Source organism: Streptomyces sp. NPDC005281 (assembly GCF_040607495.1).
Classification (GTDB): Bacteria; Actinomycetota; Actinomycetes; order Streptomycetales; family Streptomycetaceae; genus Streptomyces.
On record NZ_JBEXGX010000002.1, the window covers coordinates 1 to 57,523 of the forward strand.

The following is a 57,523-nucleotide window of genomic DNA, read 5'->3' on the forward strand; positions in this document are numbered from 1 at the left end:
GTAGCAGGTGGCGCAGATCGGCTGGCCCTGCTGATCGCGGCTGGTGCAGGGGCGGACCCGGCTACAGACCGAGCAGGTCGCCTCGGGGCCCTGGTGGCAGCCGTCGCAGAGGTCCGGGCTTCAGTCCGATCCGGGCCACCGACCCCGGCAGGTCCCGTACCCCCAGGACACCCGCGGTCGGCAACGGTCCCCACCGCTCCGGATCCGGTACCCATTCCACATGCCACTCGCTCAACTTGAGCCCCTCCAGATGCGCTTGAATACATCAGATCATCAGGGAAGTGGTCGAACTCGCGCTGTGGTGGCCGGCGGCGGTCGCGCAGATGTGTAAGCGCCTGGAGGAGGACTTCGAGGCCGAGTCGGCCGACGCCACGGCACGCCTGCTCCTGGTGCGGGACTGGCCGCTGACCGGCACCCGGGATGCACCGGTCGCCTACCTGCGGCGTCCCCCGTCCTGGGCCCGGTGGTCCCCCACGGGTACCGCGAAGTCGGCGACTATGTGTCCTGGAGCGGCGGCGATACTCCCGGGCCCTCCTTCAGCGCGGTAGTCGCCGCTCCGGCCCACCTGGTCGCCAAGCTGGAGAAGGAGCAGGCCGCTCAGCCCTCGCACCACCCGCCGCGGTTCACCGCCGGCGGGCCGGTCACCGGCGGCGCGGGGGACCTTGAGGCCGCCGGGGAACTGCTGCGCAGGGCCTTCCCGCTGCTGCCCGGCGACGGCGACGATGAGATGCCTGTCCCGGCTGCGGCCGTGGCCGAGCAGCGCCGCGCCCGCCATGGCGCGAGGGGCCTGCGCCTGGTCGGCGAGGAGGAGCGGCTCTACCGGGTCGCAGACTCGTTGAGCAGCGGGCACGGCTGCTGGGTGCCTGACGAGCCCGGCGAACTGAAGCTGCTGGAGAAGCTCGTGTCCTGGCTGAGCTGGAGCACACTGCGTATCGACGTGCTGTGCGGCCCGACCGGCCGAGCCGGACAGTGGGCCAGCGTGTTCGGCACGCTCGACTCGGTCACTGAGCCGGGCATCGGCTTCAGCCCGGGCGGGCGCCACCGCGCCCTACACATCCCCTGGCACCGGATCGTCGCCCTGAGCGGTGCCCCGAACTGGGACCGCGGCCACGGCACTCCAGCGTTCTGGCAGCCCTACGAGCCCATCACCGTCCCAAGTCCGCCCCCAGCCGGTACGGCCAAGGCAAGAATCGTGAGTCTGAGCACCGTGCCGGAACCGAAGGATGCCGGATGACGGCACGAGCCCAGCGCGCCGCAGGGTCGGTCCCCGCGGTGGAGACGAGACGGCCGAACAGATCTAGCCCGGCCTGATCACCCCCACCGGAAGGCGCAACGGGCAGGCCCCGAATCTGTCCAGCGTCTCTCCCACTGTGCTGCGGGAACTGGTGCAGCAGGTGGAACTGCTGCTCGTGCGGACCCGTCGGCTACCGCAGAGCGACAACTCGCAGTGAACCGCCGCCGTCGTCGAGGCGGAACCCGGCGGGTCCCGCCTCGACGACGGCTGGTCGCGTCCAGCACCCGCACCGAGTACTGACGGCCTCATCGCCAAGACGGCCCCGACTTCCAGCCGCCGTAACATCAGCCATGGAAGATCTCTAGCTCGCCGGTCCCAGCGACAGGCTTACGGCACGGCCGCGTACGGGTGGTAGACAACCTGCGCGCTCGCTGCACGCGCCGTACGTGAGGAACACCCGCGCGCGGTCTGCTCCTTCGACGCGGCGCACGGGTAGTTCGAGGACGACCCGGCCGTCCTCGTACACCGGCAGCCGGACGTCGAGGCCCGCAGGGCGTAGCATCCGTCGCTTGGCGTCGGTGGTCGCCAGGCTCGCGGGCCGCAGCGCACCCTCGACACGGATACGGGTCGGGATGCCGATCCCGTCGACGCCGCCGTCGGGAAGGTCGAGGCTGTACAGGTGAAAGCCCGCCTGCTGAGGCCGCAGTTCCGCGAGGACCCGCAAGCCGTCGTCCCGGGACTCGATCCGCACCGACACCGCCACGCCGCCGGCCGAGAACGGAGCGGCGTCCACCGTGGCGTCGCTCGTCCCCGTTCCGGCGCAGCCCGCGAGCGTGACGGCGGCCGCCAGCGTCAGGGCCGCGCCGCGGTGCGCGTGACGGGCGCGGAGCCTGACGGCATGGATTCGGACGGCTATTTCCATCGCTTCAGGAACTCCTGGACCTGGTCCGCCGACATGGTGCGCGCGTTGGAGAACTCGCCTTTGTTCGTGGCCACCTTGGCCCGGCCGGAAGCGGGGTCGAGGACAGTCAGGGCCGGTATGCCGCTCGTGCGCAGGTCGACATAGCGCGTGGCGACGTCCAGGTTGTGGTCGAAGTCGCCGACGTCCACCCTCACTACGTGGTACTTCGCCAGCAGTAAGGAAGGGCCGGACTCCTTGAAACGGGCGCCCAGGACGCGGCAGTCCATGCACCAGTCGGCGCCGAAGTCGACGAGTACCGGGTGGCCGTCCTTCTTCGCCGACTTCAGGGCGGCCGCGATGTCGGCAGCGGCGTCCGCCTTCGGGTCGTATTCGGGCTCGGCCTTCGCGGAGGAGGCGGTTGCCGAGGACGTGTCCGGTTCTGCCGACTTCTTGGCGGGCGTGGCAGCGACGGAGGCGGGGACCGTGTGGGACGCGGTGGCCGTGCCGCCGCAACTGGTGAGTGCAAGCAGGGCTATTGCGGCCAGTGGCAGCGTCGCGGGGAACAGGGGACGTCTCACGTGACTCCTCGTCGTCTCTTTCATCCGAGCCCACGGCACACGCGGGCGGCCGCGATGCGCACGCGGCCGCCTTCGATGCTTCGGGTGTTCCGCCGGACAACGGCAGATGTGCCCGCAGTTTTTCATACGGGCAGGTCTGTTCGGCAGGCACCGGGGATGATCTCCGGCCGGGCCGGCATTCAACACTGCTTTTAGTGCACGCAGTTGGGCACCATCGAGCTTGCAGCGGGCGCCGTCGGGGCTCTTGCGGACCAGTGCCTGTCGGCCACCTGAAGCCACGGCCCGGCGCCAGCGGTTCACCGACATCCGGGTCACCCTGAACCGCCGGGCACGCTGGAACGGCTCGCGTCTACGTCGTCACCCACGCGGAACGCCACGCGACGAAGATCGGTGTTGCAGCCGCGGTTCAGCGCAGCAGCCGCATCGCCCAGCACGCCCGCTACGGTTGGACCGCGTTCTACGAACACCATGTCCCCACCGGCGACGCCGCCCTGACCATCGAGCAGACCATTCTTCGACGTCTGCGAACTGCCCGACATCGCGTCCATCAGACTGCAGTACAGCTGCCGAATGGATGGAGCGAGACCTTCGACGCACGCCACGTGGCACCCACAAGTCTCCAAGAAGCAATCCGCAGGGAAGCGGCCGTGCTCGACATGGGCCGTAGCGAACCCCTCACCCTGTTCTGAGCCCCATCCGGCTGGGAAGCCCCGACTCCGGCCGGCTTCGACGCTCGCCGCACTGAGACCGTCACACTCCGCCATCTGATAGTGACGATGCCTGCCGTCGATTGACCGCGGATGCTGGCCGGTGTTGCCAGCAAGCGCCAGCGGCCCAGATCTCGTACCGTCGCCCGTGGCTGGCCGCGACAGGACGGCGGGCCTGGTGGTCCCGCGCCGTTCGCACGCCGCGCGGGACCACTCTTAGGCCACGGCCGCTGTCGCCGTCCCGTGGTCCCGGCACGTAATCCGGCCCCCTCGACACTGGTGTCGAGGGGGCCGGATTCTGGTAGCGGGGACAGGATTTGAACCTGCGACCTCTGGGTTATGAGCCCAGCGAGCTACCGAGCTGCTCCACCCCGCGTCGGTACACCTAGCCTACGGCATAGCGCAGACCGTCGCGGCCAGGTCTCCGAGGAAGGCGGCGCCCACCGCGGATCGTGAGCGGCGAATCTTCACCCGGCCCGCTGTCGTCGACTGCGGGCAGGCGTGGCCCGCCGCTCGGGGGATGTCGACGGGCCGCGCCTATGTCTACGGTCCCACGGGTGAGGTCGGGACGCCTGTATTCCGGGCACAAGGGCTGGTGGGCTGACAGCAGGCAGTGTCACCCGACGGGTGCGCTGCGCAGTCGGCTCGGTTGTGATCGGCGTTGTCAGTGGCTGCGTCTATCCTCGACCGCATGACCGACGCCCCCGCCTCCGAATGCGACTTTCCCGCAGATTTGATCATCGCGCAGCAAGAGGCAGGCGATGCCAAGGCGAAGCTGCTTCGGTTGCAGGGAGAGCTGCCCTGGTCGCGCGAGCCGCACGAGGGCTGGGAGGCGGAGGTTCCTGCCCACGGCGGTGCTCTGCAGGGGTTCAAGTCATCCAGGCCGGCTACCGGTGGGTGGTCTCAGGAGCAGAAGGTCGAGTACGACGCGTTCTGGGAGGGATGGCGCGAGGAGGCTGCCAAGGTGTATGCACACAGCTACTGGGGCGGTCTGAGTGGTGAGAGGGCCATCAACGGTCGCCAAGCTCTCAAGGTAGAGGCCGAGGCGGCGCGCGTTCCCGAGGCCGACTCCGTCGCGTCGAGACAAGACGCGTTCGTCACGACAGGCTGAACCAGCTTCGTGGCCCCTCGATGGTGTGCCAAGTGGCCCATGGCAGGCGGCAGCCGTAGTGCCGCCGTCGGACCGCGCGCTTCGTTGCAAAGATCGGCTTGTGCTGCTTGAACGCAGTTGCCGTCGGGTGCATGAGAAGCGGATGAGGTCGTAGATCGGTTGTGTCTACCGCCCAGCGATGCTGCGGTGCGCTGATCGGCCACGGCTAGCGGCCGCCCGGTCTGGCGCCGGGTGGTTCCGGCCCGGGGCGGAACGCGGCATGGACATCCCTGCGGATCCGATGACAGCCGTAAGGGTGACATCCCCGGCAGCACCCCCCTGCGGCCGCGCCGGTTCTTCGAACCGCGGGGGCGGCCACACTTCGGCCTGGGTGTGGGCGACCAGGACCTGCCGCGCTGTCTCCAGGTCCTGGGCGAGGACCTCGATGACCGCACGCCGTACCGACGCCCATCCGGGCGCGGTCCCCGTCACGAGCAACAGCAAGCGCACGTCGGACACGCTCAGCAGTCCGGCCTGGCAGCGGCGAACGGCGTCACGGGCCAGCGCGGCGTCGTACGACGCCGATCCGGCGAGATCCCTCAACGCCTGGTGCCACTCCTCGCCATCCAGTGCCACCACGTCCTGGCCACTCGGCGGCGCCTGCGTGGTCATGCCGGCTGCATCCGTAGAACCCACTCACACTCCCTGTGCCACCGGGCTGTTCGCATCAGCACCAGGTGACCATCACTAACGGCAAAGACTCCGCCAGATTAGGGGAGCTCTCTGACATCGGGCGGCTCCTCCACGGCCGAGTCATCAACCGACTGCCCGGCAGGTCACCGGTGTTGGTCTGGATCAGAGCGTTGCCTCGGCCTCGATCTCATCGCGGGCCTGGCACACCAGATCCCACAGGGCCAGAGCAGAGATCTGGTCGGCGTCCGCGGTCTCGGTCGCTCCGCCACGGCGCATCTGGTCGGCGGACAGGTACGGAGGGATGCCGAGTTCGTTGCGCAGCCGGTTCAAGACGGTCTGTTCGACGTCCCAGGCATCGGCGCCGAACGCGAAGTACTGGGTCCTGACGGTCGACCAGCCGTTCCGACGGTGCTCAGCGAGCCGTGTCGTGCCTATGTTGGTGATCCCGATCTTCACGGCGTTCAGGTGCGGTTGGTGCAGGACGTACACCAGGGCCGGGAGTACGTGGTTGGTGCCGAAGGGACGGCACCGACGGCAACCGCCCGCCCCCTGGAGGGCCTTGACCATAACTGTGTCGCAGGTCAGGCACTGCATGCGCCACGGGGTGCCCAGCCGCCCCGGATACGGCTCCAGAGGAGTGAAGCCGAGCGTGCGCAGCCTTGCGGTGGCCTCGTACGGTTCGACCAGTGGGCTCCCCGAGCACTGGCGGCACACCCCCCGCCCGTACTTCGCCAGGTGATGAACGGGAAAGACGACGCGCCCGCACACGTGTCGGCATCGCCAACGGGCCAGCGTCCCCGGGCAAGGCTCCATCGGTTCCAGACCCACGGCACGCATCTCCGCGACGGCCTGTACCGAGAAGTTGGTCCTGCGCGTGGCCGCCCGTCCGAGCACCCCGCACTCCTTGCACCCGGTGCCCCTGCGCGCGGTGGTGTACCGGGGTTTGACGCTCTTGCCGCACTGCAGGCACTGACACAGCCACGGCATCTGGCTGCCCGGATAGGGCTCCAGCGGTCTGAAGCCGACGGACCGCATGAACTCGGCGGCCTCCTCGTCGCTGACCCGCACCGATCCGTTGCAGCCCGAGCAGCACACCTCTCCGGAACGGATCTCGGCGAGTCGTGGATACCGGATTTGTCCACACGCCGCGTGGAGAGCCTTCCAGCCTTTGTGTACTCCCTGGTAGTCGGCGAGCGGCTCCCATCCGGCCGTGACCAGGTCCGCGGTCGCCCGCTCCGCTTCCTGCTCGAGGCAGCGAGCGCTCGCCGCTGCCCTCGCGCAGTTCCCGCAGCGGTCTTGCCCTCGCTCCTGGACCTTCGCGAACGTCGGGCATGCGCGCTGACCGCACGTCCCGCACCGGCACGGCCACGGCTCCAGCGCACCGGGGTAGGGGGCCAGTGGAGTCCAACCGTGGTCCCGCATCAGATTCTCGGCCTTCGCCGCCATGCCGGCCTTCTGGCGCTTCCCGCGTTCGACCGCCACGCAGAACCGGCACCCCAGATACTCCCCGCCCCGGGCTCGCACGCCGGCTCGAACCGTGCCGTAGTGCGGAGCGACGTCCTTTCCGCAGCGCATACACCGGCACGACCACCCCCTCGTGCCTCCCCCTGATGGCCTGAGCTCCAGCGGTTCGAGACCGGCAACGCGCATGACCTCGAGCGCCTCGGCCTCATTGACATGGCGCGGCACCGCCGTCCCCCGTCCATTACAGGATCAGCAACCTGCATATCGTGCCGTCCTGGCGACCATCGGCGGGGAGAAATCCGGATATGAGCGCTACGTCAGACTGCCGATTCGATCCCGAGCGGGAGACTTCTGTCCGCACGACGTCCGACTTTGTGACTCGGAACGCCGACGAGCTCACGCCGGATGGCGACGAGCTGGCGCCCACTCGAGTGAGGGCCCGGTCGGTTCTCGTGTGAGCCGCTGTCCGGTCCCTCTATACCCGAGGGGTGGTCAAGAAACTGCTGCATGCTCTGCTCGCCCTGACCGTTGTCCCGCTGGCTGCTCCTGCGACAGCAGCCTCCGTCGACACGTCTCCAGGTGTCCGCTCCACCGCGGCCTCGAGGGAGGCGGCGGTGGCCGTCGGGACGGGTGCCCCCGCAACGAACTCTTCACGCGCTCAGTCGCAGGAATTCCCGTACCGTCCGGACGTGCCTGTGAGGAATCAACTCGTCTCTAAGGTCATCGAGCGCGTCTGACGGGCGCGAAGAGTTGAGGGTGGCGTTCTGGGTGAAAGCGTCCGTCGCAACGGCGCTGGCAGCATCCAGGTCACCCAGCCGCAGATGCGCGCGGGCGGTACGGGTGAGATAGAGGACGTGGTCGCGTGCGTATCCGTCGGCGGAGTACTGGGCATGGCGCGCCTGTTCGAAGTGGGTCAGGGCGCGGCGAGGGTCTTCGAGGTCGAGTGCGGAGGATCCAGCGAGCATCTCGATCTCGCCCGGCGTGAGCCAGTACGACCACGACGGGTCGTCGTCGTGGGGGCCGCGGGCGTATTCGGTTCGTGCTGCGTCCAGTTCCCGCCAGCAGCCGGTGCGGTCACCGGTCTTGGACAGAGCCCGGGCGGCACGGGCGTGGAGCATCGACCGCACGCGCGGGGTAGAGCGCCGCACGGTGGCGTCCTGGGCGGTGCGGACCAGGGCGACGGCGTCTTGGGGGCTTCCCTCGGAGTAGACCTGGATCGCCATGAAGGCAAGGGTGTTGGCGCCGACCTGAGGGTCGCGGGCACTCGCGGACGCGCGCAGCGAGGTGACGTAGAAGCGCTGGGCGCGGGCGTGGTGTCCGGAGTCGAACTGGAGCCAGCCGCATATGCGGGCGGACTCGGCGAGCAGGGACAGCAGCCGGTGTTCGAGCGGTCCGTGCTGCCCGGTCTGCTTGGCGAGCCCTTCAAGGAGGTCGTACTCGGCAACTGCTGTGTGGCGAAGCCGGGCGCCACCGAGGACGTCGTCGAGGCGGCGCAGGTCGTCCAGACGCTGTTCCAGGGTGTCCAGCAGCCCCCGAGTGAGGCGGGGGTTCGTGGATGCGGCGCTGGCCAGAACATGGGGCACGGCTTCGGCCGGTTCGGTGAGCGCGAAGCTCCAGCTGGCCGCTAGTCCGCTCAGCGTGGCTCCGCTGGCGATGAGAAATCCTCGTCGATCCTGCATGGAGCCTCCCCGCGCGGCAGTGGCTGCTGCTGTCACGGTACCTGCCAGGGTCCAGGGGTTGTCGAGAACGAGACGGTCATCGGGGAACGCCAGCAGCAGAAATTCGGGCCATCCGAGTTCGTCGACGGCCTCGCGGCGGATGCCGTGGAGGCGGGCCATGGCATACCGGGCGGGCAGCTCGGGGGAGTTGACGTCATTCTCCCAGCGGGAGACCTTCTGCCGGCCCTTGGCCATCCGGCCGTAGCCCAGCGCGCAGTGGACGTCGTCGAGATGGTCCAGGTACTGCCCGGCGGTCAGTCCGAGCTCGGCACGCAGCGCGGCCAGCGGGTGCGATAGCAGATGGTCGGGCATCGCGGGTCCCCCTCCTACGCAATCTCCCTGTTGACCAGCAACTTTATCCGGTTCCCGGTGGGCTGTGCAGGGCTTCGGAGCAGGGTCCGCAACACCTCCGCAACATCAAATTCCTTCCCGGGCATGGGGCGTCGGCGGTGACATGAACGGCATCCCGAACCCCCACCCGAGTGTGAAGGGAGCACGATGCCTGAGACCGAGACGCCGCAGGTGTCCGTGGTCGTGAGCGCCTGCGGCAACACCCGCAAGATACGCGGCCTGCTGGACGCGCTGGCGAAGCAGACCTTGCCAGCCGCGAAGTTCGAGGCGGTTGTGGTCGACAACGACCGGCCCGGGCCCGTCCGTCCGATCCGCGACGCAGTCGCTGGCGGTGACTGGCCGTTTGCCGTGCGGGTCCTGTACGAGCCGACGCCGGGCCTGAGCGCGGGCCGCAACCGCGGTATCTGCGCGGCCCGCGGCCAGTACGTCGCGATCACCGACCCCGACATCACCCCCGACCCCGGCTGGCTGCAGACCCTCCTCGGCGCGATCCAGGAGGAGAACGTCTTCGCCGTCGGCGGCCGCACCCGCGTGGACTACCCCGGCGGTCAGGCCGTGGTGCTGACGAAGTCACTGCGCGAGTGTCATGGCGCGGTGGACTGGCCCCAGGGCCGGGAACTGGCGGTGTGGCCGTACTGGGTCACCGGCTGCAACCTGCTCTTCGACCGTCAGACCGCGCTCGACATCGGCCTGTTCCGGACCGATCTGGGCCGCCGGGGCCGGTGGATGGGCGACTGCGAGGACCTCGAATTCATCGACCGGGCCCGCCAGGCCGGACACCACACGCTGATCGAACCCGCCGCTCTCGTCTCGCACCCGGTGTACCGGCCGGAGACCACGCTGGGCTACTTCCTGCGCCAGGGCGCCGGGCACGGCGTGTGCGTGGCCCGGATGCACCTGAGCGTGAGGGTGGAGCCGGCCGCGATCCAGGCCGGCCGTGCCGCTCTGCACGCCGCGTTCATGAATCTCGCCGCCGGGTGGACGTTCCTCGACCGCTCCCGCGCGGTCGAGGGCGCCCGCGACTTTGCCCGGATCGGCGCCTACCACCTGGAGCGGGGCCGCCTGCGGCTGCGTGGCCGCCGTCCCATCGCCCTTGCCCAGGTTCCCGTGAAGAAGGAGACATCGTCATGGATGTGATCACGACCGCCGGACTCGCCGGCTCATCCGCCCTGTTGGGCGTCGAGGTTGTCGAACGCAAGGGAGCCGGCCACCCCGACACCCTCGCTGACGGGGCTGCCGAGGCGATCTCCCGCGCCTACAGTCGATACTGCTTGAAGACGTTCGGGGCGATCCTGCACCACAACACCGACAAGCTGTCCCTGCTGGGCGGCGCAGCCGACGTGAGCTTCGGCCACGGTGAACTCACCGCGCCCGTCCAGGTCCTGGTCAACGGACGCATCACCGGCGCGCTGGGCGACCACACCATCCCGGTCGACGACATCGTCACCACCGCGGCGAAGGACTACCTTGCCCGCGCGCTGCCGCTCCTCGATGTCGAGCGGTGGGTCGACGTCCGCACCCGTCTCACCCAGGCCTCCAGCCCCGGCGCCGTACACGACCCGGGCACCGCTCAGCGCGAGGCCTCCCGTCAGCGCTGGTTCGCGCCGCGCACTCTCGACGATCTCGCCGAACGTCACCGGCTGTTCGCCAACGACAGCAGCGCTGGCGTCGCCTACTGGCCTCTGGGGATCGGGGAGCGGCTCGCCCTCGACATCGAGGGGCACCTGACCAGTGAAGGATTCCGCGCCGAGCACCCCTACTACGGCACGGACATCAAGCTCATGGTCGTCCGGCACAGCGGCAGCGTGCAGGTGACCGCCTGCGTTCCCCAGATCGCCCGCGAAACCCCCGATCTGGACACCTACATCGCCCGGCGGGTGCAGGCACGCGACCTGATCGGTGAACTCGCGGCCCGGATCGCGCCCGGGCACCACGTGGAAGTCGCCGTGAACACCCGCGACGTCGACGAGCGGCCCGAGCTGTACCTGACCGCCACCGGCTCGTCCATCGAGTCCGGTGACGAAGGCGTCGTCGGCCGCGGCAACCGGGCCAACGGCGTGATCAGCATGTTGCGGCCGTGGTCCGCCGAAGGTGTGTCGGGCAAGAACCCCGTCTACCACGTCGGCAAGCTCTACAACCTGGCGGCCGCCGAGGCCGCGCGCCGACTGCACGAGCAGACCGGGCTCACCTGCGCGGTCGCGCTCGTCTCCCAGTCGGGCCGGGACCTGACCGACCCCTGGAAGGTCATCGTGCAATCCTCGGGAGCGGACGCGGTCCCCGCCGCCACCGTCCACCGTGTGATCGCCGACGTCATGGCCGACCTGGGTACGCTGCGCGAGCAGCTCCTGGACGGAAAGCTGGCCACGGCATGAGCATGCACACGTCGGATACTCCGGCCGCCGCCGACCACTTCGTGCCCTGCCTCAACCCGGCCACCCTCTCCGGAATACCGGTGGACCAGTTCCTGGCCCTGGCCGCCGGCGCAGGCTTTCCCACCGTCGAGGTGTCCATCCAACAGGCCCAGGCCTATGGCGCCACTCGCCTGCGTGACCTGCTCCAGGAACTCGGGGTCGCGGTGGCGGCCGCGAGCGGCATCCTGCCTGCCGGTCCCGTCCTGCCCGCTCCGCTGCTCATCGACCCGGACACCTACCGTGCCTGCCTCGCGGGTCTGACCCATCGGCTGAAGGCCATGGCCGATCTCGGCTGCACCGTCGCGACCACTGTCCTCAATCCGTTCTCCCCGCTCAGCACCAGCTCCGCGCGAGTCCTCGCGTGTGAGCGGATCCGTCATCTCGCCGACGCTGCAGCCCCGTACGGGATCAGGCTGGCCGTCGAGGCCGTCAGTGTCCGCCGCGCCCTGCCCGCCGATCTCGACGGCCCTCACGCCGTCGTCGACTGTCTGCCCCAGCTTGCCGAGCTGCTGGACGAGACCGGCGCCGACAACGCGGGCATCCTCGTGGACTCCTTCCACTGGGCGGTCGCCGGCGCCGACCCACGTCACATCACGGACCTTCGGCGAGGCGCCATCAGCCATGTGCAGATCGCCGATGTCCCGACAGGCATCGCCGCTGGCGACCTCATCGACGCCGAGCGGTTGTTCCCCGGCGACGGGGCACTGCCCTGGACCGCATTCGCCGACGCCCTCACCGCGTGCGGCTACACGGGGCCGCTGTCGGTGGAGCTGTTCAACCCGCACCTGCGCGCCTTGCCTGCAGGTGAGATCGCCCGTCTGTCCCACGACTCCGTGACCCGCTGCTCGACCCCCGCGGAGGCAACCCGATGACCCGCACATCCGTCGGCGCGGCTGGACGTCCGTGGCGGCTCGCGGTCGCCGGATGCGGCGCCGCCGCCTTCGGCCTCCACCTGCCCCTCCTTACCGCTTCGGGCGCGTTCGACGTGATCGCCGTCGCCGACCGCGACGGCGAACGGGCCCGCGCCGCACGGTCCCGGTTCGCCGTTCCGCGCACCGCGACCCGGGCCGGTGATCTCCTGCAGGACGTCGACGTCCTGGTGATTCTCACCGGAGTACACGAGGACCTCATCGAGGAGGCCCTGGACGCCGGCGTACACGTTGTCACTGAAAAGCCCGTCTGCCTCGACGTCGGCCGCACCCGCAAGCTCGCCGCCCGGGCCCAGGAAGCGGGGCTGCTGCTGGAGGTCGGAGCGATGCGTGCCCACGACCCGGCTCTGCACGCCGCCCTCGCGCACGTCCCTGAACCCCGGGGCGGCTGGCTGGTGAAAGCCGACGGCGTCGACGAGGCTGCTCGCCGCCGCCTCCTCCCGCCCGGATTCGCCCCCTACACCTTCGGTGACGACCCGCCCCAGCCCATCCCCGATGACCTCGAACCCCATCAGGTGACAGCCCTGCAGATCCTGCTCTGGCAGGGCTACCACCTGCTGACCGCACTCGTCCTGGCCGTGCCCGGGACCATCGCCACCGCCTGCACGCTCGACCCGGCAGGACAGTCCGTCCACGCCCTGCTGCATGGCCCGGCCGGCGAACCGTTCACCCTGGTCATCGCAGCGACCCCGGCAGGGGTCTTCCGCGAGCAGGTCCACCTCGCCGACGCCGTCGCCGCCGCGACCATCGACTTCGCCCGCCCTTATGAGCCGGCCTCCACGACCCGGGTGACCACCGCCGACGGCGCTACCAGCGACTTCGGTGACCCGTTCGCAGCCATGTGGGCAGCCATCGACGCACGGCTGCGCGGCCAGCATCCCACCGACCTGCCCTCCAGCATCGATCTCGCGCTGCGCGTTGAGGCCCTAGCCCTCAAGCTCGCGCACCTCGCACACCCCGCCACCCGCACACGGAAGGACATCTGATCGTGGCCAACGACGCCCCTGTCCTGGTCCTGGACGGCCCGCCCGGAGCGGGCAAGACCTCTCTGCTCGCCCGCATGGTGAGCGCCCTGGGCGACGACACCGTGTGGTTCACCGAACCCAACGCCCGCCTCGCCACCGGCCTGGCCGCGCCCGTGCACCCCAGCCCGGCCGGACACTCCCTGTGGTTCCTGCGACACGAGCTCGCCAAGGCCCGCGCCATGCGATGCCTCGCCGCAGACAAGGACACCCACCTGATCATCTCCGACCGCAATCACCTCGGTGCCCTCGCCTACTGCTACGCCACCCGGGCCGACGACGCCCTGCCCTACCGCACCGCCCGTGACTTCTACGCCCGTCGCATCGCCCCCGAACTCCCCGAGACGGTGCTCACCGCGATCCTCCTGGTCAGCCCCGACCAGAGCCTGACCCGCCGCGGCAACGTCGCCGAACTCCCCCGGTGGAAACAGTGGTTCGACGAAGACCTTCTGGAACGGCTGCACACCTTCTACACCGACATCGCCCCGACGCTGTGCCCGACCCAACCCGTCATCATCGACACCGACGGAGCCACCCGAGAGGCAGTCCTCGCGCAAGTCGCCGGGGTGCTCGCGGACGCGGGTCTCGACCAGACCGCGCGCCGCCTCACCTCAGCACCCGCCCCCACCGCGCAACCGGCACTGGACGAGCAATTCGCCGACGCCTACACCCAGCTCGGCGGGCTCGAGGCGTTCGGCCACCCCTTCACCCACCCGATCACCCACCGCGGAACCACCGTCCAGCTGTGCCAGCTCGGCGCCCTGCGCCACGACACGGCCAGCGGCACCCGACTGTGGAACCCGCTCGCCGACCCATCCGAGAGGGCCGCCTCATGAAGCGCACCCCCTGCGTCGTCGGCATCAACCTGGGCCACGACGGCGGAGCCGCCCTGATCACCGGCACGACGATGGTCGCGATCGGCGAAGAGCGGCTCAACCGCACCCGCTACAGCCCCGGCTGGCAAGCCGCCCTCCTCTACTGCCTGCGCGCAGCAGGCCTGAAGCTCACCGACATCGACCTGATCGCCGTCAGCGGCATCGGCCGCACCCCGCCCGCCCGGGCCGAGACCGGACTGGCCCACCTCGGCATCGACCCCAACCGGATCATCCCGGTCGACCACCACCTCAGCCACGCCTACACCGCCTACTGTCTCAGCCCCTACCAGGACGCGACCGTCCTGGTCGTCGACGGGGGCGGCAACAACAACGACACCGAGACCTACTACCGGGCCACCCCCGGCGGCATCGAGCGCTGCGGCGGCAACCCGCCCACCCGGCCCCGGGCCGGCGGAATCGGCGCGACGTACGAAGCCTTCACCAACTGGCTCGGCTGGCACGAACAGGAGGCCGGAAAGACCATGGCCCTCGCCTCGTACGGCGACGCGGGCCACTACCTCGCCCCCCTCTTCGACGTCGTCGACACCCACGTCCACGGACGCCTCACCCGCACCCACGCAGCCGGGGTCGCCGACCTCGCCGAACGGACAGGCTTCGACTTCGGCCCCCAGGGCAGCCGCGGCCAACACGAGCTCGGCATCAACGCCGCCGCCTACATCCAGGAGCAGATCGAACGCGCCCTGTGCGCCCTCGTCGAACAGACCGTCACCACGACCGGATTCGGCAACCTGTGCCTGGCGGGCGGGGTCGCCCTCAACTGCGTCGCCGCCGACAAGGTCCGCCGCCTGGACAGGGTCACCGGCTACTTCGCCCCACCCGCCGCGTCCGATCGCGGCCAGGCTCTGGGCTGCGCCCTGTACGCCTGGCACCGCCTCACCGGCGACCTGCCCAAACGTCCCCTGACCAATGACTACTTCGGCCGCGAATACACCGACGAGGAGATCCTGCAAGCCCTGAACCGGGACCCCCGCTCCGGCCTCGTCGAACGGCGCCGCACACCCTTCACATGGCGCCGCGAGAGCAACATCGCCCAAACAGCCGCCCAGATGATCGCCGACGGAAAGGTCATCGGATGGTTGCAAGGCGGCAGCGAACTCGGGCCCCGCGCACTGGGGGCCCGCAGCATCCTCGCCGACCCCCGCACCACCGCCGGCGCCGACGCCCTCAACCACAGGATCAAGCACCGCGAGCCGTTCCGGCCATTCGCCCCGGCCGTCCTCGCCGACCACGCCGACACCTGGTTCGACCTCGACGTGCCCAGCCCGTTCATGCTGCTCGCCCCGCCCGTATGCGAGGACCGCGCCGACAAAATCGCCGGGGTGGTGCACGTCGACGGCACCGCCCGCGTCCAGACCGTCGACCCCGAAACCGCGCCCGCCTACGGCGCGCTGATCGAGCACTTCCACCAGTTGACAGGAGTACCCGTCGTCCTGAACACGTCCTTCAACGACCGAGAACCCATCGTCGAGACCCCAGCCCACGCGCTCGCCACACTCCAGGACTGCGACCTGGACGCGGCCTGCATTGGCGCATACCTGGTCGAACGGTCCTGACCCCGCACCGGGGACTGCCACACTGAAGACATGACGACCTCCACTCCACCGCTGAGGGAAGCCGCCCGCGCCATCGTCCTCGACACGGTAGACCGCATCCTGCTGCTCCGCTACGACGAGAACGGCGGCTTCTGGGCGACGCCCGGCGGCTCACTGGAGGACGGAGAGGACCACGCCACGGCGACGCTCCGCGAGCTGCGTGAAGAACTCGGTATCGACGCGAAGGCCGTCGAGCTGGGGGCGCAGCTCGCCGAGCGCACCCAGGATCACCTGGTCGGCGGGCGCGAAGTCAGGCAGGTGGAGAAGTACTTCCTTGCACGCGTCTGCGCAGCCGACGTCAACCCGGCCCACGCCACGCAACCCGACAACATCCGCGAGCACCGCTGGTGGACCATCGCCGAACTGCGCGCCGCCCAGGAGACGGTCTACCCCGTGGGACTCGCCGACCTGGTCACCGCCACACTCGAGCACGGTGCACCCGCGCGCCCCGTCGTCCTGACCGGATGAACCCTCCCGGCACCGTGCTGGGGAGCAGACTGCGGGCGTGACTGAGAACCGCCCGGCGAGTTCCTGCCTGCCCTATGCCGCCGTACTCTGCGACGTCGACGGCGTGCTGCGGCACTGGCCCGCCGACATCGAGATCGAGCACGCCCATGGACTGACCGCCGGCTCCCTCGCGGCCGCAGCCTTCGCACCCGCTCGCATCCATGCCGCCATCACCGGCGAGATCACCGACGAACAGTGGCGGTCTGCGGTGGCGGAAGACCTCGCCGACACCTGCGGCTCCTACAAGCGGGCCCGTGCCGCCGTGACCGCCTGGTCCGACCGCGCCCCGTCCGTGGACCTGGAACTGGTTGCTCTGCTCACCCGGGTCCGCGAGGTCGCCCGCGTCGCCCTGGTCCCCAACGGAACCACACGGCTGGAGCAGGACCTCGCCCGCCAGGGACTGGGCAGCCTTGCCCACACGGTGGTGAACAGCGCCCGGATCGGCATCGCGAAACCCGATCCCAGGGTCTACCGCATCGCCGTCGAACGCGCCGGCACCACCACCGAGCGCTGCCTGTTCGTCGACGACATCGCAGCGAACGTCACGGCGGCCCGCGAGACCGGCATGACCGGTCTCCAGTACCGCCAGATCGACGATCTGCGCACAGCGCTCACGCCCCTGCTTGGACGCTAGCCGCCGATGGCCCCTTGTCCAGAGAAGCCCCTGGGTACCGGGCGACTGTTGATCACGGGCCGCACCAACATCACTCCACCGGCGGGCAGCAGCCGGTCCCCCGGCACATCATCGAACGCCAGCACACCGTCCACCTGCGGCAGACCCGTCATGCGGGGACTGTCACTGCTGCAATCCTGGCGCCGTCGAGTCGCTCGTATGCGGCGGTCAGTCAGCGGTGCGCGTGCACAGGTGACCGGCGGGGCATGCTTCGCATCCCTTCTCGTCGACGTACCCGGACGCCAGCGCGGCGGCGAACAACTCCTTCGCGTGCTCGGTGCCGTTGACGCCCTGGTGCTGCCCGTACGCCTCGGGGTCGGGCTCTTCCATCGGGGACCGGCAGGTGCGCAGAAAAGCCACGGCTGCGGCCACGTCCAGCGGCAGGTCCTCCCAGACGGGGGTCGGGATGCAGGTTGTGGCGACCACCGCGTCGTCATCGCCGATGAACCGCCATGGCTGACCGGGCACCTTGGGACGCCGGGCGACCAGCCGCACCCCGGCCATGCCCTCGTCGGGGCCGGGGTTGACCAGCAGCGCGCCAGCGGCGTGCAGGCTGTGCAGGGACTCACGAACGTCACCCTCGCGTGTGCCGTTCATCATCTCGGCCAGCTCCGCGACAGGAACCAGTGTTCCCTGCTCGCCCCGGACCACCGGCAGGCTGCCGCCGTCGAGCAGCTCGTCCAGGTAGAGGGCGGCCCGGGGCACGTGGCCGCCGTAGAGAGGGCTCAGTACGGCCAGGCGCTGCATGAGCCGCACCGCCTCCGGGCTGAGCCCGACGTCGGCGGCCAGCGGCTGCACCGCGGAGCGGGCACGGATCCACTCGGCATAGCCTTCACCGGGAGGCCGCAGCGGGGGTGAGATCGATGAGTGCGGTGCAGGCAGGTCCCCCGGCCCTCAGGTCGCGCGTCAGGGCCTTCTTCGTGCGGTGGGCGGCGATGAACCGGGCGTGCCGTTCGGTGAAGGCGGCTGTGGTGGCGTCCTTGTCGGCGAGGGCAGCCAGGTCGCCCGGGAGACGGACGACCTCCGAGTAGTGGCGGGTGCCTCGCAGCACATGGAGCCCTCTCACGCATTGCCAGGCGGCCTCGGGATCGCGCTGCAGGCCAGCCTGACGCCGGTTCTGGGCCTCGAGCGCCTCACGCACCGCGCGGTCTCGTTCCTCGGCTTCCCGTTGTTCTTCGCGGGCGGTCCGCACCGTCTTCGCGGACATTCCCAGCGTCCGGGCGGTTCAGCGCACCGTGGCGGCGTCCCGTGGGACGAACCGCATGTAAGGGTAGGCAGGGTCCGGGCTCGGCTCACCCGGCGGCAGTACGGGAGCCAGCACCTCGAACACCCGCTCCATCGCCTGATCCGTGTACCCGGCCATCGTGGACGATGCCTGGAGCAGCACACCTCCCGCCCGCAGCGGCAGCACCCGGTGGAAGGCGCCTGAGTCCTCCAGCACGGCGGCGCCGCCCAACTGTGCCGCAAGTTCGGTCGGACAGATGGTCACCCAGGCATAGCCGCGCAGGAACCGCCGGCCTTCACGCAGCGACGTCCTCCCCTTACGGCGCAGCACGGCATCGAGGTTGGTGATCTCGTTGAAGTTGTGCCACTCGATGCGGCCGAAGACGGGGTTGCTGCCATCCAGTGCGGTGTGCAGGAAGTCCACCAGCGTGGTGCAGGATGCGGCGTCGTCCGGGGAATTGACGCCGGCCTTGGCCGATGCCCGCCAGATGGAACCGTCGCTCAGGACGTGGTAGGAATTCGCCCGTCCCAGGTCGGCCAGTTCTCCGCCATCGGTGAGAAACAGGAGTTGGGCCCCCAGGGGAACGCGGCGAGCCCCTCCTCGAACTGCGGCCACGTCTGCCCGATCCGGGGGAAGCGGGCGTAGCCAGGATAGCCGCGGCCCAGGCCCCGCCCGCTGACGCTGATCGACACCAGGGCGTCCGCAGCCGGGGGATTCGTGACGTCGGTCTCCAGGCAGATCACATAGCTCGCACACGACAGGCCGGGGAACGACAGGGGGACACCGTCACGGCCGTACGTGTCCCGGGACGCCTCGCAGCGGCCGCCGCACTCGACCGTGGCGCGCTGCACCTGGCCGTCGATCGTCACGGCGCCGCCTGCCGGCACGTAGGTGACGTGGAACTCGGCCAGCGGGTTACAGCGCTCCGTGTCCGCGACCCGAGCGGCCGTCATCGCCCCGTGCTGCTCCGACCGTTCGTAGAAGGTAATTCCCAGGTTGCGGATGTCGCCGCTGCCCGCGCGCACGACGATCGTCGGCACGTCGACGGCCCAGCCGGGCGACGACGACAGGTCGATGTCGTAGCAGGCCCGTTCGACGGCGAGCGGCAGACAGAAACACGTCCGCAGGGAGCTCGTCGGCGCGGGCGGGGCCACGCTCCGGCAGTAAGGGTCGGCACAGGCCGCCGTCGGGTCCGGGCAGGCCGCGAGCCTGCACGCGCACAGGTCGGTGGTGTTGCCGACCGGCCAGACCAGGCCGCCGACACACGCCCCGTTCGTCACCGGCATCGACAGGGCGCCCGGCGGGCAGAAGTCCGTGACCTCGATGCACTTGGTCGGCTGGTTGGTCCCGCCGGTGAGGCACCAGGTGATGCACTCGTCGGTGAGGTCGACGGGCGGCGCGGCGTCCGTGATGGGCAGCGGATCACTCCAGAGCCACGGCGTGGCCGCGGTCAGCACGAACTCGACCGTGAGGATGTCCGCGGACCCGTTGCAGCCCCCTGTGCTGCACCCGTCCCCGGCCCGCTCGATCACTGTGGGCCCGCTGGTGAGCGCGACCCGGCGCAGCGTGCGCCGCTCCCGCTCCTCGAACTCCTCGCGTGTCGCCCCCAGGGCCGGGCAGCACGCGAACAGCTCCATGCAGTCACCCTCGCAGCCGGTGCCGGCACACCCCTGCAGAGCCTCGGTCAGCCAGTGCCACCCGTACTCCACTCCACAGCACGTCGAGCCGAGGAGGATGCCGGTCACCGTGAGGCTCCGGGGCAGGACGCGGGCCGGGCCGAGGACGCCGCCGCCAGTGATCGCGGTTGTCACCGACCGGGCGACGGGGTGGTCGTCGAGGCCGTCGATGGACAGGACCATCAGGCCAGCAAACTCCGCACTGGCCGGCACGTCGGGGTCGTACCAGGGAGCTTCGTCGGCGGCCGGGTCTGTGTACTCCTCGTCGCCGAGCATCTCGGCGGTGAGCGAGGGGCAGACGCAGGCCCCGGCGCTGTCGAGAGGCGAGCCGACGGACTCCAGATAGGCGGACAGGCGCACGTGGTTGGCGATCTCCACGCCACCCAGCGTCAGGTAATCGAGCAGCGCCACGACGGACCGCCTCCCGCAGTCGTTGACGGCCCGGCCCACAACCAGCAGCGCGCAGTCAGTCTAGGTCTGCCAACCAGCGACGCGGCCGAGGGCCGTCACGCGCGGGCGCGGTGGACGGCCCTCTACCGGTCAGCTCTGGCCCGGGTCCATTGCCAGCTCACTCAACACCTTGACCAGAACCGCGTTGGCAACCTGCGCCAGTCGGCCGAGCTGCCGCGCCTCGAACTCGAAGTACGGGCTGACCTGGAACAGTCCCCTGATGCCGCCATAGCCGAGAATCTGCTCCGATCCGAACAGCGTCCCTCGATGCCCCGTGTATGAGCGCTTGTCGTACAGCGGGCCCGCGATCTCCTTCACCTGCTTCTGCGTCAGCACAGTCTTGAGCGCCTTCTGGAACCGCTTCTCGGCAACTCCCTTGCGGTGCGTGCACTCGGGATGGCATTCGCACATGGCGTCGGGGACAAGCCGCATACCGACGCCCTCGATCGCGGCAACGAAGGTGAGCAGGGCGAGCGACGGATGGCGTCTCCCCAGGCGTACGGCCTCGTAGTACGCGTTGAGCGCGGTCTCCAGTTCGGGGTCGCTGTCCAGCCTCTCCCATGCCCCCAGCGCCCACGGCGGCAGCCTCCAAGTCCCTGTCTCCGGCGGGACCTCACCGGTCCATTCCTCGCCGTTCGGGCTGGGGAAGTCGGGGCCGACCGAAGTGGGGATCTTCAGATTCGACCCGTCGGGGCCTTGAGGCCAAGGCAGGGTTCGGGGCTCCCACAACTGCTGCCGGTGCAGCGTCAGGAGAGCACAGAGGCGACGCAACTGCATCTGAACCACCGGGACGCAGGGGTCCCAGTCGTAAGCCTCGACCTGGCCGGTGACGACGACCGGGAAGCTGCGGGAGATCGTGATGAACTGCGAGTCAACCCGGTCCTGCCCTCGGAATTCGCGCATGTAGACACCACCAGGGACGAGAGCCACGGGCCCTACGTCGGTCGCCTCGATCTGCCCCAAGGGGTGGAACCCGTTACCAGCCGAAGGGCTGGCCCCAACGAGCGCATTCCACACGTGCATTCGCTGGTGGCGCCCGATCTCGTCCACGGCGTTCCGCGCGCCAATCCGCCAGGGTTCTATCTGGTCCGGTGACGGGGTCCCGGCCTCACCGACAACCGTGCATCTGATGCCGTCGGGGTGCGGGTGAACGCGCAGGACGCTCGTCATGGAGCCGTCGAGAGGCGGCCCCATTTCCACGGGGCCGCCGTCGTAGTCGGGGCCTCTGCCCCTGCTGAACCCGCCACCCATGGCGTTTCCAAGGTGATGAGCCCACTCGTTGCCGTGCTCGGTGAAGTCAACGGGGAAGGTCCCGATGTCCTGTTCCCACACGATGGCCTCCAGCCGCTTCGACGGCGTCGAGGTCTCTGGCCACGTCTGCCAGGACCTCGACGTCCCACGATCTAGGCCATGGTCCCGTTTGTGTCAGGCGGGACGCCACCCAATAGAGCCGTCACAGGCCGCCCCCTGCCAGCGTGAGGCGCGTGACGACCCGATGCGCGGTCGCCCGCCCCCGGCCTCCGTGATGTGGAAGGTGTTGTTGAAGACGGCGCCGCCGCCCGCGTTCCCGCGCGGGCGCCGCCCGGCCGCCGTGCCGGCATCGCGGAGAGCAGGCTCCTGGTCCGCCTGCCGGGAGCGCTGCGCCCTTGCCGGTGTCCTTACCGATCTTCATGAAGACCTTGGACGGCGAGCCGATGTCGAGGACGGACTTGGCTGCGTCGATTGCGCCGCCGACGACGTCCTTGGCCGTCGAATACAGGGCGCGCGCGGCGTCTTTGACGCCGCTCCCGGCCTGCTCGCCGAAGGCCTTGGAGACGGACGCCGCGACGTCGAGGAAGCCCTTGACGACCGGGACGAGGGCCTTCTCCAGACCGGCCGACGCGTTCGCGGTGCCGTCGATGATCGTCTTCAGCGACCCGGCGGCCTTTGGTCGCCGCGAACTTCAGGGCCGCCGATGCGGACTTGCCGAAGTTCGCCGCGACCTGGTCGAGCCCCTTCCCCAGCGGGAGGAGGTTCTTGATCGCGCCGGTGACGTCGCCGGAGAACTGGCGGAAGAAGTTCTGTTGGACGGACTGCTGGACCTTCTTCAGCTCGGGCGACAGCGCCCGGACCGCGGTGACGGCCTTCTGCGCGGCCGGGGCGAGCCCCTTGAGCGACTTCTGGAACTCCGCGGAGCTCCCGGTCAGGGCCGTGGACAGGGCGTCGCTCACGCCGACCAGGGCGAGCTTCAGGGTGTTCGTCGCGACCTGGACGCCGAGGATCACAGCGGGCAGCGCGGCGAGGATCCCCGATGCCGGCGCGATGGCCGCGACGAACGCGCCGATGTTCTGCGCGGCCCCCGCCGCGGCGATCCCGATCGCGCCAAATTTCAGGAAGGTCAGCAGCTTCTTACCGACCCCCGTCGCGATCCCTCCCAGGCGGGACAGGGCGCGCGTGAACCGGTTCGTGTCGGGGTCGACGTCGACCGTGACCCGTGGAGGCCTGTGCGCCCGGATACGGGCGTCGAAGTCCGAGAGGTCGGGGACGACCCGGATGCTGACTTCCTCGCCCGCGAGAAGGGCGCGGATGCGCTCCACGAACCCGGTCAGGTCCGGGACGACGTCGGCCAGGAGCCGGGGCAGCTGGTGCCCGCGTAGCTGCCGGTTCAGGCCGTCGAGGTCCGGGACGATGTCGACGGGCAGGGCCGGGAGCTTGTGGCCGCGCAGCCGCCGGTTGAGAGCGTCGAGGTCCGGGACCAGGTCGACGGACAGCTCGGGCAGCCGGTGCGCGCCCAGCAGGTCATCGAACCGGGACAGGTCCGGGGCGACCGGGACGTCGACCGTCGGGGCGGTCGCGAGCCCGGCACGCAGCGCGGCATCGAACACGGCGAGGTCCGGGACGACCGGGACTTCAACGCTCGCGGTCGTGGCGAGGCCGGCACGGAGCTCCGCCTCGAACCGCGCCATGTCCGGGACGACTGGCACCGCAACGCTGGCCGACGTCGACAGCCTGGCGAGGAGCTCCGCCTCGAACCTGGCCAGGTCCGGGATGACCGGGACCTCGACGCTCCCGGCCGTCGTCAGCTCGGCGAGGAGCTCCGCCTCGAAGCGCGACAGGTCCGCGGTGACGGGGACTTGGACACTCAGAGTCGTCGCGAGGCCCGCGCGGAGCTCCGCCTCGAACCGGTCCAGGTCCGGCACCACGGGGAAGGCGAGAGCCTCCATGGGCCGGATCTGCCGCGCAAGGGTGCTGCGAAAGAGCCTGGTGTCCGGCTTGACCTGGACGCTGACGCCCGCGTCCAGGCCGCGCTGGATGGTCTCCCGGATCTTGCGGCCGACGTCGCGCGTCGCGCGGACCAGGGCGCGCTCGATGCGGTCGCCGAGGGACTGGGCGTCAGCTGTAGCGGCAGCGTCGTCGAGGACGACGGTGACGACGGCACTTCCGAAATCCTCTTCGGCAGCCACCGGGCAACCTCACAGAGTTGTGTGGTTGCCCGGCCCAAAACCAGCGGCATGGCCAGGTTAGCGGCCTGACCTGCGCCCAAGCTGGGCGTCCTGCGCGGCGAGCTGTGCCATCAAGGCCTGCGCCTGTCCGCGGTCCATCGAGGTGCCGACCCGGCTCCGCTCTCCAGGGGCCGCCCTTGCGCGCTTCGGCGGGGCGTACAGCTTCGCCCGGATGCGGGCCCGCTCGCCGTCGTCGGCCGCGGCCTGCTCCATCGCCGCCTCAGCGGCGTTGAGCATCGTCCTCAGGTGCCATCTGCGGGGATCGACGCCTTGGAGCGCGAGGCCGCCCTCCCAGGACTCCCACCCCTCGATAACTGACGCGCAGAGCCGCTCGACGACCCAGTAGGGCGGTTCCCACCGCCCCCGTACAGCTCGATGCACCACTCCATGAGCTCGACCAGCACCCGGTCAGGCAGCCGGAGAGACTTGTCCCGTGTGGTGGCGCCCTCGACCTTCGCAGCGGCCTCGGCTGCGGCCGTACGGTCGATGTAGACCCCGACGACGTCCCCGGCCGCGCGTTGAGCACCTCGTGCCGCGAGAAGTTAGCGGCGGACTCCGGGAGCATCAGGCGGGCGAGGAAGCCCCTCATCTCGCCGTACAGGGTCCGCAGCCGGTCACCGGAGAGCGCAGCCATATCCTCGCCGGACACGGTCTTCTGGACGTCCTGGAGCCGCGCGTAGGCGTCGAGGAACTCGTCGCCGTACACCTCGGGCTGGAAGAGGAGTTTGTGCGGGCCGACCTCGGCGACGTGCGGGTCTTCGTTGAGAGCGATCTTCTTCGTAGCCATGGGATGCGCCTTGTCTCCGCGCCTGCGCCCGGCCCAAAACCAGCGGCGTACGAGCAGAGTAGATGAACAAGCCGCAGAACAGACTTGGACGATGCTCTGCCGGCGACTGCGGGGCCGCCCTACACTCCGGGCATGGGGGGATCCTGGCGGACTTTCGCGCGCGGCGTCGGCGCCGTGTTCGACCTGACGGGAACGGCTGCTCTTGACGGCAAGCGCCGCCGCATTACCGAGGCCGAGCTTCTAGCTGCCGAATTGAGCGAGGGTCGAGAGCGACCGCTTTCCCGTTCTGCGCTGACACTGATCTTCTCCGTTGCGATCCTTGTCTTTACAGTCAGCGTCCACATAATCGCCTACAGCATTATTGTGCAATTCCAGGTAACCCAATTACCTGCCATCTTCATCATGCTGGCAGCATTCATTGCGTCACTTATATATGCCCTACGCCACCTGGCATGGATGAGACGCAGAGCCATCGCCGCCGAAATTAAAATACTCGCACCTACGGGGCGGGACGAAGTCCTCCGACAAGCCGGACTGTTAACTGGCAATGTTCAGGACGCCAGGAAAAGCGCCCTCGGCTCACCGGCAGGCGTGAACGAGTCAGACACCGAATCCGGGGGCGCAGAGAATGCCTGAACCAGATTGGACGACCCTGCCGCCTGCTGCAGAAATCGAGAAGTGGAATTCTCTGCACCCTGGACTCGGAGTCCGGGCATTTTCCATGGTTGAACGACAACAGCGCCACGAGCACCGGGTCCGCTGGGTATCGATCATCAGCTCAACGCTTATGGCTGGCGGCTCCTTAATCGCAGCGGTCTATTTCATGGCCCAGGGAAATACTGCGGGCGGAGCGGCGTTGCCGTTGAGCTCCACGGGCGGAATCGTCACGACTTACCTGACGCGACTCCTCCCGGATCGGTCGGCTTCTAACACCCCCGCGCCAGCGCCAGCGGCATCACCGGCCGCCAGCTCGCCCTGATTGCGGAAACTGCCGGGCCAAAGCCAAGAGCGTCCCCGCGTCGAGCAGACAACTCCTCGTCCTGCGAGAGCAGCAGCTACCAGCCCTGACCTCGCGAGTCGAGAAGGGCAGCCGGCTCGGCCATGTTTCCCAGCCTGCCCCTCTCGTCGCCTAGTCGACACGCGATACGCCCGCTAGGTATGCAACCTCCTCGGGCGTCATGCTCATACCTTCGGCGATCCGTCGCTGTCGGTCGCATTCCGGCACGACCAGCGCTTCATTGCCTCCCCGCTCACGGGTCACGGTTGCCTTGTCGACCCAGAACCAATGACCGGTGAGGTCCACGCGGGTCGTAGCGGCCGACCGATATCCCAAACGAACCAGATACTTGAAATCGTCGGAACGGTCAGGCCTTACCGAGCACGCGACGCTGACTGCTGCCCCTGGATAGGCAGTGAAGTGCCGGGCCCGGTCACGCGCGGAAAAGTAGAAGTGTGGCCCCTGCGGACCGGCCGGATTCCCGAAGACCTCCATGTAGCCAGTTTTTCTCGGCAGACCTTGCGGCCAGGGTCCGGGTGATGGGGCTGGAGTGTGGAGCGGAGGACGGCCGCAGTGCGTTCTGCAATCCTGGCCCGCCTCGGAACCCCCCAGAAGGTGATGGACCCCCCAGAGGGCAGACACCCCTGACACAACGGCGAAAAGCCACACACCAGCCATGACAAAGAGGTGCTTCCAGCGTTCGGTGATGTAGGAGTGCCTCGGGTCCGCTAACCGCTCCTCACGGGCCGTGGTTGCCCGGATGATGCGGTTGAGCGTGTCGCCCCTCGGCTTACGCTTCCCGCTCAGGATGAGCGACAGGGCCGCCGGGGAAATGCCGACTTCCAAGGCCACCTGACGCAGCGTCTTCCCCGAGCCTTCAAGGGCCTTTCGGAGCGCTTCGGCCAACTCCTTCTTACCCTCTGGAAGATCCTCCGACAGGGGCTTCATACTGGTCGTCATTCCCCCTCCCCTTTACTCCCCGCCGGAAGGGTGCGGGCTTGGAGGTCTCTCTTCTCGCTCCCGGCGCGCTCACCCCCCATACCGATCATGTCTTTGACGACGATCGCGACTGCCCCCACCGCGCCCAGGGCAATGGGTACCTGAATATTCGCGCCAAGCACCAGCACCAAGCCAGCAGCCGCCCCGAAGGCGATCAGCATCTGCATGAAGGAACGCCAAGACACAGGGCGCTCAACTCCCCTAACTAGACCCGGATGTCAGTGACCCAGACCCTTGCCGGTCCGACTTCGGCCACGTCCTCATGGTCACCCGACATACGGGGGCCGGGTAGGGGTGACGGGCAGAATTCGGGCGTCTAGTTAACACTTCTTCCAGAGCCTTGCAGAACGCGCCTGTTCAGGGCCCAATAGAAGGGCTGAGCGTCCAGACCCGGATGACCGGCCATGGGCCCCTCGTCTTGCCGCGAGGGGCTTAGCCGTCTGCACTACGCGTCAAGCTCCCGTTGAGTGAGCTTGGTTGGGCGCGGCACCTACCGGCCCAGGCGTAGCGCACGCTGGAGGAACGGGTTCGGCTTCGTGCCTGGGTGGCGCACGAGCTTGCTGAACACCTCGGCCCCCTCGACGTAGAAGTGCAGGGCCTTCGCCCGCCGGGGCCGGATGATGTGCGGCCGGGTCCCTTCAAGGACGTAGAAGACCGCCGGGTGATTGCAGGAGACGACCCCGGTCAGCCCCTTCGGTCCCTCGTCAACCCGCCACGACACGTAGGCGCCCATGCGTCCTGGCGCCTCCGCCTCCGCGAAGGCGGCGACCCGTTCGGTGCGCTCCGCGAGCTTCCGGTACGCCGCCGCGGAGGCGGAGAAGCCGCTGGAGGGCTCCCTGGTTGATCGTCACCTCGACGGGCATCCGGGCCCCCTTTCAGATCGCGGTCAGCGCGCGCCGTTCGGTCGGGCCGTCGGGTAGGTACTCGAGCGGGCGGCCTACCAGCGGACTTTCCGTCAGGGCGTCTCGTCGTCGGGGCACTTGCAGTTCACCAGGCCCACGGTGACACGCTGCTCGGTGCCAGCGCATCCGCCTTCCGGCCCCACCTGCCGCTGTGCGCCGATCACGTAGAGGAGTCCTTGCCGCCGGACGCCGAGGGCGGGGAGGCAGCAGTCGAGGGCGTTGAGGACGGACACGGCGTCGAAGTTGATGACCCGGGCCGCGGCCGCCAGGTCCTCGCAGCTCGGTGGACAGCCCTGGTCGTTGGGGGTCGGGACGCAGCGCAGGACCGTGATGACGAGCTCGACTGCGGTGAGGCCGGGGAGCTTGCATCCGCGCTTCCCGCGCACCGCCTGGTCGCGGGCCTCCGTCGAGGGGAAGGTGTCGAGGCTCGACGCGTACATGCGGGCCACGTTGACCGTGAGCTGTCCGCCGGTCGTCGCGGCCTCGCCGCATGGGTCGTCGCAGGTGTCCCATGCGGGCTGTCCCGGGACGACGCAGGAGCGGCAGGGGCATCCGGGCTGGCCGTCGACCTTGGCGGCCGTGTCGTCGAGGGCCTCGCAGATGCAGCCGAGAACGCCCTCAGCGAGCTCCTGGACGGCGAGGGGGCTCAGGGCCATGTCTGATCTGTCTGCGTTGCTGGCGTGTCAGCCAGGGACCGGCCTCTTCGGCTCCTTCCCGGAGTCGGCCACCAGGCACTGCTGCTCCCGGGGCTGCGTCCGGCCGCAGCGCCGGTGGAGAGGGTTCAGGAGGTCGGTGACCTCCTCGGCGGCTCGTCCTGCGGAGCTTTCCCGGGTGCGCCCGGTCCGGGTGATGTGGGCGCACCGTGGCGTGAATGCGGGCGGGGTGCTGACGCCGACGCCGCGTTCACGGCTCAGTAGTAGGTCGGCTGCACGGCGTAGCAGGTCGTTCTCCGACCTGGGCCGTCCTGAGGCCGCGGAAGCCGAGGGTACCCAGAGACAAACTGCTCGCGAAGCCCGAGTCGGGTAGCCGGCGCAGGATCGCCTGCCACAGCTCCGGCTGCAGGCGGGAGTGAGGTCCCTCTGTTGTTGCCCGGAAATCGAGGATGGCCGTCTTGGCCGCATCAGCCAAAACAAACTGCTGGTCGCCGCCGTAGGTTTCGTCGGTGTCACCGCGGAACCTCGTGAGATGCAGAGGCAGGCCGAACGTCGGGTCCGTGAGGGCTGCCATGACGTTGTGCGGCCCAGGCCCCTGTCCGCGTACGTGGGAGGATCGGAGGACTAGTCGTGCCACGTCGGAAGCGCCGTCGTAGCCGTCAAGGAGGAACGTGTTGGACACGGTGTGCAGAAGGGCGGCTCGTCGCAGCAGTCCGCTGCCGAGCCAGGCACCGCGCTGCAGCACCTGTGTGAATTTGTCGTTGGGCCCCTCCCACCGAGCCTGATGCCCACGCTCGCCATCCGTCCATGCCTTCGGTGAGGACCTCCAGCACAGGAGCTTGGCGTCCGGGTCGATCCACTTGTCGAGCATCCTCTGGATGGCGCTGCGCCAGAGTCTCGCCGGCAGGCCGGTCAGTCGCAGTCGGGTTGGCTCGCCGAGTACGCGCAGTTCAACTGCCGTGCGATCTCGCTGCGTGATGCGAAGCCCCGGCACACCGTGGACCTCGTGGTCCGCTACACACGTGGGGAGGAGGTTGAAGAGGATCTCGACTGCACGCTCCTCACTCTCCACGCGCAAGGCAACGCCATCCGGCTCTGGGTACACCGCGGTAACGCCGAGGGGAAAACGGGTGTAGACGTTCCGGCACTCCAGAAGGCCGCGAAGCACGCGCGCCTCGAAGTGCTGCTGAGCTGGTGGAGCCGCCGAGGGGATCGGGGGCGCATCGGGCTCAAGAGAATCAATCGCCCGGCGGGCCTGTTGGACGCTCTCCCCTGTATAGAGCCGCCGGCGCAGGGCAACGTCTTGGTGCATCGCGGTCATGGGTCTCCTGAACGTCTCGGCCCAGGACGTGTGGAAGTGAGATCCGAAAGGGATGCGTTGGGAACTGCTGTGAACCGGTTCACCCGAGCGTGGAGAGAGGAAGGGCCGATGCATCTCCGGGGAGCGGTGGTCTGCCGCAGTTGAAATGTAGCTGGCCTCGTACTCGACGTGTGCCCATGTGGCGATTCCGGCGACGCCATTCACCCGGACGGGGGAATGCTTGCGTTGTCCGCAGGAACCCCTCGTCGTACGCCTGCCCGGATCTGCGTGGGCGGCCATGGCGAGGGTCATGTGGCGGGTGCCACTGACGGGCCTTCCTTCAGCGGTGGTCGCCGCTCCGGCCCACCTGGTCGCCAAGCTGGAGAAGGAGCAGGCCGCTCAGTCCTCGCGCCACCCGCCGCGGTTCACCTCCGGCGGCCCGGTCACCGGCGGCGCGGCGGACCTTGAGGCGGCCGGGGAACTGCTGCGCGAGGCCTTCCCGCTGCTGCCCGGCGACGGCGACGGCGACGGGGAGATGGATGTCCCGGCTGCGGCCGTGGCCGAGCAGCGACGCGCCGCGCCCGCCATGCCGCGAGGGGCCTGCGCCTGGTCGGCGAGGAGGAGCGATTCTACCGGGTCGCAGACTCGTTGACTTCTACTGGCCAGCGCCGCCGCGATGCCCAGGGCTTCGCCGGGCTCTCGTCGATGTCGAGTACCGTTCTGGCGTGTCCATGCCTCCGGCGTCGCAGTCGCCGCACCAGACGTCCTGCCACCCCTGGGGCATCTCGCCCCCGGCCTCACCGCAGAAAAGATGGCTCGGCCTCAGGGCCCGGATCATCGTTGGTGTCCTTTTCTCGATTGTCACGCTCGTGGCGACGCTGGGCCTGCGTGGAGAGAAGGCCGAGAGCAGTTCTCCGATGGCCGAGCACGTCCTGACCGTGCCCGGGGTACTGGTCAACGGCCGTTACACGCTGACTCGGGACGACTCCGCCACCATGGGACGGACGCTGGCGAGGAGTTGGCGGCACAGCTGGGACGCCAAGGCCGTCCATGGCGTTGCCGCGGTCTACCAAGCCGACAAGGACCGCGGCGACAAGGGACATCTCGACGTGACCGCCATGTACGGCCGGTTCCGGAACACCGCCGAAGTACGCGCTTACGTGCTGGCCAGCAACGGCGGCACCCCCCAAGCGAAGGTGCTCGTGCCACCGAAGGAGGCCACCCCCTCCGGCTCCCGCATCAGGGTCGACTGCGAGGTGGTGAAACGGACCTGGACCAACGGGGCGACGCTTGCCTACCCGGTCTGTGTCTGGGCGGACGGCAACACCTGGGCTCGGGTGGCGGACATGACCTACGGCACCACGATGAATATCGACCTCAAGGCCGCCGCCAAGACCACCCTCCTGATCCGCTCCGAGATGATCGAGCCGATCAAGTAGGCGTTCAGGCCGCCTATGCGGCCCCACCCGGATCGCCAATGACGCTCGGCGCGGCCGCAGGTTCAAATCCTGCCCCTCACACGCCTTCAGCCCGTCGAATGAGTAGTACAGCCACCTGGGCGACCGGGCGACGCTACGCTGGCTGCCGGAGATCTCTTCGGACTCCTTCTCGAGGACCCCGCAGCGCGGGGATGCAGCCCGTTCCGACACAGGCTTGTGTGGCACGGCTGCTCACGGCTGTCGCCTGTCGTATCCCGGGGCCAGGAAGGCCTCCGCTATGTCAATCAACTCCTCCAGCCCTGCCGATGAGACCGCCGCTAAGCTCACCGTCGCGTTCCCCGGGCTGCGCCAGACCTACCCATTCGCCATCGGCCAACCTCTCGCCGACACACAGCTCGACCCGAAGGGCACCGCCCGCTATTCGTGGAAGGGCTACGACGTCCATGTGTCCGTCGGCCAGGCGGACTACCTCGAGGATGACCCTGACAGCGATGCTCAGCACCGGAAGGTCCGTGCCCACGCCACGTTCCTCGTGCCTGACGTCGTCGACGCCGTCTCACGAGGCCATGTCGAGTGGGACATGACCATGCCGATCACCGAGGTCGTCGCCGCGGTGATCGCTGGCACGACCAGTGTCCCGGACGCGGCCGCCGCGCTCATGTCCCGCACGCCCAAGCCCGAGCAGTACAGCGCCTGATCGCGCCGCCCCTGCGGGTCGCGCGGGTGTACGTACGACTCGAACGTGCCGTTACGGCCGGGCTACGACCGTCACAGCCTGATGACCGCTGACCGGGCCGGTCGCTTCCTCCTGGTAGCCGGGTCCATGATCGCCTCCTCGGATCCTCAGGAGGGGGAAGCTCTGATGCTGACCACATTCAGGAGCGCCGTCGCGGCAACTGTGCTGGCGGCCGCGCTCGTCGCCCCGGTCGCGGTGGCGACCGACGCAGCAGCAGCGACGTGCGCCCGGCACACCACGGGCGTGTGCAAGGCCAACTCGCCGCACCCGCGCGGGGCGACGGCGAAATGCAAGGACGGCAGCTGGTCCTACAGTGCCCACGCCCGCGGCACTTGCTCGCACCACCGGGGCGTCAAGTACTGGTACCGCTGATCACTACCTGCACGGAGCCTCCGGCTGCGTCCCCAGGCTGGCGGCTCTGCGCTGGAACCTGTGGCCCGAGCCGTCCGCAGGCACCAAGACCGCGACCACGAAGGACGGCGTCGAGACCAAGGCTGCGCCCGGAGGCATCCGGGCGCAGCTTTGCTTCTGTTCAGCATCGGCGTGTCAGGAGGTCAGGTCGAGGACGGCCCACACCTGTCGGCCCTCGCTGGTCATTTCCGTCCCGCAGCTTGCGGCGCCGAGTTCGCGCAAGGTGGTAAGGACATCGTCGTCCCACACCCGCGATGGGCAGGGTCGGTGGCTGAAGGCCAGGATGAGCGCTTGATTGTCCTGTTCGGCGAGGTGGAGGCTGATGTGGCGGCCACCGTCCGCGACGACCGGGGTCACCAGTTGGCGTACCAGCGTTTCCAAGCCGTCCGGTGCCTTGAAACCCCACTTGGCGAGCCTTCCTGTCACCTCGGCGACTGCCTTGGCGGGTGCCCAGGGCTGTGCTTCCAGTGACCAGGCGGCGCCCTGACGGTTCCTCATCACCGGTCGCGCTCCGCGGCCGGTGTACTGAGGCATGGGGAGAGACGACGACTCCAGGCGCATCTGTGGCGGCGGGGGCGACGGAGGCTTCTTCGGAGGCGGAGGGGTCTTCGGCGGGTAGTCGGGACGTGGCTTGATCGCCTCAGGCCCGGTATCCGGTTCCATGGCGGCCCCTAACGGTTCCCGGTGACGTGATTACCCATCGTAGAGGCCCGATTAGCTCTCTGACACGGTTCTCGTCGCATCAGGTGCCCGACGCCCAGCAGCGTAGCGATAGAGGCGTGTATCGAAAGGCTTTCCGGAGTGGTCGTCGTGTTGCTCCGCTACGGTGCGGGCATGGCGAACTTCGTGCTGGTCGCGGGTGCACGGCTCGGATCGTGGGCGTGGGGCGATGTGGTGCCGTATCTGGGCGCGGCTGGCCACGGCGTCCATTCGCTGACGCTGTCTGGTCTCGCCGAGAAGCAAGGCGTGCCGGCCAGTCAGCAGACTCACGTCCAGGACATCGTTGACGAGGTCGAGCGCCAAGACCTGCACGATGTCGTTCTGGTAGGTCACAGTTACTCGGGCATCCCGAGCGGTCAGGCGGCCGGGCGGATCGGCGACCGGCTAGCCGGGGTGGTCTTCCTGGACGCCAGTGTTCCGGCCGATGGCGAACCATTCGTCTCGGCCTGGCCGGATGGCGGGGCGATGATGAGGGCAGCGATCGCCGAGAACAGAGGATTCTGGCCGGTGGCGCCCGCGGCCCACTTCGAGGGCCACGGTCTCACCGATGAGCAGATCGCACGGATCGTGGATGGTTCGACGCCGCACCCGGGTGCCGCGCTGACCGAACCCGCCATGCTGGAAAGGCCGCTCGAAGATCTACCGGCGACGTACATCAAGTGCACGCTCGGTGACCCCGAACCGAGCGATGACGTTGCCAAGCTGTTGGCCAGCGAGCACTGGCGGCTGATCGAGATGGACACCGGCCACTGGCCGATGTTCTCCCAGCCACGCGAACTGGCGCAGATTCTCCTCGACATAGCCGGCGCTTGACCGCAGTTCCGTCCTTGCGGACTCCGTTGCCGGGTTTGTATCAGCTGTGCTGATCACAGGCACTCGCCAGTGGCGTGGCGCAAAGGCCGTCGGGCTGGCCGGTCAGCCGTCCAGCCGCGGTGGGTCACCGGGGACGGTCCGTATCCAGCAGCGGAGCTTCCAGCAGACTGCAACGGGTCCTACGAGCATGGAAAGCATCCACAGGCACACGCTGGCAGGAGAGATGAGGTAGTACTCCCACCGTTCCGGAAGCAGGGCCGGAAGGGAGATCGCCAGAAAGAGGGCAAGCCACGTGCCTATCACCGTGAGCACAGCTTTGGACGCGATCACGGCCCTTCGCATCGAATCCCCCATCCTCGACGCGAGCTACGCTCCGCCGACCAGTAAGTACGTACTACAACAGGGCCGCAGCCCACACACACGCTGCCGTGAAAGGGTCTCGTATCAGGCCTTGACCACTCGTGGCAGTACGGCCGCCAATGACGCCCAGGTTGACCGACGCCCCCAGAACCGCATGTTCTGGGGGCGTCTCCGGCTGCCCTCTCCGGTTGCCATACCTACTTGGCGAGGCGGAGCTGGTTGACGCACCGCAAGTCCTGCCGGTACTTCACCGAGCCCTGCCGGTACCAGAACCGGCATTGCGACGTGTCGCCCGCCACCGGACCGGTTACCCGAAACCGGGCCATGTGGAAACTGTTGGCCGGTTTGTGGGCTTTCACGGTGAAAGTCGTCGACCGCGACGGCATTCCGCTGATGTCGTCGTTCGGTGACTTCACCAGGCGCACACCGATTCCGTATCCGCCGGTGTCGTAGACACTCACCACTTTGTAGCCGATCAGCTCCAGCCCCTTCGGCAGGTTGACGAACTGGGCCTTGGTTATGGTCACCGGTTCACCACTGACGTTGGTCGCCTGAGGCAGATTCAGCCAGTACTCCTTGCCGATCCGCAACTGGTCGTACTCCAGGTCGGCCTGCTCGAGCAGGCCTGCACCCAGTGCGTGACCCTTCCAGGCGCCTGTGTCATCTGCTCGCTCCGGGACCAGCCAGGCCGCCAGGGCCGCCGTCACGATCAGGAACGAGATTCCGGCGATCAGCCGGCCGCGCCTACTTCGAGTAGAAGACACCAGCGTGCCCACTGCTGAGCGACCCATTCTTGCCCCAGACCCAGTGCTTGCCGGGCTGGTTCCCGAACGTGATCCTCTGCCTGTGGTTGCTGTCGTAGCCAGTCTTCGCACCGAGCGAGATACCGAAGGCGCTCACCGCTCCGGCGAACTTCACAGAACTGCCGTGACCGAGCGAAAGGGTCCCACCACCACCCTCAAGGTAGGTCCGGTTACCCTTCGGGGACTTATTGAAGTTCGCCGACCCGTCCTTCGAAGACACGTCCTTGCCGAACTTGCCCGCCGCGCCGCTGGCCGGAATATTGTACTTACTTGCCTCGATCTTGTACCAGGTGGAGCGCACCGAGCCGGAGCACCAGTGCTGGTACTTCCACTTCTTGTAGAGGATCGGCACTTCGTACTGGTGCGAGAACTTGGGCCTGGCGGACCAGCCTACGGTCATGCCGTTGGTCTGCGACAGTTCCTTGGACGAACCCAGAGTCCAGCTGCCGCTGCTGCCCTTGATCGCGGTGTCAAAGCTGCTGGACATCGAGGCTTCGTACTCGAACGTTGACTTCGCGTCCCAGTTGGCGTGCGCTTCGCCGATGACCGTGTACTTCGTCGAGCTGTCGATCTGGGATTTGGTGTCCCAGCAGTTGCCGGAATCCATGGGCACGGTGGGCGGACGCACCGCTTCGGCGCTGACGTCTTGGCCGTTGACCAGGTACGGGTTGTAGTCGGCGGCGAGGGTGCTGTTGTCGCTCTGCCACATAGGGACCGTGTCCGGGGCCGGAGCCGGGTCGGCTTCGATCTTCGCCGCGAGAGTCTTGTTGTCCGTGGACGCCGCGTAGGTGTCCTGCGTCGTGCCGGACACAGTGTTCGGGGCGAGCAGCGTGCTGTGCCCGTAGTCGTTCTGTCCGGAAACCGTCGCGCTCTGCTGGGCCGTGGTGGTGGAGAGGGTGTCCACGCCGAGCATCGGCGTGCTCGTGGTGGTGGAGACGCCCAGGGCGGTGGCTTGCAGGTTGAGGACGCCGCCGTTGTCGTCCTTGGCCTGCTGCACGTCGGCCGGGAGCGTGCTCGGCAGGGTGATGGACCACGTGCCGTCAGCCGCGGTCGTCGCCGTGCCGAGGAACGGCACCTGGGTTTCGCCGGTGGCGTTGTCGCCGAGGTCGTTGGCCGTCAGGGTGACCGGAAGGCCCGCGGCGGGCTGCCCGTTGCCGAGGGTGAACTTGCCGGTGACCGTGTTCGACGGGGTCTGGGCGGCATCCTCGGGTGCGTCGACAGCCTCTGCCCCTCCGGTCTCGTCCGGTGGGGTGGCGAAGTAGGGCTGCAGCGCCGGGTCCGGGTCCGCGAGGCACGGTCCGGCGTCCGCCATGATCGTGCCGACGATTCCGGTCCGGACCTCTGGATCGAGCTGCGCCCACGGGCCGGTGGCGAACTTGGCGATCTGACCGGTGGTGTCAGGGTCGCTTGTGGTGCTCTGCGTGTTGACGACCCCGCTGCCCGGGCTCCAGGCCTGGCTGGCGGTCACGCCGGTCGCGACAGTCGAGGTCAGGGCGAGCTTCGGCAACGAGCCGATGACGGTCAGAGCCGTCCGCTTGATTGTGCCGTCCTTCAGCCAGGACAGACCGGAGTTCACCATCCACAGGGAGTCGGAGGCGCCCATTTCGGAGGTCACGCTTGATCTGATCGAGCCGATCTTCGTGATCGTGCCGTTGCCCGTGGACGGGCTGGACTGCTGGTAGACGTCCAGCGTGTTATCGCTCGCCAGGACCAGGATGTAGGTGCCGTTCGTGACGATCCGCGTCGCCGACGACCAGTTCAGGGTGTACGTCTTGACCGAGGTCAGCAGAGACCCGCCAGTGGCGGTGTTGTCCTTGTAGGCCTTGACTTGGCCGCCGAGGGTGGCCTCGTAGATGATGCCGTCGCCGCCGCCGGTGAATACCTTGCTGGTGGTCGGCAGGCTCGCCGTAGTGAGGGTGTCGATCAGGCTGTCTGTGGTACCGCTCATCGGCCCCCAGTCCATGTACTTGTGCAGCAGTCGGGGTGCCGCGATGTTGCCGGTGGAGTTCGGCTCCCACACGTACGTCGGTACGGAGGTGAGACAACTGTCGGCCGTGGCCGGCTGTGCGGCGGCCAGCGGCAGCATGACGCCCCCGACGAGGGCAGCGGCGATGGTGACCGCGTGCGCGCGGCGGGATATCCGGACTCTCATGGAGTCCCTTTCTGTGGTGCAAGTAGATGGATGCTCAGCAGGGGTCTGACCTGCTGGAACACCCGCAGTTGATCACATGTGAAGACGCTGTGTCACTAGAGTCTGTGTGGAACCTGTGATTGATCTGTCGATCCAGCCCTCCCGGAATGGCGCATCTGCTAAAGCGAACCTCGGACAACCTACCGACCAGTAGGGCGAGTTGACCCATCACAAGGCTGCCCTCATCACGAAGACGGTGAAGATCGAGAAAATCCTGGCGCGGGACCGCTCCCCCCTGGCACCCGCCGCCAGGAGATCCAGCGGGTGTGGGTTGAGCTGCGGGTGGCCGCACCGCAAGGAATCGACCGGTCCAGGCATAGTCGCAGGTCAGCCGGTGAAATCGAAGAGTCATGGTTCCGCCGTGAGTGACAGCTATTTCGACCCGAGAACCCTTGAAGACCACAACATGACGGATCGGTGTTGGGCTCGCTCACCAAGGCGGAGAGGGCACTTGACGCCGCGTTGGACGCGCCGCTCAGGTCTGGTCGGGGTGCAGCCGTCTACCGCGAGCAGAAAATAGGCAAAATTCGTACGAAGGTGAAGCTTGCCGAGGTCTAGGTGTGAGCCATCGGTCGCGCCCTGTGCTGCTTCCAGAGCAGTTGACAGTGCAAGAGCAGGTACCCGATGACTCCCCCGCTCCGACTTCATGATCTTCCAGCCGGGGACCGGGTCCACGGGACTCGTGTTGTGACCCCTCGCGTCGGACTGGCTCTCCTGGACGACCGAGCGGGCCCATCGGGCGAAGCTGATGTGCGCAAAGTGCGACTACGACCTACGCCAGCACGATGACGAACGGCTGCCGTACAACATCCCGCTGCCCGAGAAGCCCAGCACGATCCGCCTCCTGTGCGGACCGTGCTGCAACGACGGCGAGGATGAGATGGACCGCCGGGCCGCGCTCGCCCGGCAACCTTCCTGACCAAGTGGACCGCTGATGGGGATCTGTGAAATCGGCCAGTGCCGCTCTTCGTGCACCACCCGGTTATTGTCGGCCACGATCCTGCCCGGTCACGGTCCCACGTGCGTTTCTAAGCGGTCCCCAAGCCCGCACAGCGGCCGAAATCCCCGCCCCTATCCCCACCCACCAGGAGTCCCCGCGATGGTCAGCAGTCAGCTCGCCTTCGACCTCTTTGGCCAGGAGGTGCCCGACCTGTGGACCCGACGAGCGGGAGACACGCGTGTAACTGGGCGACCGCCAATCGGAGAGTCGCGCCACCCTAAGGGCCTAGGCCGACGGCCGTGCTGTGGCGTTGGGCGGGCAGCCTTCCGATGCTGGCTCGAGGGGGCATGAGCTCCCGGACCAAGTGCACGGAACGGATGATTCCCATGGAATGGGACTGGCGGACACGTCCATTGCCAAAGCCAAGATGGCCCTTCCCAAAACCATGGCCACCAGCGCCAAGGCCTTTGTCATGGTGGGGTATGGGTCCGTGGTGGCCATGGGGAACATGGGATTGGACCCTCACTTTCGACCATTTGGTCCCCCACACGTCCAACGTGCCCGCGAACAATCAAGTGGCGGTCGAGCTCTTCGTAAGGGAGCGGCGGTCCTGGTGGACCTCACCGGTACGCAAACCCGTGCTCATGCTTCACGGCAGGAGTGTTCCGGTGCTCGCCAGCTTCGATCTCCAGTACAGGACGTACAGCTGGGCTGAGGCACTGGCGCAGGCCGGTTACGACGTCTTCATGATGGACCTCCAGGGCTCCGGGCTGTCACCTCGTCCCGAGATGGACTCCCCGTGCAACCTCAGCAAAACCGACCAGGAGCTGCTCACCCCACGGCCGCCAGGCTTCACCCCGTGCAGCCCCATCTACCCGTACCAGCTGAACAACTCCGACAGCGACCAAGCCGAGCTGCACACCGTCGTGGAGTACATCAAGCAGGAGTGCAAGGTGCCGAAAGTCGCCTTCTTCGGCTGGTCCGCGGCAGCGTTCACAATGGGACCCTACGCGGTCCAGCACCCGGAGAACGTGGAGAGCATGTTCCTGCTGGCGCCGATCTTCCCGCCCCAGGCCACGTCCAGCCCACCAAGCCCGCTACCGAGCTCGGGGGTTCCGATGTCCCTCGGTACGAGATACGGCCTGGAAAAGGCCTGGAACCTTGAGCTGCGCACCCCGGACCAGCGGGAACCCGGCATGGTGGAAGCAGTGTGGGCGGCGAACATGGACAGCGATCCGGTCGGCAGGACCTGGGGGCCACCGGAAGGCCTGAACCGCATCAGGAGTTTTGTCCGGTGGGGATGGAACGAGACAACCGCGGGGCAGGGCGGGGTCCTCGGCGGAGACGTGCCCGTGCTGATCGTGGACGGGGAACACGACAGGACGGCGAACACGACGCCGCCGAGCGGGAATGCGGAGCTCAACTTCTCGGTCCGCGCGCTGTACGACGCAATCACCGGACCCCACAAGGTGATGGTCAGAGCACTCGGTGCCAGCCACCAGATGCCTTGGGAACAGCAACACCAGAATCTACACAACTTGTCGACGCAGTGGATCAAGGACCAGCAGGTCGGCGGCAAGACCACGGGCGTCTTCGTCATGGACAAGAACGGCGTGATCAGCCCGGCTCCGTGAGCGCCACCTCCACACCCGTCATCCCAGACTGAGTGGTCTATGTAGGCACCGAACGCAGGGGGCTGCTCGCCCTCTCGGCAACCTCCCTTGCCTGAGGCCTACGGTCGTGCCTTAACGATCGCCCTCCCGAGTGGCGCCCTCTGTAGATCAGCGCGCTCCGGGTGGGGAATCAAGGTGAGCAGGTCTGGGGAACCCGTGAGCACTGGATGGGGAAATTCAATGAGCCTCATCACCGCGCTCTGCGCGCGCCACGATCGCTGCGGCCGCCGACCTCATGACGCTCGAGCGTGCCGCTACCCGGCTCGCCGCCGCCGGCGCAACACTCCGCACGGAAACGCCTGCAGAGTACGCGACTCCGACCGAACACAGCCGGATCATCACCTACGACGGTTCGCCGACTTCCTGGGCACCCCGTGACGCCTCGAAGTCCCCCCAACCCGACGGGCGAGTACCTGGACCCGGCCGAGGCCGAGATCACCAGCATGCTCGCCGTGCAGCGGTCCCTGCCTGTAGAACTCGACGAGGACACCGCCCGCACCCTGCGCCGGTGGCTCCGCCAGCGCGCAGCGATCACCGCGCGCCTGGAGGGCACCGATCCCAGGCATCTGTGAATCCCGGCCAAGCAGCACGGGCATCCTGGTCGGCGCGACAACATCCCCTGTCCCCCTTGGCGCGGCCTGCACGCCGCACACCGGCGCCTTACTCTCGGCCTGTTCGGCAGCCGCCCCCTTCTCCTCGGCGAACTCCAGCTGCTGGAGCCTGCCGAGCACTAACCTGGGGTCAGGACCCCGGCGATATCGCCACCCCCGTCCGCTTGAACAGGTATCCATGCCGATTCCATACGACTGTCCCCTCTGCGGCGACGACGTGCATGTTGCTTCCGTCCCTCTGCTGGACAGACCCGAGGCCGTTATGGGCTGCTATGCCTGCCTTGGGCATGATGTGTCCCTACGTGCAGCGTATGCATCCCGCGCGGAGTGGCGGAGGGCAGTGAGGGAGTTCGAGGAAGGAAGCTCCTCTTACTGGCCGCCCGAGGTGACGAAGGAGCTGCAAGAGCAAGAGGAGCCGCAACCGCAGGAGTCGGACTCCGAGCGGGAGGAAGAGATCACCCGCAAAGCCGAGGAGATCGCTAACGAGCGGGCAAAGCGCTGGCTCATCAACGGCGTCATCGTCGCACTGCTCATCGTGGGGGCGTCGATGTGTGCCCGCAGCGAAGGGAACAACAACCCTTACGCCCCGGACTGCCAGTGGGTGGGACGCTCGGAGCAGTGCTGGTAAACGTCACCCGCCCACGCTGAGGCCCTACGCTCGCATCTCGCCGATAGCGGTTATGGCCTCCTTCACACGCGCGACGTCTGCACCTACCCCCTGTGGGTCCGGTTCAGTTCGGCTCTGGCAGCATCGAGAAGATCGACGGCGTGATGGTCCTCGACATCCGGGACGCTGTCCACGACGTGTGCGAGGCCGCACTCTTAAACCGGGCTCGCGCCGCATTTGTCCCGTCTCGCTGAACATGATCGCGTCTTACCGGTGCTTGACCGGTGGGCGTCGTCCTCCCCCTCCTTGGCTTCGATGAGTCCGGCTGTGAGGTTCGTCGAAGGCAGTCACAATCGCCGCCGAGAAGGCAGGGTGCCCCGGATCGGGCGGCACGTCTTTCTCGCTGCCCTTCGGTCATGCCCGATTTCATGACGGCCCCCACGGGGTGTAGCCCAGGGTGAGGTGACCAAGTCGCGACAGGCGGGTCACCTGCGCGACAAGGGCCCTGGTGAACAGGCGCTGCGCCGAGCATTCTCCGTAGCGCTCAATGTGGTCGAACACGACTTGGTGATCCTTGGCTGCGAGGGATCGCCACTCCAAGACCTGTTCACGGGTCAGGTCCTCGAGGACCAGGTCGTGGACAATGGTCGCGGTCGGTACTGAGGGTGCGGGGGCAACCGGGGCAGGGCGCGGGGCGGGCACCAAAGGCGGGGCAGGCGCCTTGGACTGGCCTTCATCGACATGCTGCGCGGCCGCGGCTTCGGCACGCCTCTGAGCTGCGGCAGCCTGCCGGACACGGGTTTGCTCCCACCGGTGTTCGCGGGCCCAGGCCTGGGCTGTGACCGTCTCGTGCAGCTGGCGTTCGGTGGCTGCGCCTCGCCGTGCCTCGGATGCGTACGGCATCACGTCCTCGACGGCGGCGGCCACCGCGTGACGCTGCGCGCGGCGGCCGGCTTGCCGGTCCTGGCAGCGTGGGCAGTCCTGGCTGGAGTCGAGGAGCACGCGGTCGTCACACCGTGCATCGCCGCACTCTTGTCGCTGCGGAAGTCCACGGGCCAGCAGCCAGCCCACCGGGTCCTTGATCGGCCCGTTCAACCGCAGGTGGTCGTCGAAGTGTCGGCCAAGCCGGTCAGCGAGAACCTGCGTCGCGTCCTTGCGACCGGCGAAGCCAGCAACTTTGGCCAGCTCGACGCGGGTCGCGTCCTCCACCAACCTGCGGGCTGCCGGACGGCCAAGGCGGGCCCACAGCAGCCGAACCGGGGCCAAGATCGCCCGGAGGTCCTCCGCCGGCAGCGACCCCCTTCCCCGCGACTGCCTAGTCTCACCAGCACTGACCAAGACCCGCGGTTTCCCTCCGACCAGCTCCTCGGACTCTGCGTTTGTACTAGTCATCGACGGGGTTTTCTGTTGCTGTTCCCCGCGCAGCGGGCCTCTCGCGCCACGGGCACGCGGCAGCCGGTCACCCCTACCGCCATGGACAGCCTGGTCCTCGCGCGTTCGCGCACACTCCGGCTGACCACCTGGACCCACACGGACTTCGCCGGAAAAGCGACCAGAGACCAGCAGGGGAGCGACGGAGTTACCCCCAGGAGAGTGATTGGTGTGAAGGCCTGCCGTAGCATCGGGCTCTGCCAGCCCGGCCAAACCGGCTCGGGATAGGCGGCTGACCTGCAACGCTTCATCCGACTCGACGGTCTCATCAAGCCTTGCCGCAACGTCGGGGTCTGAGCTGGCTGTACGAGCAGCCTCCGGACGGTCCTCCAGCGTTCTGCAGGCGCCCCGTTGGGCGTGCGCGGCCGCGACCGCCGGCACCAACAGCCGCGTACGGTGCGCCAATCCGGACGCCGTCATCACCCGGACTCGCTGCACCAAGAGGCGGTCCTCGAGGCGCTCCAACACCCGCTCGCCCGTCGACGCCTTGCAGCCCAGCAGCCGTGCCACCGTCGCCGCGGCCCGGCCGCGCCTGGTGTCCACCGTGCCGCCGCACTGCCGGACCTGTCCGGTCTCCCGTGCTTCCAACACCAGGAGTAGGCCGCCGCCGAGCAGTACGCGCTGGCCGCCACCGCCCGCCCGGCAGACACCTATGCGCGCATCGTCACCCTGGACCTGGTCGCGGGCGCGGAGATGCACCCCGCCGCGGGCGGGGGTGGGGATGCCACCGAGGCACGGTGGCGGACGGCCGGTCCGGTGGCGGGAGACGCGGAGTTCGCCTGCCGGCTGTGTACCGGCCGGCGCACCGGGCAGCCGGTGCCGGCGGTGCGGTATCTGCCGCGCTGGCAGCGGGTGTGTATCCGGCACGAGCGGTGGCTGATGGACGCGGATGCCGACCAGCAGCTGGAACACCTGGACCTCTACGCGCTGGCGGAGGTGGGCCGCGCAGCGGCGGTGGCCGGGCGTGGCGCGGCGGGCAGCGGCGGCTGGGGTGGAAGCCGGGCAGGTGTTCGCCCTGTCCCATGCGGTGGTGGCCGGCTGGTGGGATCAGGCCCTGCACTGGGAGCGGGAGGAGATCTGGCCGCGCCGCGTGCACCAGGTGGCCGGCGGCAACGCCGGGGCGGACCTGGCGTGGTGGCGGATCGTGGGCCGGACGCGGTCGTCTTCCCCGAGGTGGTGGCGGTGGCGGATGCGCTGCTGGACCCGGCGATGGCCGAGCTGGTGTGGAAGGCGAGCGGAGGGACGCGGCCCAGGGCGCGCGGCGGGAGGACGATCCGTTCTGCCGGCAGCTGGGCGAGCGGGTGGGCCGCAGCTGGCTGGGACCCGAGCTCGCGACCGACATGGACCGTGTGCTGCAGAGCTGGACTGGCGCACTCGTGCGGGGCCGCCGCTACGGCGCGCCCGCACGAGCGGGCGGCTTGTGGACCAGGGCGCACGTGGCCCCCGCCAGCAAGTGTACGTATGGAGGGTGCCGACCGTGAGGTCGTAAGTGGTGCCGTGCCGGTGGAAGTTGTGGACGTCGGCCACCGTGACGGTCGACCGTCCTTGGTGCGCAGCCTGGTGCCCGGCGCCAGAAGTGGGAGTGCCAGGATCCGCTCGTGGAGTGTGATGTGTGCGGGCAAGCAATGTGGCGATGGCCAGTGGCGACGACGGCTTGGCAGGAGCAGATCTGGTCCTGCTTGTGGTGCCATGCCGCCACACATGTGGGTGGCGGTCGGTTCGAGATCGTGCGGCCTCCCTACCTGCCGATGAAGATGCGCTGGGAGAGAGCCGTTGCGGACGGTCTGTCCGCCGACGTGTCCCACGCCTTCGGCGTCTTCGACAGAACCCTGTGCGGCATCCAGGAAGACGGCATGGCGCCGTCCGGCTACTGGTGGCTGCCGGAGCGGGAGAGGGCCTGCAGCGCCTGCCGTGAAGCGGCGGTGGTCATCGATGAACGCCGGCCGCAGGCCATGAGGGGCGAAGACGCGCGACTCAGCATTGCCCGACGACCGGGTGCCCGATAGCCGGACCTGAGTCCGTCGGCGTGCTGGACCTCAGTGCACCGGACCAAAGAGAGGATCACGAATCCAGGACTCCAGGCGCCTTCCCAGCGGTGGCGGGGCCTCGCCTGCCGGCGGGCCGTCCGGCACGCACTGCGGCCACATCTGCGTGAGCCATGCCTGTTCGGCGGTAGCCAGTCGATCCCAGCGTCCGCGCACCTCACCCACGAGCCGGACCGTGCGCTCGCCACCGGCTCCATCGAGATGCCGACCGAGATAGCAGATCGCCGATACCGCCTGCGACTGCACGGAAAGGTGCTGGGCGTGAAGGCCAGGGGGTGATCCCGAGCGGCGCAAGATCTGCCGCAAGCGGACGAACGCCTGATCCCAGGCCCTGGCGTCTCCCGCGCCGGCCAGGCCCAGCATCGCGTAGTTCTTCAGGACCGCGTCCCGGGCCGACAGAGCCCACGCAAGATCAGTCGACGCCTCCGGTCCGCATCGCTTGGCCAGCGCAAGTACCGCCGCACACCGTACGTCCCGCGGCATTCCCCCAGCCGTCAGGACGCTGCGCAGCGCCGGCGGACCCGCAGAACCCTGAGCATCGCCCAGCACCGCGACCACAAACACCTGCCGACTCAGAGGAAGATCGTTCAACACCGTCACGAGTTCGGCCTCGCCCGCAGGACCGTTTATCACAGCATCGCGCAGCGCGCCCTCGAAGACCTCGATCCTCCGATGCCGCAACCGTTCCCCCAACGAGGCCACTCCGGCTCCTTCCCTGCCTCACCCGGCTGCCACCATGACATGCCACGCTGACAATCGGCGTCGCCGACCTGTTCGGTCACGTGCCGCTGAACGGTGCGCGTCAAACCCTGCCTGCAGTCGACGACCTGACCGCCGGCCAGCCCAGTAGGGCCCGTATGAGCAATGGATCCCTGCGCGACGCCTCGGTGGTCGTAGCGCCAAGGCCCGGGTGATGAGTGAGGCGCCGGCGTAGGCTTTCAGGCCACGGGCGTCGGCGAACCGGGTGCGATCGTCTCCGATCTCGGCCGGCACAAGGGCACCGAGCTGGGTGCCGAGGCCGGGAAAGCTGAGGATGATCTCCTGTCAGGATGCTACAGGAGGACTTCCTCCACCGCCCGCCTGGGCGAGTTCGTCCGCGGCGGTTGCAAGCGGCCGTGAGCTGGCCCAACAGGGCGAGCATTTGCCTGCCCAGCGCATCCTCGCACCAGGGCTCGGACAGGGCACCATGACCCAACACCCCACCTCCCGAACCCGCCGGGCATGAGACCGGGCCGACACCGCGGTGCGGGAGATCCTCGAGAAGGGACGGCCATTCCCCGGTCCGTCCGTGGAGCGAGGACGTAGCCGGCACTGTCACGGCCCATCCGCTCGGCTCGGCGCGGATCGGCGACGATCCAGCCACCAGCGCCCTCACCGACGGCCATGAATTGCGCGGTCACAGCGCACTGTTCGTCACCGACGGCGCCGCGGTCCCCACCTCCCTCACCGTCAACCCCTCCCTGACCATCGCGGCCCTCGCCGAACGCGCCGTCGCCACGATCGCCACCAGTGCCGCTGCCGCGGGGGTCGCGCTGCGCCGCGATGTTCCGTTGCCCGGCCGCTGACGGGCCTGTGGAACGAGGCGGAACGGAATGGAACGCCGAAAGAGGAGACGGGTTCGACCTTTCCTGGGAGACGTGGCGTGGGCATCTCGCGAAGAAAGCTACTGACGGCGACCGGAGTGGGTGTGGTGGCGGCAGCCATCGACGCGGGCGGCTTCCGCGCCGCCGCCGAGGCCACGCCCTCGATGGGTGCCGGCAGGACGGCCGGTACGGCAACTGCCTCCGCATCGCAGGTTCCGGGGGTCACCACGTGGGACCAGACGGTTCAGCGGGCGAGCTACGCCCAGGGCACGGGCTACCAGCGGCTCGTCGCCGGGCCGGGCGAGCCGCACACCATCCGCACCGACCTCTGGTCCCGCTTCGGCCCTCCGACGACGGCTCTGGCGGCGTTCGCGCAGATGACCGACCTGCACATCGTGGACGACCAGTCGCCGGCCCGCCTCGAGTTCATGGACCGCTACGCCGACGCCGGTGCCCCGCACTACGCCTCGTATCCCACCGACTCGGCCTACCGGGGTCACGAGTTCCTCTCGACGCAGGTCGTCGACGCGATGTGCCAGGCCATTGCCGGGACCGGCAAGGGCCCGCGGAGCCGGATGCCGCTGCAGTTCACCATCGTCACCGGCGACGCGATCGACAACTGCCAGCACAACGAGAACCGTTGGTACATCGACCTGCTCGACGGCGGCCAGACCATCGTCCCGGACTCCGGCGCCATCGGCCTGGACCAGAGCTTCGCCGGCGGCACCCTGACCAGCGGCGGCACCGGGGACAACCACTACTACTACCCGTCCGTGCCACCGCAGCAGGTACCGGGCAATCAGTACACCGGCATCTCCGGCCTCGGATTCCCCTACGTCCCCGGGCTGCTGGACGCGAGCGGTGCGGTGGGCGCGGCCCGCCGACCGTTCGTCTCCAACGGCCTGGGCATGCCCTGGTACGCGGCGTACGGCAACCACGACGGCCTGTGGCAGGGCAACGAGCCCATCGACAACAACCTCGTCGACGTGCAGGGCATGACGGTCGGCACATCCAAGACCACCGGCACTTCCGCGGATCTGCCGGACAACTACAGCGACCTCGGCACCTTCGGCAAGCTGATGGTCGCCTGGGACCTGGAGGGAACCCGGGTCGTCGCGGACCCCAACCGGCGGCTGCTGTCGCGCAAGGCCTTCATCCAGGACCACTTCAACACGGCCGGCCTGCCGGTCGGTCACGGATTCCAGGGCGTCGGGATCGACAGGGCCTACTACGCGATCCCGTCCGGCTCCGGCGACCTGATCCGCTACATCACCCTCGACTCCACCAACACCAACACCGACGGCTTCGGCTCGGGCGCCGCGGGCGGCTCGATCGACACCGACCAGCTCAACTGGCTGGAACAGCAGCTCAGGGCGAACAGCTCACGCTATGTCAACACCAGCAACCACATCGTCACGCAGAGTGGTGTGCAGGACAAGATGTACGTCATCTTCTGCCACCACACGCTCAACACCATGGACAACCTCGACGACGGAATCCTCGGCGGCATCTTCGGGGACCGGCACACCGGCGACGAACTCAAGGCACTGCTGGTGCGCTACCCGAACGTGATCGCCATGGTCAACGGCCACACACACGCCAACAAGATCATCCCTCATCCGGCGCCGGCCAACAGCCCCATCTCCGGAGGCTTCTGGGAGATCTCCACGGCCTCGCACATCGACTGGCCGATCCAGAGCCGCATCATCGAGATCATGGCGAGCCCCGACGCGCAGAACGCCGGGGAGTTCGGCTCCTCCGCCGGGCCCGCCACCCTTTCGATCTTCACCACCATGGTCGACCCCGCCGCACCCCTCTCCTTCGCGGGTGACACCAGCACCCCTGCGCAACTGGCCTCCCTGGCACGGGAGCTGGCCACCAACGACCCGCAGGAGGTGAACCGCGGCATCACCCTTCGCATGGGCGGCAACCAGGACCGCAACACGCAACTGCTCCTGCCGGCCCCCTTCCCGCTGCACGCTCCGCACCCGCTCGGTTCCCCGGTCGCCGTGGCCCGCAACGGTGACGGGCGGCTGGAGCTGTTCGGCACGGACGCGCAAGGCAACCTGTGGAACACCAGCCAGCTGACGGCCGGCGGTGACCTGCGGACCTGGACCAAGATCGCCGGCGGGCCCGGGTGGCAGTCCGTCACCGCCGCCAGCAACCAGGACGGCCGGGTCGAGGTCTTCGCCCTCGACCAGAACGGCTTCGTCAACCGCCGAGCGCAGACGAGCGCGGGCAGCGGCACCTACACGGCGCCCCAGCAGTTCGACTCCGTCTTCACCTCGGCGACCGCGGTCCAGGACCAGTGGGGCGGCCTACAGGTCTACGCGACTCGCAGTGACAACACCATCCGCCACCGCTGGCAGGACTTCCTGAACGACGACACCGCCTCGAACGGCTGGTTCACTCCCTGGACCCAACTCGGCGGCACCGCGATCCAGTTGGCCGTCGAGACCGGCTTCGACGGGCGCGCCGTGCTGGTCGCCATCAAGGAGGACGGCCTTCTCATCCAGCGCAAGATGAACGTCGCCAACGCCCAGACGGAGAGCGAGTGGGGTGGCGTGTTCCCGCTCGACGGCATCCTCGACTCCATCGACATGACCCGCAACCTCGACGGACGCCTGGCGATCTTCGGCACCAATCCCGACGGCCAGCTCTTCCGTCGCTTCGAGACCGCCGCCGGCAGCGGGACCTGGCAGGCGTGGGCTCAGATACCGGCGCAGACGGGTGCCACCACGCTGAGGATGCGTCACGTGTGCGCCGAGCGAAGCGGATCCGGGAGGATCGAGCTGTTCGCCGTCGACAACACGGGCACGCTCTACCACTGCGCGCAGGCCGGCCCCAACAGCACCGACTGGACCCCCTGGCAGGCCTGCGACGTCAAGCTGCGCGCCACGCACACCTTCGGCGGGTTGTGACAGGCCCGGCAACACCCGATCCGTCCCGCTGCTCTTCCGCCTGAACGCGGGTGCCGGCCCAACCGCTCAGCAGGCGGGGCCGGCACCTGCACGATGCTCCGTCCCGCGGACAACCGTCCCCCGTCACCGGCCCCTCATCCACGTCGCAGGATCCTGACAGCTGCCGGAGTAGCTGTGGTGGCGGCCATCGATGTCGGACGTCTGTGTTCCGTCGCCGTGCCGCGTCGCCGCCTCCCTGCACCGGCCACCGCCCCGGATACGCCGCAACGCACGATCAGGACGAAAGCATGACGGGCCCGCGTCAGGCGGGCCAGTACGAGCACCGCACCCCGGTGTGCACCGCGTGCCGAAGGTGCTCGCCGATCAGCGCGTCGGCTGCCGCGATCCGGTCCAATGCCCGTCGGATGGCCTTGCTCACCGCGACCCGGGAGCGTTCCTCGCCGTCGGGGAAGCGGCGGGCACGTCCGCTCAGGCCTGTGGCACCCGCCAACTGGCTCATCAGCCAGTCGTGTTCGGCCTGGGCCGCGGTGGCACGTTCCTGATCCTGGGCAGCCTTGAACGCGTCCAGTTCGGTGCGCAGCCAGGCCAGACGATTGCGGTACTCCTGCATCGCCACCAGGTCCAGTACCGGCTGCTCGGGCGGCGTCGAGTGCCCGGCGATCTCGTTCAACGCAGTCAGCCCGGCGACGAGTTCGGCAGCCCGGACCTCTTGGCGCGGGTTGGCGATCAGCACCACCAGGTGGAGCATCCCCACGCTGTGCTCCACCAGGACGCTGCGCCCGCCGAGCCCGATCCGCCACTTACGGCCCAGCCGGGTGCAGAAGGCCACGGGCTGTTCCTGCCCGTCCTTGCCCTGCGGACCCGTGCTGCCCTGTCCGTCGGTCTTCGGCGGCGGCTCCACGGCCTCCTCGGCGACCGCGGCAATCTCCAGCCGGACGGCGTCGGCCTCTGCCGGCCGGCCGGCCCGTACGAGCGCCACCGCGAGCCGGTCCCAGGAGGCATTCACCGCGGGCCAGTGCGCCAGGGCGAGGTTCTGCCGTGCCGCGTTCCGCAGATGGGTCACGGCCCGCTCGACGTCGCCCATGGTCAACGCGGCGACCCCGAGCGCGTGGTGGGTCGAGCCGAAGCAGGCGACGGCAAGACTTCCCACTACCGGCAGGTGGGCGTAGGGACTCAGCAACTCGTAGACCCGTGCCGCCGTGGCGGTGTCGTCGAGGAGATAGGCGGCCTCCGCGACGCCGTGCATCGTCACCATCCAACTGCTCGACCGCGGCAGGTCGCCGAGGTCGCGGCCACACAGCGTGGCCAGCGCGCTGACAGCCTTCCGCCGGTCCCCGGCTGTCACCGCGGCCACCGCCAGCGCTGCCATGGCGTGATCGTCCACGGCGCTCAGCGTCGGCGAGTTGACCACGTCGCTGAGGAGCGGCACGAGCTCTCCCACCCGGCCCTGGTACCAGCGGATGGTCACCAGCTGGGCGGCCTGCCACACCGTGGCGTTGACGTCCCCGGCGGCGATCCCGCGCTCGGTACAGGCCTTGGCCAGGGCCTCGGCCTCGTCGAGGCGACCCGCGCGGACGGCGAGCATGACCTCCATCGCGCTCACGACGAAACCCACCGCGAGATGGTCCTGTTCGGCCAGCAGGCCGCGCAGCTCGGCCAGGCAGCGTTCCGCGTGCGGATCGCCGTCCAGGAACATGTCGACCGTCTGCCACAGCAGCCCCATCAACAGATCGCTGCGGCGGGAGGTACGGAAACTCTCCGCGACCAGTTCGGCGGCCAGTTCCCGGCGCAGTGAGCCATGCTCCGGACCGATCAGGCAGTGATGGGCCAGGCTCAGTGCCTCCGCACGCGCCATCGGATTCTGCCGTGCCCTCGCCTGCTCGAGCAGTGCCAGTACTGCCGTGGTGTCGCTGGTGCGATAGCCGCCCTCCCCGGCCAGCCTGATCCGCAGCCGCAGGGCCAGCGAGGACTGGGAGTCCAGTAACTCCAGCGCCCGGCGTAGCTGCGATTCCAGGAGTACCGAGCCGGCGACCGTACGGTGCTCATGCACCCACAAACCACCGTAGCCGAGGGCGGCCACCGCCATCGACCGTTCGTCGCCCACCGACTCGGCGATCCAGTAGGCGTGTTCGAAGCGGTCCCGGCCGGTGCGCAGATCGCCGTCGTCGATGACGGCACGTGTGCCCGCGTCGAGCAGGGCCTGAAGCTCACCGAACTGCCGGGCGTTCGGCCCGGCCGGACCGGACGCGTCCCGCACGGGCGCATCGACATCGTTCACGGCTCTATCTCTCTCCTGGGTGCACTCGACAACGCCAGGTGAAGCCGACCGGACCGCCGTGTCGGTCGTGATCGGTGGCCTTGCCGCAGGGCGAGGGACGGCGAGTGAGCCTAGCGCAGAGGTCGCGGCGGGGGAACAGGCTCGGACCGTACGGCAGGTGGACACCGTATGAGGCCCGTGGCTCGGGACCCGCGGCGGAGGATGAAGGAACACGATGGCACGGCAGGGCACGGGACGGCACGGGTTGGAACGCTCATCTCGCAGTGACACCTTCAATCGTCCACTGTTTGGAAAGGGAATCAGTCGTGGGCTTTTTCGGGCATCGACGCTCGGCCTTGGGCGGCGCCGTGGCATTCGCCGTCGGTCTTTGGCTCAGTGGAGGTCCGGCGGCGTCCGCCGCCCCCGCCGTGGCGCCGGCCTTCTCCATCACCTCCGACAGCCAGCAGGATCTGTTCGTGCAGGCGATCGACACACCGGACGCGGTGGTCCGGATCGCCGGGAACGTGGACCTGGACCTCACCGGACGGGAGTCTCTGCCGGTCGCCCCGGGCGTGCAGATCCTCGGTGACAAGTCGCAGCGCCCCCAGGGCCCGCGGCTGTTCACGACCTCTTTCCCACACATCCTCTTCAGGGTCGGGAACGATGGGGACGGTACGCACAGCGACAACGTGCGGTTCAGCGGAATCCGGTTGCAGGGCGCGGAGAGTGACGACCCCTATTCGGCGGTCGACGCCAGCGACTCCGACGGAATCCGGGTGGACTCGAGCCTGAACGTGGAGATAGACCACAGCGAGATCGATCACTGGCGCGGCTCGGCGGTGAACATCCAGGACGGCCAGAACCGGATCGGTCTGTGGAACGCCCAGACTGTGCGGGTACACGACGACTACATCCACCACAACCAGCACCCCACCGGCATCATCTGCTGCGGTCACGGCGCGGGCTACGGCGTAGTGACCGGCCATGGCGCCTACGCCCTGGTCGAGCGGAACGTGTTCGACTACAACCGGCACGCGATCACCGGCGACGGTTCGGCCGGGGACGGCTATCTGGCGTACCGCAACCTGATCTTGGGCGGCGGCGGGGACAACTCCCATGTCTGGCACACTCATGAGATCGACATGCACGGCAACGACTCGTCCTGCAGCTACGAGTGTGGCTCCGCGGGTGAGTACATGGACGTCGAATACAACACGGTGTGGTACACGAACGGCACGGGTGTCAAACTACGCGGGACGCCCAGTGTCGGCATGACCGTATCGCACAACGTCTTTCGGCATTCGAGTCTGTGGGTGGGCTCGATCCTGCCCATCCACGCAGCACTCGACCAGACCGAGACAGGACTGCACCAGTCCGCCAACACCCTCGACTCGTACACCGGCAATCAGCGCAAGTACTGCGACTTCGACGGCGACGGCGTCAACGACGCCTTCATCGCCACCGGCATTACTTGGTGGTACCAGTCCAGTTCGCTCGGCGGGCGGTGGAGCTATCTCAACCAGTCCACGACGCGGCTCGCCGACGTGGCACTCGGCGACGTCAACAGTGATGGCCTGTGCGATGTCAGCTACCCCGGCGGGGTGTTCGTCAATCCTGGCCAGAACGCCTCCTGAACACCGCGACCGTGGCGGTCATCAGCGGCGACGGCGCGGACACGTGCAGGACCTGACGAGTCAGTTCCTTTTGACGTCGAGCCCGTTCTCGGACTGGTCACAGACGCCCCCGCAGCGCACCTCTTGCTTGAAGTGTCATGAACCCGCCACGCTTGCCGTGAATCTACTCGCATAGATCTACCGCTCCACCACTCCACCTGACAGGACGTTCGTCCGCACCCGCTTCCGGGAGGATCCTCCAGTGAGATCTCGTCAACCGCGCCGTCGTGGCACCGTCGCCGTCGTGATGGCTTTACTTGCCCTGTCCGCCAGTCAGGCCGCGGGCGCCACGCCTGCGGCCGCGGCCGCCCCGACTGCCGCATCCACGGTCGCCGCGGCGCAAGACCACGCAGCGCGTGCCATAGCCCGTTCCCTCTCCGACCCTGCCTGGCGTACCCGCGTCAAGCATGCCGCCCTGGCCGCCGACGAGGTGTCCGTCACGGCGCTGGCCGGCCACGCCGGCACCAGCCTGAAGTCCACGCTGGCGACGGCGGATCACCGGATCGCCGCCGCCAAGGGCCTCGACCCCAGCGTCGGTTCGCTGCTCCGGCTGCGACTCGGGAACCATGCGATGCGCAGCGCACTGTCCGCCGGAAAGACACCCTGGGTTGCCCCCGCCACCGCCGATGACGACGCCGCCACGATCGTCGCTTACGACAGCCGTGGCCGAGCCCACAGGCTCGACGCCCGCCATGCGCCCGCCCGTCCCGTGTACGTCGTGGACATCGACGGCTCCAAGGCGCTGGCCGCCGGCCTGGGAGTCCTGAAAAAGCAACTGCGCCACTACGGCCTGCACTCCGCCACGTCGACACCGGCACCGGCACCGGCACCGAAGGCGGACGCCACCAGGAAGCCGAAGGCCCAGGCGGCATCCGGCGGCTTCTGGACCACCCGCATCAGCGCGGTGGAACTCTCGGACGACGAAGAGCCCTGGTTCAAGGGCGACGCCGAGATCTACACGCTGGTCACCGGCTTCGGACAGGACGGCACCGTACGTGTCGACCCCGTCGACATGCCCTACCTCGACAACGACGGCACGGTCTACCGGCCCGGCCAGATCCTGGTCAACTGGTCGAACTACAAGTACAACCTGGCCGATGCCGTGATGATGGAAGACGACGGCAGCACCAACTACCGCGACCTCGCCAAGGCCATAGCCACAGCCCTGCTCACCATCGCCGACCAGGGAACCTATATTCCGCTGGTGAACGCGATCTTGGATGCCATCCCGAACGACTGGTGGACGGACGATCCCGACTACGTCGACTCCTGGTACACCCTGGCCAGCAGCGACAACGGCACCCGCTACGGCGCTCGCGGCAACGGCTGGATGACCGTCGAGCCGTACTTCGTCCAGGAGTTCTGAACCGCAGGGCGAACTTCCGAAACACACGACACAGACAAGGGCTGCGGGCCGGTGGTGACACCACCGGCCTGTTCCATGCACCCATCCGCCGGCGGGGACTCGCGATCCCCTGAGCACGGTCCCGAACGCGGTTTCGACACGCGAAGCCCGGAGTGTTGGGTGCGGGGTACGGCCTGACAAACCGGCCCCGGCGCGCCTGAAGGGGCACGTCGGGGCCGGTTCCCGTGCGACTCGCTGCCACCCTTACGGGCGGATGCCGGTGTCAGCCACGGGGTGAGTGGTGGCACTCCTTGTGGGCGGGGCGCCAGACGCGGGTCCACTGGCCGGGGTGCCAGCGGTGGTGCCGGTCCCGGAACGCCGGCTGCCACTGCCGTACCCAGTGGCCCGCCACCCTCACGCAGTGGTGCGACGCCGCCGACGGTCGATGGTCCTGCGGGGCCGCCGACGCGGTGCCGACCGTACCGACGACCGCGCCCGCGGCCAAGGCCACCGTCGCCGCCCCCAGGGCCGCGGCCCTCTTCAACCCGTTGATCATGTTCAGGCCTTTCCGTACGAACCGGGGCTGACTCCCCGGCACTGCCCGGACCACTCGGCCGGACACGCACTGATCCTCACCCTCGGACATGACCAAAACGCCACAGAACACCGCCTCTTAAGAAATGCCAATCAACTTCTCATTCAGCGCAAATAGTCATATCTACGCGCCAATGGCGTGGCCCGTCGCGCACTCGACCGGACTGTCACCCGCCACGGTGCGGAAGGTGTGCAGGCCGCCCCCCGTTGTCAGTCGGTCCGGTCGTTGAGTCCTTCGCGGACGAGCCAGTACGGGTAGCCGAACCGCTCACCGAGGGCGACGAAGTTGTCGTACGTCTCCCCGTCGGCCGGAACCGGCACGAAGTAGGTCTTCACCGCGCGGAGGAGGAGCCGGTAGCCGAGGTCGGCGCACGCCTCGGTGACCACTCGCTCCAGCGCGGGGACCAGGCCGGTCGCCGGAACCCCGTACGGGGGCTGCTCCGAGGCGAGGCGCAACGGCTCCGCGACCGTGTGGATCACCTGGATCACGGCCTGCCGCAGTTCCTCGTCGACTACCGGCTGTGGCTGTGGAGGTACGAACGCCGGATCGTCCTGGCGCACGCGGGCCAGCCAGGCCTCCTCGACCCGCCGCAGCCAGGTACGGGCCGTCATCCCGTGCTCGTCCGGGTCGAGGATGCCGTGAGTGGCGGCGAGCCACACCGTACGGATCGTCTCGTCCGACATCGGTGAGCGCAGCAGTCGCTGCACGTCCTGGCCCAGTTGTGCGGCCTTGGAGCGGTCGAACTGGTCGAGTGACGTTTCCGTGAGCACGAGCCACACTGCGACGGGGCCGGGGTCGACGACGTGGGGCGGGAAGTGTTCCCTGTAGAACTCCTCCAGCACGCGCCATCGCGAGGCGAGCCAGGTCAGCCCGATGTCCGTCACGTAAATGTCTTCGATGAATGCGACCTCGACGAACTCGTCCTCGACGTCGCTCTCCGGCTCGTATGTCATGGCAATCCCTCCAGGCAGGCGGCATGGACGACCCACTTGTCATGAGGGTGCGCACGGTTTCCCTTGCCGATGTACTTCAGCTGGACGATTCGCAAGGAGCCGGTCGCCAACCGTCCAGGCGCAGCCGGTCACTTGGCGAATCCGTCGGGCGAGGCTACGTCAGGTGTGAATCGCGTACAGGAAATCGTCCTCGCTGGCGACGTAAACGGTCCCGTCCGCCACCACGGGTGTCGCATTTACCTCCCCGCCGGTCCGTAGCTGCCAGCGTTCCTCGCCGGTGGACGCGTCCACGGCCCAGAGCGACTGGTCCTCGCTGCCGATGTACACGGTTCCGTCCGCCACCGCCGCCGACGACTCATTTGCGGCTCCGGTCTCCTGCTTCCAGCGTTCTTCCCCGGTGGCCGCGTCCACGGCCCACAGGTACCAGCCGTTGCTGCCCATGTACACGGTCCCGTCGACGACGGCGGGCGTGGACCACGTCGGATCGCCGAAAGGCCGCTGCCACCGCTGTTCACCGCTGGCGGCGTCCAGCGCGATCAGGCCGTGGAAACAGCCGGCGTAGACGGTGCCGTCGGCCACCACCGGTGCGGTGTGGGGCGAGGCGTAGGTCTTCACCTGCCAGAGTCTGCTTCCCGTGGCGGCGTCCAGAGCCCAAAGCGAGTCACGGGGGTGAGAGACGTAGACCCGGCCGTCGGCCACCGCGGGGGACGTGAACTTCTCGTAGGAGCGTGGGTAGCGGGGCCTGAGCCGCCGCTTCCACCGCCGGCGGCCGGTGGCCGCGTCCACGGCCCAGATTCCGTCGCCGACGGCCAGGTACACCGTGCCGTCGGCCACCGTCGGCCTGGTACCTCCCGCATGGTCGGTCGCCCGTTTCCACCGCACCTGGCCGGTGCCCGTTTCCACCGCCCACAGGTGTTTGCCGTTGCGGATATACAGGGTGGCGTCGACGACCACCGGTGACGAGCGGAAGGAGAAGGCGGACGTCAGTCGCCACCGTTCCTGGCCGGAGGCGGCGTCCAACGCCAACAGGTCACGGCTGCTGGGCTGGTACACGACGCCGTCGGCGACGGCCACCGTGAAGAGCCCCGCGTCCGGGACCCGCACCCGCCAGCGCACGGTACCGGCGATCTGAGCAGGGCTGGACCGGCCAGGGGCGTTCGCCGGTGTCGGACGGGCGGATGCGGCGCGGTGGTCCTCGGCGGGTGCCTCACCCTGCCGGTGGGCCCGTACGGCGTAGAGGTGTTCATCGAGGCTGTCGACGTACACCGTGCCGCCGCTCACCAACGGCGTGGAGTGCACCGGCTCGGTGGTCGTGACCTTCCAGTGTGTCTCGCCGGTGGCCGCGTCCACCGCCCACAGACGCCCGTCGCGGCTGCCCGCGTACACCGTGCCGTCGGCGATCGCCGGCGTCGCGTGGATCTCACCGCGGGTCTTTACCCGCCACCTCTCCCGACCGGTCCCGGTGTCCACCGCGATCAGATACCAGCCGTCGACACCGACGACCGCGACACCCTCGTCCACCGCGGGACTCGCCCACACCGCTCCTCCGGGGGACAGCCGCCAGCGTTCCTGGCCCGTCGCCGCGTCCATCGCGACCAGGGCTTCGTAGTTGCCCACATACACGACGCCGTCGGCCACCGTAGGCGTCTGTCGAACGCCTCCGAAGGGGCGCACGTCCCATCGCCTGCTTCCGGTGGCCGTGTCCAGGGCCAGCAGGTGCCCTCCCACGGCCGCGTACAGGAACCCCTGGGACACTGCTGGGGATGGATTGTTGTGTGTGCTGTAGTCCGCCACCCTGACGTTCCACACCGGTTGGCCGGTGAGCCCGTCCACCGCCCACATCCTGCCGTCGTGCGCTACGGAGTACACGATGTGGTCGGCCACCGTCGGCTTCGACATCTTCGACCGGCGCGCTCTCCACTTCCACCGCACCTCGCCGGTCGCGGCGTCCACCGCCGTCAGACAGCCGACGGTGTCGGCGAAGTACACGACGCCGTCGCCGGCCACCGGCGATGTCCCGATTCCGGCGTCGACGTGCAGTGTCCAGCGCCGCTGTCCGGTGTCCGCGTCGACTGCCGCCAGACCGAAGAAGTCGTCCAGGAGGTAGACGGCGCCGTCGGCCATCGCGGGCGTGCGGTAGAGCACGCCCCCGCCCGGGACTCTCCACAGCGTTCTGTCG

General features: G+C 68.6%; 53 protein-coding genes, 1 tRNA gene and 1 pseudogene (1 of these 55 cut by a window edge). 27 read left to right on the forward strand and 28 right to left on the reverse strand.

Going from position 1 to position 57,523, the window contains the following annotated elements; all coding sequences use genetic code 11:
* The first annotated feature begins 463 nt into the window (after positions 1-463).
* Positions 464-1,234 (forward strand): hypothetical protein, encoded by a 771-nt coding sequence (locus ABZV42_RS02730; RefSeq protein WP_356050712.1) that lies wholly within the window; start codon positions 464-466, stop codon positions 1,232-1,234.
* A gap of 361 nt (positions 1,235-1,595) precedes the next feature.
* Here the strand turns inward: ABZV42_RS02730 and ABZV42_RS02735 are convergent, their stop codons facing one another.
* Together ABZV42_RS02735 and ABZV42_RS02740 are read right to left on the reverse strand one after the other, a co-directional pair.
* Complete coding sequence (locus ABZV42_RS02735; RefSeq protein WP_356050713.1) at positions 1,596-2,156, reverse strand: hypothetical protein; 561 nt, start codon at positions 2,154-2,156, stop codon at positions 1,596-1,598.
* Positions 2,147-2,713, reverse strand: a complete 567-nt coding sequence (locus ABZV42_RS02740; protein ID WP_355982705.1) for a thioredoxin family protein — start codon at positions 2,711-2,713, stop codon at positions 2,147-2,149. Before ABZV42_RS02740 ends, ABZV42_RS02735 begins: the two co-directional genes overlap by 10 nt.
* Before the next feature lie 386 nt (positions 2,714-3,099).
* Between ABZV42_RS02740 and ABZV42_RS02745 the strand changes: the two genes are divergently transcribed.
* Entirely contained in the window at positions 3,100-3,402 is a 303-nt protein-coding gene (locus ABZV42_RS02745) for a hypothetical protein (RefSeq protein ID WP_355982715.1), read from the forward strand.
* Between the two features lie 317 nt (positions 3,403-3,719).
* Here the strand turns inward: ABZV42_RS02745 and ABZV42_RS02750 are convergent.
* Positions 3,720-3,796, reverse strand: a tRNA-Met gene (locus ABZV42_RS02750).
* A 315-nt stretch (positions 3,797-4,111) separates the two neighbouring features.
* Between ABZV42_RS02750 and ABZV42_RS02755 the strand changes: the two genes are divergently transcribed.
* Positions 4,112-4,531, forward strand: coding sequence for a hypothetical protein (locus ABZV42_RS02755; protein ID WP_355982703.1), 420 nt, complete (start codon positions 4,112-4,114; stop codon positions 4,529-4,531).
* A gap of 165 nt (positions 4,532-4,696) precedes the next feature.
* On the opposite strand, the gene ABZV42_RS02760 is transcribed toward ABZV42_RS02755, so the two are convergent.
* The 3 genes from ABZV42_RS02760 to ABZV42_RS02770 form a co-directional block, all read right to left on the reverse strand.
* Positions 4,697-5,182 (reverse strand): hypothetical protein, encoded by a 486-nt coding sequence (locus tag ABZV42_RS02760; RefSeq protein WP_355982701.1) that lies wholly within the window; start codon positions 5,180-5,182, stop codon positions 4,697-4,699.
* Positions 5,183-5,365: 183 nt separating this feature from the next.
* The gene (locus ABZV42_RS02765; RefSeq protein WP_355982699.1) at positions 5,366-6,685 is read right to left on the reverse strand and encodes a hypothetical protein; all 1,320 of its coding nucleotides are present in this window, start codon (positions 6,683-6,685) and stop codon (positions 5,366-5,368) included.
* 632 nt (positions 6,686-7,317) lie between these two features.
* Complete coding sequence (locus ABZV42_RS02770; RefSeq protein WP_355982697.1) at positions 7,318-8,697, reverse strand: transcriptional regulator; 1,380 nt, start codon at positions 8,695-8,697, stop codon at positions 7,318-7,320.
* A 186-nt stretch (positions 8,698-8,883) separates the two neighbouring features.
* On the opposite strand from ABZV42_RS02770, the gene ABZV42_RS02775 reads away from it, so the two are divergent.
* The 8 genes from ABZV42_RS02775 to ABZV42_RS02810 are packed head-to-tail and all read left to right on the forward strand — an operon-like array spanning position 8,884 to position 16,727.
* Positions 8,884-9,873 carry a glycosyltransferase gene (locus ABZV42_RS02775; RefSeq protein WP_355982695.1) on the forward strand — a complete coding sequence of 330 codons (990 nt, stop codon included), beginning with the start codon at positions 8,884-8,886 and terminating at the stop codon, positions 9,871-9,873.
* Positions 9,864-11,108 carry a methionine adenosyltransferase gene (locus ABZV42_RS02780; protein ID WP_355982693.1) on the forward strand — a complete coding sequence of 415 codons (1,245 nt, stop codon included), beginning with the start codon at positions 9,864-9,866 and terminating at the stop codon, positions 11,106-11,108. Before ABZV42_RS02775 ends, ABZV42_RS02780 begins: the two co-directional genes overlap by 10 nt.
* On the forward strand, positions 11,105-12,019 hold the full coding sequence (locus tag ABZV42_RS02785) for a sugar phosphate isomerase/epimerase family protein (RefSeq protein WP_355982691.1): 915 nt from the start codon (positions 11,105-11,107) through the stop codon (positions 12,017-12,019). The genes ABZV42_RS02780 and ABZV42_RS02785 overlap by 4 nt, the downstream gene beginning before the upstream one ends.
* Positions 12,016-13,062: a Gfo/Idh/MocA family oxidoreductase gene (locus tag ABZV42_RS02790; RefSeq protein ID WP_355982689.1), complete on the forward strand. Its 1,047-nt coding sequence runs from the start codon at positions 12,016-12,018 to the stop codon at positions 13,060-13,062. Before ABZV42_RS02785 ends, ABZV42_RS02790 begins: the two co-directional genes overlap by 4 nt.
* A gap of 2 nt (positions 13,063-13,064) precedes the next feature.
* On the forward strand, positions 13,065-13,934 hold the full coding sequence (locus tag ABZV42_RS02795; protein WP_355982687.1) for an AAA family ATPase: 870 nt from the start codon (positions 13,065-13,067) through the stop codon (positions 13,932-13,934).
* Entirely contained in the window at positions 13,931-15,547 is a 1,617-nt protein-coding gene (locus tag ABZV42_RS02800; RefSeq protein WP_355982685.1) for a carbamoyltransferase C-terminal domain-containing protein, read from the forward strand. The genes ABZV42_RS02795 and ABZV42_RS02800 overlap by 4 nt, the downstream gene beginning before the upstream one ends.
* A gap of 30 nt (positions 15,548-15,577) precedes the next feature.
* Entirely contained in the window at positions 15,578-16,054 is a 477-nt protein-coding gene (locus ABZV42_RS02805) for an NUDIX domain-containing protein (protein ID WP_355982683.1), read from the forward strand.
* Positions 16,055-16,091: 37 nt separating this feature from the next.
* Positions 16,092-16,727, forward strand: a complete 636-nt coding sequence (locus ABZV42_RS02810; RefSeq protein ID WP_355982681.1) for an HAD-IA family hydrolase — start codon at positions 16,092-16,094, stop codon at positions 16,725-16,727.
* Positions 16,728-16,934: 207 nt separating this feature from the next.
* On the opposite strand, the gene ABZV42_RS02815 is transcribed toward ABZV42_RS02810, so the two are convergent.
* The 7 genes from ABZV42_RS02815 to ABZV42_RS02845 form a co-directional block, all read right to left on the reverse strand.
* Positions 16,935-17,564, reverse strand: coding sequence for a hypothetical protein (locus ABZV42_RS02815; protein ID WP_355982679.1), 630 nt, complete (start codon positions 17,562-17,564; stop codon positions 16,935-16,937).
* A 34-nt stretch (positions 17,565-17,598) separates the two neighbouring features.
* Complete coding sequence (locus ABZV42_RS02820) at positions 17,599-17,973, reverse strand: hypothetical protein (RefSeq protein WP_355982677.1); 375 nt, start codon at positions 17,971-17,973, stop codon at positions 17,599-17,601.
* A gap of 18 nt (positions 17,974-17,991) precedes the next feature.
* Positions 17,992-18,414: a hypothetical protein gene (locus tag ABZV42_RS02825; protein WP_355982675.1), complete on the reverse strand. Its 423-nt coding sequence runs from the start codon at positions 18,412-18,414 to the stop codon at positions 17,992-17,994.
* Between the two features lie 77 nt (positions 18,415-18,491).
* On the reverse strand, positions 18,492-20,078 hold the full coding sequence (locus tag ABZV42_RS02830; RefSeq protein WP_355982673.1) for a hypothetical protein: 1,587 nt from the start codon (positions 20,076-20,078) through the stop codon (positions 18,492-18,494).
* 129 nt (positions 20,079-20,207) lie between these two features.
* Positions 20,208-21,449, reverse strand: a complete 1,242-nt coding sequence (locus tag ABZV42_RS02835; protein ID WP_355982671.1) for a hypothetical protein — start codon at positions 21,447-21,449, stop codon at positions 20,208-20,210.
* 326 nt (positions 21,450-21,775) lie between these two features.
* The gene (locus tag ABZV42_RS02840; RefSeq protein ID WP_355982669.1) at positions 21,776-23,560 is read right to left on the reverse strand and encodes a hypothetical protein; all 1,785 of its coding nucleotides are present in this window, start codon (positions 23,558-23,560) and stop codon (positions 21,776-21,778) included.
* Positions 23,561-23,617: 57 nt separating this feature from the next.
* On the reverse strand, positions 23,618-23,980 hold the full coding sequence (locus ABZV42_RS02845) for a hypothetical protein (protein WP_355982667.1): 363 nt from the start codon (positions 23,978-23,980) through the stop codon (positions 23,618-23,620).
* A 538-nt stretch (positions 23,981-24,518) separates the two neighbouring features.
* On the opposite strand from ABZV42_RS02845, the gene ABZV42_RS02850 reads away from it, so the two are divergent.
* Both ABZV42_RS02850 and ABZV42_RS02855 read left to right on the forward strand, forming a co-directional pair.
* A complete protein-coding gene (locus tag ABZV42_RS02850) occupies positions 24,519-25,022 on the forward strand; it encodes a hypothetical protein (RefSeq protein WP_355982665.1) in 504 nt (167 codons plus the stop codon).
* Positions 25,015-25,365, forward strand: coding sequence for a DUF2335 domain-containing protein (locus ABZV42_RS02855; RefSeq protein WP_355982663.1), 351 nt, complete (start codon positions 25,015-25,017; stop codon positions 25,363-25,365). Before ABZV42_RS02850 ends, ABZV42_RS02855 begins: the two co-directional genes overlap by 8 nt.
* Before the next feature lie 150 nt (positions 25,366-25,515).
* Here ABZV42_RS02855 and ABZV42_RS02860 read toward each other — a convergent pair whose 3' ends face one another.
* From ABZV42_RS02860 to ABZV42_RS02880, 5 genes are all read right to left on the reverse strand, one after another.
* The gene (locus ABZV42_RS02860) at positions 25,516-26,343 is read right to left on the reverse strand and encodes a helix-turn-helix transcriptional regulator (protein WP_355982661.1); all 828 of its coding nucleotides are present in this window, start codon (positions 26,341-26,343) and stop codon (positions 25,516-25,518) included.
* Entirely contained in the window at positions 26,340-26,549 is a 210-nt protein-coding gene (locus ABZV42_RS02865; protein WP_355982659.1) for a hypothetical protein, read from the reverse strand. Before ABZV42_RS02865 ends, ABZV42_RS02860 begins: the two co-directional genes overlap by 4 nt.
* 323 nt (positions 26,550-26,872) lie before the next feature.
* Complete coding sequence (locus tag ABZV42_RS02870; RefSeq protein WP_355982657.1) at positions 26,873-27,115, reverse strand: hypothetical protein; 243 nt, start codon at positions 27,113-27,115, stop codon at positions 26,873-26,875.
* A gap of 222 nt (positions 27,116-27,337) precedes the next feature.
* Positions 27,338-27,940, reverse strand: coding sequence for a hypothetical protein (locus ABZV42_RS02875; protein ID WP_355982655.1), 603 nt, complete (start codon positions 27,938-27,940; stop codon positions 27,338-27,340).
* Positions 27,941-28,187: 247 nt separating this feature from the next.
* Positions 28,188-29,258: a hypothetical protein gene (locus ABZV42_RS02880; protein WP_355982653.1), complete on the reverse strand. Its 1,071-nt coding sequence runs from the start codon at positions 29,256-29,258 to the stop codon at positions 28,188-28,190.
* A gap of 325 nt (positions 29,259-29,583) precedes the next feature.
* On the opposite strand from ABZV42_RS02880, the gene ABZV42_RS02885 reads away from it, so the two are divergent.
* The 4 genes from ABZV42_RS02885 to ABZV42_RS02900 all read left to right on the forward strand — a co-directional run bounded on the left by ABZV42_RS02885 (position 29,584) and on the right by ABZV42_RS02900 (position 31,784).
* The gene (locus ABZV42_RS02885) at positions 29,584-29,889 is read left to right on the forward strand and encodes a hypothetical protein (RefSeq protein WP_355982651.1); all 306 of its coding nucleotides are present in this window, start codon (positions 29,584-29,586) and stop codon (positions 29,887-29,889) included.
* 73 nt (positions 29,890-29,962) lie between these two features.
* Positions 29,963-30,676 carry a hypothetical protein gene (locus ABZV42_RS02890; RefSeq protein ID WP_355982649.1) on the forward strand — a complete coding sequence of 238 codons (714 nt, stop codon included), beginning with the start codon at positions 29,963-29,965 and terminating at the stop codon, positions 30,674-30,676.
* A 277-nt stretch (positions 30,677-30,953) separates the two neighbouring features.
* The gene (locus tag ABZV42_RS02895) at positions 30,954-31,373 is read left to right on the forward strand and encodes a hypothetical protein (RefSeq protein WP_355982647.1); all 420 of its coding nucleotides are present in this window, start codon (positions 30,954-30,956) and stop codon (positions 31,371-31,373) included.
* 165 nt (positions 31,374-31,538) lie between these two features.
* Positions 31,539-31,784, forward strand: coding sequence for a DUF3761 domain-containing protein (locus ABZV42_RS02900; RefSeq protein WP_355982645.1), 246 nt, complete (start codon positions 31,539-31,541; stop codon positions 31,782-31,784).
* A 174-nt stretch (positions 31,785-31,958) separates the two neighbouring features.
* Here the strand turns inward: ABZV42_RS02900 and ABZV42_RS02905 are convergent, their stop codons facing one another.
* Positions 31,959-32,321: a hypothetical protein gene (locus tag ABZV42_RS02905; RefSeq protein WP_355982643.1), complete on the reverse strand. Its 363-nt coding sequence runs from the start codon at positions 32,319-32,321 to the stop codon at positions 31,959-31,961.
* Positions 32,322-32,657: 336 nt separating this feature from the next.
* Here ABZV42_RS02905 and ABZV42_RS02910 point away from each other — a divergent pair, with 336 nt between their 5' ends.
* Positions 32,658-33,356: an alpha/beta hydrolase gene (locus ABZV42_RS02910; protein ID WP_355982641.1), complete on the forward strand. Its 699-nt coding sequence runs from the start codon at positions 32,658-32,660 to the stop codon at positions 33,354-33,356.
* 557 nt (positions 33,357-33,913) lie between these two features.
* On the opposite strand, the gene ABZV42_RS02915 is transcribed toward ABZV42_RS02910, so the two are convergent.
* Both ABZV42_RS02915 and ABZV42_RS02920 read right to left on the reverse strand, forming a co-directional pair.
* Positions 33,914-34,492 (reverse strand): hypothetical protein, encoded by a 579-nt coding sequence (locus ABZV42_RS02915; protein WP_355982639.1) that lies wholly within the window; start codon positions 34,490-34,492, stop codon positions 33,914-33,916.
* Positions 34,461-36,671 carry a hypothetical protein gene (locus ABZV42_RS02920; RefSeq protein ID WP_355982637.1) on the reverse strand — a complete coding sequence of 737 codons (2,211 nt, stop codon included), beginning with the start codon at positions 36,669-36,671 and terminating at the stop codon, positions 34,461-34,463. The genes ABZV42_RS02915 and ABZV42_RS02920 overlap by 32 nt, the downstream gene beginning before the upstream one ends.
* Before the next feature lie 787 nt (positions 36,672-37,458).
* Between ABZV42_RS02920 and ABZV42_RS02925 the strand changes: the two genes are divergently transcribed.
* The 4 genes from ABZV42_RS02925 to ABZV42_RS02940 all read left to right on the forward strand — a co-directional run bounded on the left by ABZV42_RS02925 (position 37,459) and on the right by ABZV42_RS02940 (position 40,562).
* Positions 37,459-37,629 carry a hypothetical protein gene (locus ABZV42_RS02925; RefSeq protein ID WP_355982635.1) on the forward strand — a complete coding sequence of 57 codons (171 nt, stop codon included), beginning with the start codon at positions 37,459-37,461 and terminating at the stop codon, positions 37,627-37,629.
* A gap of 665 nt (positions 37,630-38,294) precedes the next feature.
* The gene (locus tag ABZV42_RS02930; protein WP_356050906.1) at positions 38,295-39,284 is read left to right on the forward strand and encodes an alpha/beta fold hydrolase; all 990 of its coding nucleotides are present in this window, start codon (positions 38,295-38,297) and stop codon (positions 39,282-39,284) included.
* A 413-nt stretch (positions 39,285-39,697) separates the two neighbouring features.
* Positions 39,698-39,895, forward strand: coding sequence for a hypothetical protein (locus ABZV42_RS02935; protein ID WP_355982631.1), 198 nt, complete (start codon positions 39,698-39,700; stop codon positions 39,893-39,895).
* A 379-nt stretch (positions 39,896-40,274) separates the two neighbouring features.
* Positions 40,275-40,562 carry a hypothetical protein gene (locus ABZV42_RS02940; RefSeq protein WP_355982629.1) on the forward strand — a complete coding sequence of 96 codons (288 nt, stop codon included), beginning with the start codon at positions 40,275-40,277 and terminating at the stop codon, positions 40,560-40,562.
* A gap of 405 nt (positions 40,563-40,967) precedes the next feature.
* Here ABZV42_RS02940 and ABZV42_RS02945 read toward each other — a convergent pair whose 3' ends face one another.
* Complete coding sequence (locus ABZV42_RS02945) at positions 40,968-41,750, reverse strand: hypothetical protein (RefSeq protein ID WP_355982627.1); 783 nt, start codon at positions 41,748-41,750, stop codon at positions 40,968-40,970.
* A 1,862-nt stretch (positions 41,751-43,612) separates the two neighbouring features.
* On the opposite strand from ABZV42_RS02945, the gene ABZV42_RS02950 reads away from it, so the two are divergent.
* Positions 43,613-43,978 carry a hypothetical protein gene (locus tag ABZV42_RS02950; RefSeq protein ID WP_355982625.1) on the forward strand — a complete coding sequence of 122 codons (366 nt, stop codon included), beginning with the start codon at positions 43,613-43,615 and terminating at the stop codon, positions 43,976-43,978.
* Positions 43,979-44,008: 30 nt separating this feature from the next.
* Here the strand turns inward: ABZV42_RS02950 and ABZV42_RS02955 are convergent, their stop codons facing one another.
* Entirely contained in the window at positions 44,009-44,719 is a 711-nt protein-coding gene (locus ABZV42_RS02955) for a hypothetical protein (protein ID WP_355982623.1), read from the reverse strand.
* A gap of 18 nt (positions 44,720-44,737) precedes the next feature.
* Positions 44,738-45,010 carry a hypothetical protein gene (locus tag ABZV42_RS02960; protein WP_355982621.1) on the reverse strand — a complete coding sequence of 91 codons (273 nt, stop codon included), beginning with the start codon at positions 45,008-45,010 and terminating at the stop codon, positions 44,738-44,740.
* 178 nt (positions 45,011-45,188) lie between these two features.
* Here ABZV42_RS02960 and ABZV42_RS02965 point away from each other — a divergent pair.
* Together ABZV42_RS02965 and ABZV42_RS02970 are read left to right on the forward strand one after the other, a co-directional pair.
* Positions 45,189-45,510: pseudogene (locus tag ABZV42_RS02965) on the forward strand (GMC oxidoreductase); the annotation flags it as partial.
* A 149-nt stretch (positions 45,511-45,659) separates the two neighbouring features.
* Positions 45,660-48,521: a TIGR03767 family metallophosphoesterase gene (locus ABZV42_RS02970; protein ID WP_356050714.1), complete on the forward strand. Its 2,862-nt coding sequence runs from the start codon at positions 45,660-45,662 to the stop codon at positions 48,519-48,521.
* Positions 48,522-48,822: 301 nt separating this feature from the next.
* Here ABZV42_RS02970 and ABZV42_RS02975 read toward each other — a convergent pair whose 3' ends face one another.
* Positions 48,823-50,799, reverse strand: coding sequence for a hypothetical protein (locus ABZV42_RS02975; RefSeq protein WP_355982617.1), 1,977 nt, complete (start codon positions 50,797-50,799; stop codon positions 48,823-48,825).
* 347 nt (positions 50,800-51,146) lie between these two features.
* Here ABZV42_RS02975 and ABZV42_RS02980 point away from each other — a divergent pair, with 347 nt between their 5' ends.
* Entirely contained in the window at positions 51,147-52,412 is a 1,266-nt protein-coding gene (locus ABZV42_RS02980) for a hypothetical protein (RefSeq protein ID WP_355982615.1), read from the forward strand.
* A 286-nt stretch (positions 52,413-52,698) separates the two neighbouring features.
* Positions 52,699-53,817 (forward strand): DUF3103 family protein, encoded by a 1,119-nt coding sequence (locus ABZV42_RS02985; RefSeq protein ID WP_355982713.1) that lies wholly within the window; start codon positions 52,699-52,701, stop codon positions 53,815-53,817.
* Between the two features lie 262 nt (positions 53,818-54,079).
* Here ABZV42_RS02985 and ABZV42_RS02990 read toward each other — a convergent pair whose 3' ends face one another.
* From ABZV42_RS02990 to ABZV42_RS03000, 3 genes are all read right to left on the reverse strand, one after another.
* Positions 54,080-54,352, reverse strand: a complete 273-nt coding sequence (locus tag ABZV42_RS02990; RefSeq protein ID WP_355982614.1) for a hypothetical protein — start codon at positions 54,350-54,352, stop codon at positions 54,080-54,082.
* A 248-nt stretch (positions 54,353-54,600) separates the two neighbouring features.
* Positions 54,601-55,344: a hypothetical protein gene (locus ABZV42_RS02995; protein WP_355982612.1), complete on the reverse strand. Its 744-nt coding sequence runs from the start codon at positions 55,342-55,344 to the stop codon at positions 54,601-54,603.
* A 159-nt stretch (positions 55,345-55,503) separates the two neighbouring features.
* Positions 55,504-57,523: the 3' portion of a PQQ-binding-like beta-propeller repeat protein gene (locus tag ABZV42_RS03000; RefSeq protein ID WP_355982610.1), read on the reverse strand. The gene runs 20 nt beyond the window's last position; 2,020 of the gene's 2,040 nt are visible here — the last part of the coding sequence; its start codon lies beyond the right edge, outside the window; it ends in the stop codon at positions 55,504-55,506.

Bases quoted from the DNA above. Each gene is read 5' to 3' on its own strand.
- ABZV42_RS02735 (WP_356050713.1), bottom strand. From the start codon at position 2,156: ATGGAAATAGCCGTCCGAATCCATGCCGTCAGGCTCCGCGCCCGTCAC.
- ABZV42_RS02755 (WP_355982703.1), top strand. From the start codon at position 4,112: ATGACCGACGCCCCCGCCTCCGAATGCGACTTTCCCGCAGATTTGATC.
- ABZV42_RS02760 (WP_355982701.1), bottom strand. From the start codon at position 5,182: ATGACCACGCAGGCGCCGCCGAGTGGCCAGGACGTGGTGGCACTGGAT.
- ABZV42_RS02770 (WP_355982697.1), bottom strand. From the start codon at position 8,697: ATGCCCGACCATCTGCTATCGCACCCGCTGGCCGCGCTGCGTGCCGAG.
- ABZV42_RS02775 (WP_355982695.1), top strand. From the start codon at position 8,884: ATGCCTGAGACCGAGACGCCGCAGGTGTCCGTGGTCGTGAGCGCCTGC.
- ABZV42_RS02780 (WP_355982693.1), top strand. From the start codon at position 9,864: ATGGATGTGATCACGACCGCCGGACTCGCCGGCTCATCCGCCCTGTTG.
- ABZV42_RS02785 (WP_355982691.1), top strand. From the start codon at position 11,105: ATGAGCATGCACACGTCGGATACTCCGGCCGCCGCCGACCACTTCGTG.
- ABZV42_RS02790 (WP_355982689.1), top strand. From the start codon at position 12,016: ATGACCCGCACATCCGTCGGCGCGGCTGGACGTCCGTGGCGGCTCGCG.
- ABZV42_RS02800 (WP_355982685.1), top strand. From the start codon at position 13,931: ATGAAGCGCACCCCCTGCGTCGTCGGCATCAACCTGGGCCACGACGGC.
- ABZV42_RS02805 (WP_355982683.1), top strand. From the start codon at position 15,578: ATGACGACCTCCACTCCACCGCTGAGGGAAGCCGCCCGCGCCATCGTC.
- ABZV42_RS02820 (WP_355982677.1), bottom strand. From the start codon at position 17,973: ATGTCCGCGAAGACGGTGCGGACCGCCCGCGAAGAACAACGGGAAGCC.
- ABZV42_RS02850 (WP_355982665.1), top strand. From the start codon at position 24,519: ATGGGGGGATCCTGGCGGACTTTCGCGCGCGGCGTCGGCGCCGTGTTC.
- ABZV42_RS02855 (WP_355982663.1), top strand. From the start codon at position 25,015: ATGCCTGAACCAGATTGGACGACCCTGCCGCCTGCTGCAGAAATCGAG.
- ABZV42_RS02860 (WP_355982661.1), bottom strand. From the start codon at position 26,343: ATGACGACCAGTATGAAGCCCCTGTCGGAGGATCTTCCAGAGGGTAAG.
- ABZV42_RS02865 (WP_355982659.1), bottom strand. From the start codon at position 26,549: ATGCAGATGCTGATCGCCTTCGGGGCGGCTGCTGGCTTGGTGCTGGTG.
- ABZV42_RS02870 (WP_355982657.1), bottom strand. From the start codon at position 27,115: ATGGGCGCCTACGTGTCGTGGCGGGTTGACGAGGGACCGAAGGGGCTG.
- ABZV42_RS02875 (WP_355982655.1), bottom strand. From the start codon at position 27,940: ATGGCCCTGAGCCCCCTCGCCGTCCAGGAGCTCGCTGAGGGCGTTCTC.
- ABZV42_RS02880 (WP_355982653.1), bottom strand. From the start codon at position 29,258: ATGACCGCGATGCACCAAGACGTTGCCCTGCGCCGGCGGCTCTATACA.
- ABZV42_RS02895 (WP_355982647.1), top strand. From the start codon at position 30,954: ATGTCAATCAACTCCTCCAGCCCTGCCGATGAGACCGCCGCTAAGCTC.
- ABZV42_RS02900 (WP_355982645.1), top strand. From the start codon at position 31,539: ATGCTGACCACATTCAGGAGCGCCGTCGCGGCAACTGTGCTGGCGGCC.
- ABZV42_RS02905 (WP_355982643.1), bottom strand. From the start codon at position 32,321: ATGAGGAACCGTCAGGGCGCCGCCTGGTCACTGGAAGCACAGCCCTGG.
- ABZV42_RS02910 (WP_355982641.1), top strand. From the start codon at position 32,658: ATGGCGAACTTCGTGCTGGTCGCGGGTGCACGGCTCGGATCGTGGGCG.
- ABZV42_RS02920 (WP_355982637.1), bottom strand. From the start codon at position 36,671: ATGAGAGTCCGGATATCCCGCCGCGCGCACGCGGTCACCATCGCCGCT.
- ABZV42_RS02925 (WP_355982635.1), top strand. From the start codon at position 37,459: ATGTGCGCAAAGTGCGACTACGACCTACGCCAGCACGATGACGAACGG.
- ABZV42_RS02930 (WP_356050906.1), top strand. From the start codon at position 38,295: ATGCTTCACGGCAGGAGTGTTCCGGTGCTCGCCAGCTTCGATCTCCAG.
- ABZV42_RS02985 (WP_355982713.1), top strand. From the start codon at position 52,699: ATGGCTTTACTTGCCCTGTCCGCCAGTCAGGCCGCGGGCGCCACGCCT.
- ABZV42_RS02990 (WP_355982614.1), bottom strand. From the start codon at position 54,352: ATGATCAACGGGTTGAAGAGGGCCGCGGCCCTGGGGGCGGCGACGGTG.
- ABZV42_RS02995 (WP_355982612.1), bottom strand. From the start codon at position 55,344: ATGACATACGAGCCGGAGAGCGACGTCGAGGACGAGTTCGTCGAGGTC.